At 43.9% G+C, this 57,047-nt stretch carries 56 protein-coding genes, 1 other RNA gene and 1 pseudogene (1 of these 58 running past the window's edge); 28 read left to right on the top strand and 30 right to left on the bottom strand.

The window, feature by feature from the left end; translation table 11 throughout:
- Positions 1 to 422, bottom strand: partial view of a tRNA preQ1(34) S-adenosylmethionine ribosyltransferase-isomerase QueA gene (gene queA / locus KIH41_RS11315; RefSeq protein ID WP_213945830.1) — the 5' end (the start) only. It extends 628 nt beyond the left edge of the window; 422 of the gene's 1,050 nt are visible here — the first part of the coding sequence; its start codon is at positions 420 to 422; its stop codon lies off the left edge, out of view.
- 127 nt (positions 423 to 549) lie between these two features.
- On the opposite strand from queA, the gene KIH41_RS11310 reads away from it, so the two are divergent.
- From KIH41_RS11310 to KIH41_RS11300, 3 genes and pseudogenes are all read left to right on the top strand, one after another.
- Complete coding sequence (locus KIH41_RS11310) at positions 550 to 1,794, top strand: ABC transporter permease (RefSeq protein ID WP_213945831.1); 1,245 nt, start codon at positions 550 to 552, stop codon at positions 1,792 to 1,794.
- 11 nt (positions 1,795 to 1,805) lie between these two features.
- Positions 1,806 to 3,260 (top strand): SLC13 family permease, encoded by a 1,455-nt coding sequence (locus KIH41_RS11305; protein ID WP_214162446.1) that lies wholly within the window; start codon positions 1,806 to 1,808, stop codon positions 3,258 to 3,260.
- 364 nt (positions 3,261 to 3,624) lie between these two features.
- Positions 3,625 to 3,807 (top strand): annotated as a pseudogene (locus KIH41_RS11300) (type II toxin-antitoxin system RelE/ParE family toxin); the annotation flags it as partial.
- 103 nt (positions 3,808 to 3,910) lie between these two features.
- Here the strand turns inward: KIH41_RS11300 and KIH41_RS11295 are convergent.
- Together KIH41_RS11295 and recA are read right to left on the bottom strand one after the other, a co-directional pair.
- The gene (locus KIH41_RS11295; protein ID WP_213945834.1) at positions 3,911 to 4,603 is read right to left on the bottom strand and encodes a PKD domain-containing protein; all 693 of its coding nucleotides are present in this window, start codon (positions 4,601 to 4,603) and stop codon (positions 3,911 to 3,913) included.
- 226 nt (positions 4,604 to 4,829) lie between these two features.
- Positions 4,830 to 5,864 carry a recombinase RecA gene (recA, locus tag KIH41_RS11290; protein ID WP_213945835.1) on the bottom strand — a complete coding sequence of 345 codons (1,035 nt, stop codon included), beginning with the start codon at positions 5,862 to 5,864 and terminating at the stop codon, positions 4,830 to 4,832.
- A gap of 174 nt (positions 5,865 to 6,038) precedes the next feature.
- Here recA and KIH41_RS11285 point away from each other — a divergent pair, with 174 nt between their 5' ends.
- From KIH41_RS11285 to KIH41_RS11275, 3 genes are all read left to right on the top strand, one after another.
- Positions 6,039 to 6,836, top strand: a complete 798-nt coding sequence (locus KIH41_RS11285; protein ID WP_394369810.1) for a DUF3108 domain-containing protein — start codon at positions 6,039 to 6,041, stop codon at positions 6,834 to 6,836.
- 181 nt (positions 6,837 to 7,017) lie between these two features.
- The gene (locus tag KIH41_RS11280) at positions 7,018 to 7,707 is read left to right on the top strand and encodes a response regulator transcription factor (protein ID WP_214162445.1); all 690 of its coding nucleotides are present in this window, start codon (positions 7,018 to 7,020) and stop codon (positions 7,705 to 7,707) included.
- Between the two features lies 1 nt (position 7,708).
- On the top strand, positions 7,709 to 8,743 hold the full coding sequence (locus tag KIH41_RS11275) for a sensor histidine kinase (protein ID WP_214162444.1): 1,035 nt from the start codon (positions 7,709 to 7,711) through the stop codon (positions 8,741 to 8,743).
- Between the two features lie 212 nt (positions 8,744 to 8,955).
- Here the strand turns inward: KIH41_RS11275 and KIH41_RS11270 are convergent, their stop codons facing one another.
- From KIH41_RS11270 to KIH41_RS11260, 3 genes are read right to left on the bottom strand one after another with little or no spacing between them, the layout of a single operon-like run.
- Entirely contained in the window at positions 8,956 to 9,519 is a 564-nt protein-coding gene (locus tag KIH41_RS11270; protein ID WP_214162443.1) for a hypothetical protein, read from the bottom strand.
- Positions 9,500 to 10,282 (bottom strand): hypothetical protein, encoded by a 783-nt coding sequence (locus tag KIH41_RS11265; RefSeq protein ID WP_214162442.1) that lies wholly within the window; start codon positions 10,280 to 10,282, stop codon positions 9,500 to 9,502. Before KIH41_RS11265 ends, KIH41_RS11270 begins: the two co-directional genes overlap by 20 nt.
- Before the next feature lie 2 nt (positions 10,283 to 10,284).
- Positions 10,285 to 10,860 carry a hypothetical protein gene (locus KIH41_RS11260; RefSeq protein WP_214162441.1) on the bottom strand — a complete coding sequence of 192 codons (576 nt, stop codon included), beginning with the start codon at positions 10,858 to 10,860 and terminating at the stop codon, positions 10,285 to 10,287.
- Between the two features lie 335 nt (positions 10,861 to 11,195).
- On the opposite strand from KIH41_RS11260, the gene KIH41_RS11255 reads away from it, so the two are divergent.
- From KIH41_RS11255 to tsf, 5 genes are all read left to right on the top strand, one after another.
- Positions 11,196 to 11,909, top strand: coding sequence for an RluA family pseudouridine synthase (locus KIH41_RS11255; RefSeq protein WP_213945842.1), 714 nt, complete (start codon positions 11,196 to 11,198; stop codon positions 11,907 to 11,909).
- Positions 11,910 to 12,054: 145 nt separating this feature from the next.
- Positions 12,055 to 12,498 (top strand): 50S ribosomal protein L13, encoded by a 444-nt coding sequence (rplM, locus tag KIH41_RS11250; RefSeq protein WP_143962008.1) that lies wholly within the window; start codon positions 12,055 to 12,057, stop codon positions 12,496 to 12,498.
- Between the two features lie 11 nt (positions 12,499 to 12,509).
- A complete protein-coding gene (rpsI, locus tag KIH41_RS11245; RefSeq protein ID WP_213945843.1) occupies positions 12,510 to 12,896 on the top strand; it encodes a 30S ribosomal protein S9 in 387 nt (128 codons plus the stop codon).
- 48 nt (positions 12,897 to 12,944) lie between these two features.
- Positions 12,945 to 13,706, top strand: a complete 762-nt coding sequence (rpsB, locus tag KIH41_RS11240; RefSeq protein ID WP_213945844.1) for a 30S ribosomal protein S2 — start codon at positions 12,945 to 12,947, stop codon at positions 13,704 to 13,706.
- Positions 13,707 to 13,997: 291 nt separating this feature from the next.
- A complete protein-coding gene (gene tsf / locus KIH41_RS11235; protein ID WP_214162440.1) occupies positions 13,998 to 14,822 on the top strand; it encodes a translation elongation factor Ts in 825 nt (274 codons plus the stop codon).
- A gap of 234 nt (positions 14,823 to 15,056) precedes the next feature.
- Here the strand turns inward: tsf and KIH41_RS11230 are convergent, their stop codons facing one another.
- A complete protein-coding gene (locus KIH41_RS11230; RefSeq protein WP_213945846.1) occupies positions 15,057 to 15,350 on the bottom strand; it encodes a nucleotidyltransferase family protein in 294 nt (97 codons plus the stop codon).
- Between the two features lie 186 nt (positions 15,351 to 15,536).
- Positions 15,537 to 16,190: a DUF6266 family protein gene (locus KIH41_RS11225; protein ID WP_214162439.1), complete on the bottom strand. Its 654-nt coding sequence runs from the start codon at positions 16,188 to 16,190 to the stop codon at positions 15,537 to 15,539.
- A 459-nt stretch (positions 16,191 to 16,649) separates the two neighbouring features.
- On the opposite strand from KIH41_RS11225, the gene KIH41_RS11220 reads away from it, so the two are divergent.
- From KIH41_RS11220 to KIH41_RS11210, 3 genes are all read left to right on the top strand, one after another.
- The gene (locus KIH41_RS11220; RefSeq protein ID WP_213945848.1) at positions 16,650 to 16,958 is read left to right on the top strand and encodes a nucleotidyltransferase family protein; all 309 of its coding nucleotides are present in this window, start codon (positions 16,650 to 16,652) and stop codon (positions 16,956 to 16,958) included.
- Positions 16,948 to 17,253 carry a HepT-like ribonuclease domain-containing protein gene (locus KIH41_RS11215; protein ID WP_214162438.1) on the top strand — a complete coding sequence of 102 codons (306 nt, stop codon included), beginning with the start codon at positions 16,948 to 16,950 and terminating at the stop codon, positions 17,251 to 17,253. Before KIH41_RS11220 ends, KIH41_RS11215 begins: the two co-directional genes overlap by 11 nt.
- Before the next feature lie 327 nt (positions 17,254 to 17,580).
- A complete protein-coding gene (locus KIH41_RS11210; RefSeq protein WP_214162437.1) occupies positions 17,581 to 18,798 on the top strand; it encodes a dicarboxylate/amino acid:cation symporter in 1,218 nt (405 codons plus the stop codon).
- 217 nt (positions 18,799 to 19,015) lie between these two features.
- Here KIH41_RS11210 and KIH41_RS11205 read toward each other — a convergent pair whose 3' ends face one another.
- Positions 19,016 to 20,305, bottom strand: a complete 1,290-nt coding sequence (locus KIH41_RS11205; RefSeq protein ID WP_214162436.1) for an aminopeptidase P N-terminal domain-containing protein — start codon at positions 20,303 to 20,305, stop codon at positions 19,016 to 19,018.
- 162 nt (positions 20,306 to 20,467) lie between these two features.
- Here KIH41_RS11205 and KIH41_RS11200 point away from each other — a divergent pair, with 162 nt between their 5' ends.
- The 4 genes from KIH41_RS11200 (at position 20,468) to KIH41_RS11185 (ending at position 24,970) form a co-directional block, all read left to right on the top strand.
- On the top strand, positions 20,468 to 21,697 hold the full coding sequence (locus tag KIH41_RS11200) for a M16 family metallopeptidase (protein WP_214162435.1): 1,230 nt from the start codon (positions 20,468 to 20,470) through the stop codon (positions 21,695 to 21,697).
- 7 nt (positions 21,698 to 21,704) lie between these two features.
- Positions 21,705 to 22,349 carry an O-methyltransferase gene (locus tag KIH41_RS11195; RefSeq protein ID WP_214162434.1) on the top strand — a complete coding sequence of 215 codons (645 nt, stop codon included), beginning with the start codon at positions 21,705 to 21,707 and terminating at the stop codon, positions 22,347 to 22,349.
- A gap of 4 nt (positions 22,350 to 22,353) precedes the next feature.
- Positions 22,354 to 23,931, top strand: a complete 1,578-nt coding sequence (locus KIH41_RS11190) for a LysM peptidoglycan-binding domain-containing protein (RefSeq protein ID WP_214162433.1) — start codon at positions 22,354 to 22,356, stop codon at positions 23,929 to 23,931.
- 88 nt (positions 23,932 to 24,019) lie between these two features.
- Positions 24,020 to 24,970: a DUF3078 domain-containing protein gene (locus tag KIH41_RS11185; protein ID WP_213945893.1), complete on the top strand. Its 951-nt coding sequence runs from the start codon at positions 24,020 to 24,022 to the stop codon at positions 24,968 to 24,970.
- Positions 24,971 to 24,976: 6 nt separating this feature from the next.
- On the opposite strand, the gene KIH41_RS11180 is transcribed toward KIH41_RS11185, so the two are convergent.
- The 3 genes from KIH41_RS11180 to KIH41_RS11170 all read right to left on the bottom strand — a co-directional run bounded on the left by KIH41_RS11180 (position 24,977) and on the right by KIH41_RS11170 (position 27,561).
- On the bottom strand, positions 24,977 to 25,468 hold the full coding sequence (locus KIH41_RS11180; protein WP_246539091.1) for a DNA polymerase III subunit gamma/tau: 492 nt from the start codon (positions 25,466 to 25,468) through the stop codon (positions 24,977 to 24,979).
- 68 nt (positions 25,469 to 25,536) lie between these two features.
- A complete protein-coding gene (locus KIH41_RS11175) occupies positions 25,537 to 26,682 on the bottom strand; it encodes a DNA polymerase III subunit gamma/tau (RefSeq protein WP_214162432.1) in 1,146 nt (381 codons plus the stop codon).
- Between the two features lie 90 nt (positions 26,683 to 26,772).
- Positions 26,773 to 27,561 carry a DUF481 domain-containing protein gene (locus KIH41_RS11170; protein ID WP_246539089.1) on the bottom strand — a complete coding sequence of 263 codons (789 nt, stop codon included), beginning with the start codon at positions 27,559 to 27,561 and terminating at the stop codon, positions 26,773 to 26,775.
- A 124-nt stretch (positions 27,562 to 27,685) separates the two neighbouring features.
- Here KIH41_RS11170 and ssrA point away from each other — a divergent pair.
- Positions 27,686 to 28,092: a transfer-messenger RNA gene (gene ssrA, locus KIH41_RS11165) on the top strand.
- A 138-nt stretch (positions 28,093 to 28,230) separates the two neighbouring features.
- On the opposite strand, the gene KIH41_RS11160 is transcribed toward ssrA, so the two are convergent.
- From KIH41_RS11160 to KIH41_RS11145, 4 genes are all read right to left on the bottom strand, one after another.
- A complete protein-coding gene (locus KIH41_RS11160) occupies positions 28,231 to 29,172 on the bottom strand; it encodes a fasciclin domain-containing protein (RefSeq protein WP_246535411.1) in 942 nt (313 codons plus the stop codon).
- A gap of 295 nt (positions 29,173 to 29,467) precedes the next feature.
- Positions 29,468 to 29,674 carry a hypothetical protein gene (locus KIH41_RS11155; protein ID WP_143962024.1) on the bottom strand — a complete coding sequence of 69 codons (207 nt, stop codon included), beginning with the start codon at positions 29,672 to 29,674 and terminating at the stop codon, positions 29,468 to 29,470.
- Positions 29,675 to 29,989: 315 nt separating this feature from the next.
- A complete protein-coding gene (locus KIH41_RS11150; protein ID WP_214162431.1) occupies positions 29,990 to 30,682 on the bottom strand; it encodes an ABC transporter ATP-binding protein in 693 nt (230 codons plus the stop codon).
- On the bottom strand, positions 30,679 to 32,169 hold the full coding sequence (locus KIH41_RS11145; protein WP_214162430.1) for a DUF5687 family protein: 1,491 nt from the start codon (positions 32,167 to 32,169) through the stop codon (positions 30,679 to 30,681). The genes KIH41_RS11150 and KIH41_RS11145 overlap by 4 nt, the downstream gene beginning before the upstream one ends.
- Before the next feature lie 159 nt (positions 32,170 to 32,328).
- Here KIH41_RS11145 and KIH41_RS11140 point away from each other — a divergent pair, with 159 nt between their 5' ends.
- Positions 32,329 to 33,564, top strand: coding sequence for a hypothetical protein (locus tag KIH41_RS11140; protein ID WP_213945859.1), 1,236 nt, complete (start codon positions 32,329 to 32,331; stop codon positions 33,562 to 33,564).
- 169 nt (positions 33,565 to 33,733) lie between these two features.
- Here KIH41_RS11140 and KIH41_RS11135 read toward each other — a convergent pair whose 3' ends face one another.
- From KIH41_RS11135 to lpdA, 4 genes are all read right to left on the bottom strand, one after another.
- Complete coding sequence (locus tag KIH41_RS11135) at positions 33,734 to 34,996, bottom strand: replication-associated recombination protein A (RefSeq protein ID WP_214162429.1); 1,263 nt, start codon at positions 34,994 to 34,996, stop codon at positions 33,734 to 33,736.
- Between the two features lie 46 nt (positions 34,997 to 35,042).
- The gene (locus KIH41_RS11130) at positions 35,043 to 36,077 is read right to left on the bottom strand and encodes a threonine aldolase family protein (RefSeq protein WP_214162428.1); all 1,035 of its coding nucleotides are present in this window, start codon (positions 36,075 to 36,077) and stop codon (positions 35,043 to 35,045) included.
- A gap of 62 nt (positions 36,078 to 36,139) precedes the next feature.
- Positions 36,140 to 37,024: a glycerophosphodiester phosphodiesterase family protein gene (locus KIH41_RS11125; RefSeq protein ID WP_214162427.1), complete on the bottom strand. Its 885-nt coding sequence runs from the start codon at positions 37,022 to 37,024 to the stop codon at positions 36,140 to 36,142.
- 135 nt (positions 37,025 to 37,159) lie between these two features.
- Positions 37,160 to 38,557, bottom strand: a complete 1,398-nt coding sequence (lpdA, locus tag KIH41_RS11120; RefSeq protein ID WP_214162426.1) for a dihydrolipoyl dehydrogenase — start codon at positions 38,555 to 38,557, stop codon at positions 37,160 to 37,162.
- Between the two features lie 269 nt (positions 38,558 to 38,826).
- Between lpdA and KIH41_RS11115 the strand changes: the two genes are divergently transcribed.
- The gene (locus tag KIH41_RS11115) at positions 38,827 to 42,045 is read left to right on the top strand and encodes a S41 family peptidase (RefSeq protein WP_213945864.1); all 3,219 of its coding nucleotides are present in this window, start codon (positions 38,827 to 38,829) and stop codon (positions 42,043 to 42,045) included.
- 225 nt (positions 42,046 to 42,270) lie between these two features.
- A complete protein-coding gene (gene fabG / locus KIH41_RS11110; RefSeq protein WP_213945865.1) occupies positions 42,271 to 43,017 on the top strand; it encodes a 3-oxoacyl-[acyl-carrier-protein] reductase in 747 nt (248 codons plus the stop codon).
- A gap of 96 nt (positions 43,018 to 43,113) precedes the next feature.
- Here fabG and KIH41_RS11105 read toward each other — a convergent pair whose 3' ends face one another.
- Positions 43,114 to 43,545, bottom strand: coding sequence for a nucleotidyltransferase family protein (locus KIH41_RS11105; RefSeq protein WP_213945866.1), 432 nt, complete (start codon positions 43,543 to 43,545; stop codon positions 43,114 to 43,116).
- Between the two features lie 166 nt (positions 43,546 to 43,711).
- Between KIH41_RS11105 and KIH41_RS11100 the strand changes: the two genes are divergently transcribed.
- A complete protein-coding gene (locus KIH41_RS11100) occupies positions 43,712 to 44,011 on the top strand; it encodes a DUF3784 domain-containing protein (protein ID WP_214162425.1) in 300 nt (99 codons plus the stop codon).
- On the opposite strand, the gene KIH41_RS11095 is transcribed toward KIH41_RS11100, so the two are convergent.
- Entirely contained in the window at positions 44,008 to 45,147 is a 1,140-nt protein-coding gene (locus tag KIH41_RS11095; RefSeq protein ID WP_214162424.1) for a hypothetical protein, read from the bottom strand. The two genes, KIH41_RS11100 and KIH41_RS11095, sit on opposite strands and share 4 nt — an antisense overlap.
- A 230-nt stretch (positions 45,148 to 45,377) precedes the next feature.
- Between KIH41_RS11095 and KIH41_RS11090 the strand changes: the two genes are divergently transcribed.
- From KIH41_RS11090 to KIH41_RS11075, 4 genes are read left to right on the top strand one after another with little or no spacing between them, the layout of a single operon-like run.
- Entirely contained in the window at positions 45,378 to 46,226 is an 849-nt protein-coding gene (locus tag KIH41_RS11090; RefSeq protein ID WP_214162423.1) for an SPFH domain-containing protein, read from the top strand.
- A 2-nt stretch (positions 46,227 to 46,228) separates the two neighbouring features.
- A complete protein-coding gene (locus KIH41_RS11085) occupies positions 46,229 to 46,738 on the top strand; it encodes a hypothetical protein (RefSeq protein WP_214162422.1) in 510 nt (169 codons plus the stop codon).
- Positions 46,719 to 47,201 (top strand): hypothetical protein, encoded by a 483-nt coding sequence (locus KIH41_RS11080; protein ID WP_213945872.1) that lies wholly within the window; start codon positions 46,719 to 46,721, stop codon positions 47,199 to 47,201. The genes KIH41_RS11085 and KIH41_RS11080 overlap by 20 nt, the downstream gene beginning before the upstream one ends.
- The gene (locus tag KIH41_RS11075) at positions 47,191 to 47,352 is read left to right on the top strand and encodes an Arc family DNA-binding protein (RefSeq protein WP_213945873.1); all 162 of its coding nucleotides are present in this window, start codon (positions 47,191 to 47,193) and stop codon (positions 47,350 to 47,352) included. The genes KIH41_RS11080 and KIH41_RS11075 overlap by 11 nt, the downstream gene beginning before the upstream one ends.
- A gap of 47 nt (positions 47,353 to 47,399) precedes the next feature.
- On the opposite strand, the gene KIH41_RS11070 is transcribed toward KIH41_RS11075, so the two are convergent.
- Genes KIH41_RS11070 through KIH41_RS11060 form a run of 3 tightly spaced genes read right to left on the bottom strand, consistent with a single transcriptional unit; the run spans position 47,400 to position 51,560 of the window.
- The gene (locus KIH41_RS11070; RefSeq protein ID WP_214162421.1) at positions 47,400 to 48,881 is read right to left on the bottom strand and encodes a TolC family protein; all 1,482 of its coding nucleotides are present in this window, start codon (positions 48,879 to 48,881) and stop codon (positions 47,400 to 47,402) included.
- On the bottom strand, positions 48,874 to 50,244 hold the full coding sequence (locus tag KIH41_RS11065) for an ABC transporter permease (protein ID WP_214162420.1): 1,371 nt from the start codon (positions 50,242 to 50,244) through the stop codon (positions 48,874 to 48,876). Before KIH41_RS11065 ends, KIH41_RS11070 begins: the two co-directional genes overlap by 8 nt.
- 14 nt (positions 50,245 to 50,258) lie before the next feature.
- Complete coding sequence (locus KIH41_RS11060; protein ID WP_213945876.1) at positions 50,259 to 51,560, bottom strand: efflux RND transporter periplasmic adaptor subunit; 1,302 nt, start codon at positions 51,558 to 51,560, stop codon at positions 50,259 to 50,261.
- Positions 51,561 to 51,765: 205 nt separating this feature from the next.
- On the opposite strand from KIH41_RS11060, the gene KIH41_RS11055 reads away from it, so the two are divergent.
- Positions 51,766 to 52,527, top strand: a complete 762-nt coding sequence (locus KIH41_RS11055) for a class I SAM-dependent methyltransferase (protein ID WP_214162419.1) — start codon at positions 51,766 to 51,768, stop codon at positions 52,525 to 52,527.
- Positions 52,528 to 52,529: 2 nt separating this feature from the next.
- Here KIH41_RS11055 and KIH41_RS11050 read toward each other — a convergent pair whose 3' ends face one another.
- From KIH41_RS11050 to KIH41_RS11030, 5 genes are read right to left on the bottom strand one after another with little or no spacing between them, the layout of a single operon-like run.
- Positions 52,530 to 53,492, bottom strand: coding sequence for a glycosyltransferase (locus tag KIH41_RS11050; protein ID WP_214162418.1), 963 nt, complete (start codon positions 53,490 to 53,492; stop codon positions 52,530 to 52,532).
- Positions 53,492 to 54,454 (bottom strand): glycosyltransferase family 2 protein, encoded by a 963-nt coding sequence (locus KIH41_RS11045; RefSeq protein ID WP_214162417.1) that lies wholly within the window; start codon positions 54,452 to 54,454, stop codon positions 53,492 to 53,494. The genes KIH41_RS11050 and KIH41_RS11045 overlap by 1 nt, the downstream gene beginning before the upstream one ends.
- 3 nt (positions 54,455 to 54,457) lie before the next feature.
- Positions 54,458 to 55,030, bottom strand: coding sequence for a DUF4199 domain-containing protein (locus KIH41_RS11040; RefSeq protein WP_213945880.1), 573 nt, complete (start codon positions 55,028 to 55,030; stop codon positions 54,458 to 54,460).
- A 4-nt stretch (positions 55,031 to 55,034) separates the two neighbouring features.
- Positions 55,035 to 55,547 carry a DUF4199 domain-containing protein gene (locus KIH41_RS11035; protein WP_214162416.1) on the bottom strand — a complete coding sequence of 171 codons (513 nt, stop codon included), beginning with the start codon at positions 55,545 to 55,547 and terminating at the stop codon, positions 55,035 to 55,037.
- Positions 55,540 to 56,784 carry a dihydroorotase gene (locus tag KIH41_RS11030; protein ID WP_214162415.1) on the bottom strand — a complete coding sequence of 415 codons (1,245 nt, stop codon included), beginning with the start codon at positions 56,782 to 56,784 and terminating at the stop codon, positions 55,540 to 55,542. Before KIH41_RS11030 ends, KIH41_RS11035 begins: the two co-directional genes overlap by 8 nt.
- Positions 56,785 to 57,047: the final 263 nt, after the last annotated feature.

Below are 57,047 nucleotides of genomic sequence, written 5' to 3'. Positions count from 1 at the left end.
TCATCGGTTCCGTCAAAAAGGAAACGGATTGTTCTACCTCTAGAAGTGGTATTGTCGATTACTTCAGCGACAAGATCACTGTCCCCGAAATAAAGCTTGTTGCCCACTCTTATTTTCCTTGCAGGATCCACCAACACATCCCATAACCTCAATTCCTGATTAAGTTCTCTTAAAAGAAAAACCTCGATTTTGGCACCGGTTTTTTCTTTGTTACCATACAATCTGGCTGGGAAAACTTTCGTATTATTAGTTACAAATACGTCCCCTTCTTCAAAATAATCAATTATATCTTTAAACAGCTTATGTTCGATTTCACCGGTCTTTCTGTGGACTACCATTAGTCTGCACTCGTCTCGGTTTTCGGTAGGATATAAGGATATTAGCTTCTTCGGAACGTCGAATTTGAAATCTGATAATTTCATATATAGGATTGAATGTTTTCGTGATTTTTCTTTAGAGCACAATTGCCGTAAAAACTGCAAATATAATAAGATTTATGCCCATTTCTACTTATCTTGGCAAATAGTTTTTCAAGTAAAGTAATTTAAGGTGATAATAATCAAACTTATATGGGAGAGTTTCAGGTTTGCGATCCAAGCCCTGAAGTCCAATCTAACCCGTACGGTTTTGTCCCTATTGGGGGTAACCATAGGCATTTTTGCAATCATTGCAGTTTTCACACTGGTAGACTCATTAGAGAAAAACATTAAATCCAGTTTTTCGTTCCTTGGCACCAATGTTATCAGGGTGGACCGTTTTCCTTTTGGAGGAGGAGGGGAATACCCGTGGTGGAAATATTTCCAACGCCCAACGGCCAACTTTCAGGAATACCAATTCCTAAAGCAGCGCTTGAGAAATGCGGATGGCGTGACCATCTCCGCCTCCACAAGTGCAACCATAAAGGCGGCCAGCAATTCTTACCAGGGCGCCAACCTGGAAGGTGTAGTATTTGACTACAAAGACGTATATGAAGTCCCCGTGGAAAACGGTCGTTTCTTTACCGAGTTGGAAATCAATTCGGCCAGAAATGTGGCCTTGGTAGGGGTCAAAATCGCCAGAGCCCTATTTCCTGGACAGGAAGCCCTTGGCAAGGAACTCAAAATCAAAGGAAACAAGTTCGTCATAGTGGGCCTCTTCAAAGAAGAAGGGGAAGGCCTATTTGATATGCCCTCCAAGGACGAAGCCATCCTGGTTCCATTTGGGGCATTTACCAAATTATATAATGTGGGCCAGTTTGGTATTGAGCCTACTATTGCCGCCAAGGGGCGGGATGATGATATAGGACTGATCGCCTTGGAAAATGAGATGAGCGGCTTGATGAGAAGTAAAAGGGGCCTCAAACCCACTCAAGAAGACAATTTTGCCCTTAATAAATCGGAATTTATCCAAAATGCCATTGGATCTATCTTTGACGTCATCGGAATCGCAGGATGGGTTATCGGAGGCTTTTCTATTTTAGTAGGCGGCTTTGGTATTGCCAACATCATGTTTGTATCTGTAAAGGAGAGAACCAATATCATCGGAATCCAAAAATCCCTTGGAGCAAAAAATTACTTTATACTTCTACAGTTCTTATTTGAAGCCACTTTCCTTAGCCTATTTGGAGGGCTTGCTGGAATATTAATAGTGTTCCTGTTCACCTTTGTGCCGCTGGGAAGCTTGGAGGTAACCATGTCATTCAAAAACATCATGCTCGGGGTGGGGCTTTCCTCGGCAATCGGAATTGTATCGGGAATTGTACCAGCCACATTGGCGGCGCAGCTTGACCCCGTAGAGGCAATACGGTCAGCTTAAGGCAAGATCGAATGGATCGGACGAGAATCACAAGAACCGCCCTGCTTCTTCTGGGACCTGCCCTGTTTCTGCTTTTCTATGCTTTCAGCCTCCAGGTACAGGAGCCAGATATGCTCCGGGTGCTGGGAGTGGCTGCCTGGATGGTGAGCTGGTGGATTACCGAAGCGGTACCCATACCGGCAACCTCACTCCTGCCCATTATCCTTTTCCCAGCCATAGGCATTTTTAACATTGCCAGTGCGGCGGCGCCCTATGCCGACCCGGTTATTTTCCTTTTTATGGGTGGCTTTATCATCGCCTTGGCCATGGAGCACAACCAGCTCCATAAGCGAATTGCCTTGAAGCTTATTAGCCTTACAGGTACTAGGCCCAATGGCATAATCCTAGGTTTCTACCTTGCCACTTTCATATTGAGTATGTGGATCAGCAATACCGCCACGGCGGTGATGATGCTGCCGGTAGCCCTTTCCATCATTCAGCTTATGAAAAGTCAAAATCCTTTCATCATGGAAGATAAGGGGTTTAAGAACTTTTGCCTCAGCCTACTACTCGGCATCGCTTACGCTGCTAACATTGGCGGCGTGATGACCATCATCGGCACTCCGCCCAACGTGGTGATGGTTGGGATGATGCGCCAATTTCTGCAGGTGGAAATGGGGTTCAACCAATGGCTATTGATTGGAGTACCTCTTGGGGTGGTGATGCTGGCCATCATGTTCATCTTGATGAATTATCTTCTTTTCCCTAACCGCATAGCCAGCCTAGCGGGCTCGAGTGAAATGATCAGCAAGCAACTTCAGGATCTCGGGCCGATGAGAAAGGCCGAAAAAAGGGTAAGCCTCATCGTACTGCTTACTGCTTCTGCCTGGATTTTTCGAGGCATCATTAACCAACATTTGGGCATTACCTTTTTAAATGACACCAACATCGCTTTAATAGGGGGGCTTTTGATGTTTATGGTTCCCGCTGACGGGGATGGATCCCAAAAACTCATCACCTGGAAGCAAATGGATAAACTGCCATGGGGCATTTTATTGCTTTTTGGAGGGGGGCTATCCTTGGCCAAAGCCATGGAGTCTTCTGGGCTGGTGGAACAGGTGGGCACTTGGGTTAGCAGCTTTGACAAATTAAACCTTTGGGTATTGGTAATTGGACTCACTTTACTTTCCCTGTTTTTGACTGAATTGATGAGCAATGTTGCCCTGACCACCCTGTTTATCCCAGTGGTGATAGGCATATCTTCGGGGCTGGACCTTCCGCCGCACCTGCTGGTGATACCGGTTACCCTAGCGGCCAGCTTTGCCTTTATGCTCCCTATCGCCACCCCACCAAACGCCATTGTGTTTTCAAGCGGTTTCATCAGAATGAGAGACATGATCCGGGCAGGAATATTGCTCAACCTTATTGCTGTGGTGATTATTTGCTTAATGACTTTTACCTTGGTAAAGTGGGTTTATGGAGGGTAACCGCAACAAGGTCAGCAACTTTCTTGTTATATTTACATGAATAATTTTTAGCTTGAAAAAGCTGAATCGTAAAACATATTAAAAAATATTAACATGAAACTCCAGATAATTCAAGATAGTGAGGGCGAGACTACCGGGTTTACATTCCTATCAAGGAATGGAAATTACTTAAAAAGAAATATAAAGAATTAGAAGCCTTAGAACTTGAGGACTCCTCCAAATCGCAAATCTTGGAAGAGCTAATAGAGGCTGTTCAGGAATTAAAGCTTATAGAAGAAGGTAAATTAAAAGCCCGGTCAGCAAAACAGCTTTTGGATGAGCTATAGTGTTTTAAAAGCCAGATCAAAGCACTACTCTTGGAAATGGTTTCTATAAAATTAGACTCGCCATCAATTCCAAAGGAAAAGGTAAATCGGGAGGCGCAAGAATAATAACTTATTTAAAAGTCTCTCGGGAAACAGTTTACCTAGCTTCAATTTTCGACAAATCCCAAAAAAATAGTATTTCTGATAAGGAACTTGAAAAAATCTTTAAGCTTCTACCCTGATATACATGATCCGAGTAGGAATACTGCATAACCTTATTACTGTGGTGATTATTTGTTTAATGACTTTTACCTTGGTAAAGTGGGTTTATGGTGGATAAGTCAATTACTCCCCTTCATTATACCTTAGCACCATTCTGGACCCTAGGCTGCTGGAAGACCTTATCTCATGGTCATATTCTCCAGTGGGCTGCACATCCCCAAAAGCCGAAGCGGCCTCAAATTGATCATGTATGGCTACGAGTGAATCATCAGAAGCATCATATACCCTTAATACGGAATACTCTGGCCCTGCATCAAACATCACTTCATCCAAATCGAATGTAGCGGGGAGATTATTCAGGTCAGCAGAGAGACCATCTACACGGTCTACTTCCTCCAAATCTTCCATCCGTCGGGAAACAACAACGTAGAGCTCTGTCAGACCATCTTTGACTTCATAATCATTTTGCACACCTTCTAGTGACAACTGATTAATATAGTATTGGCCAATCCTAATTTCTTTGGTTGCAGAATGGGTTTCTGGACCTGCAGTAGTCACCTGTAAGGTTACCGGATACACCCCGGGGTTGTTAAAAGAAAAGCGTGGAGTTCTGGCATCTGAGACCCCTCCCTCACCAAACTTCCACTCATATTTTGCTGCCCCTGAAGGAACATCAGAAAACTGAACCTCTTGTCTGACCATGAACATCTCTTGAGAAAACTCAAAATCTGCAGGTGAGGAAGGGACATTTTCTCCTGTATCACAGGAGAAAACTGCAGCTGCCAAGGCTGTTGTAAAAAGTAGTCTTAATTTCATGCGCTTAAATTTAAATGACCAAACCAGGGGGCATTCTCTATCTCCCAAGCATGCTAAAATACTTTAAGCCAATGAAGTTACTAAAAAATAACTAAAATAAAAGGATTAACTAACAATATCTGCTTTACCCAATAAACACCTCCTTTGTAGTTGTAAATAAAAAAAGGCACAGAACAACCGGTCTCCCGATTATCCCTGTGCCTTTTCCCAATTGTAAAAATCAAAATCAGCCCTCTACAGGTGCCTCTTTATCTTCTTTTCCGGCCAGAATTCCAGCCTTTTCTTTAATCTTTCTTTCCAATTCTTCCATCAGGTCAGGATTGTCCAGCAAGAGGTTTTTCACCGCATCGCGGCCTTGGCCAAGCTTGGTACCTTCGTAAGAGAACCAAGAACCGGCTTTCTTCACGATTTCAAACTCCACCCCTAAATCGATGATCTCTCCTACTTTGGAAACACCCTCTCCATACATAATGTCAAATTCCACCACTTTGAACGGAGGCGCAACTTTGTTTTTGACCACCTTCACCTTGGTACGGTTACCCAAGATGTTGTCAGCGCTTTCCTTGATCTGGCCGATTCTTCTGATATCCAACCTTACTGAGGCATAGAATTTCAAGGCATTACCACCGGTAGTCGTCTCCGGATTACCAAACATCACCCCGATCTTTTCTCTCAGCTGGTTGATGAAGATACAAGAACAACCGGTTTTATGAATGGCACCGGTAAGCTTTCTTAGGGCTTGAGACATCAAACGTGCCTGAAGTCCCATCTTGCTGTCTCCCATTTCACCTTCCAATTCCCCTTTTGGCACCAAAGCCGCCACGGAATCGATCACGATGATATCAATCGCACCCGACCTGATAAGGTGTTCGGCGATTTCCAACGCCTGTTCCCCACTGTCCGGTTGGGAAATCAGGAGGTTCTCAGTATCAATTCCAAGCTTTTCGGCATAAGACTTGTCGAAAGCATGTTCGGCATCGATAAATGCGGCCAGACCGCCTGCCTTTTGCGCCTCAGCGATGCAGTGCATGGAAAGGGTCGTTTTACCGGAAGATTCCGGACCATAGATCTCGATGATCCTACCTCTAGGAATCCCCCCAACACCCAACGCCATATCAAGGCCAAGGGAACCGGTAGAGATAGCAGGCACATCTTGTACGTGATTATCACTAAGTTTCATCACCGTACCCTTGCCGTAGGTTTTTTCTAACTTGTCAATGGTAAGTTGGAGAGCTTTTAATTTTTCTGCGTTTGCGCTCATATATGATTATGTAGTTTTTGACGTATAAATATTATGTGAAAGTAAACATTCGCGAGGGGATTATCAACAGAAAATAAGCATTGTTGAACGAAACTTATTTAGTAATTTTAACATTGAGATAGGTGACATTGCGAACCATTTCCATTAACATTGGAGTTAGAAGAGGCAATTGAAATAAAAAACATGCAAATAAGATTAACACTTCTCTTTTTTATTTCTTTGATCATGCTGATGGGAGCGGATACCAAGCACTTGGCCAGAAATGAGGCTTTTTCGCATGGGGAGGAGCTCACCTTCAAGGTGAAGTACCTCTTCTTTAATGCCGCTGAAGCCAAAATGGTCACCAGTCCCGAAATCCAGCAAATCAACAACCGACCGGCGTACAAAATTGACGTGTACGGCAAAACGCTGAGCATATTCAAAATCTTTAAAGTAAAGGATAATTGGGGTACGCTCCTGGATACCGCCAAGCTCATCCCGCACCGCTCCTACCGCCATATAGAAGAGGGAAACTACCGAAAACATGAAATTGTGGACTTTGACCACATGGGCAAAAAGGCCAATGTAAGACTGTTTGACCGTGAAAACAGGAATGTGGTGGAGACCCAATCCTACGAAATCCCGCCAAACGTACAGGACATGGTCAGCGGCTTTTACCAGCTCAGGACTATGGACCTAACCCGCGTGAAGCCCGGGGAGACAATTAATATCAAGGGTTTTTTCGATAAGGAAATATATAACCTAAAATTAATATACGAAGGGAAAGAAAAAGTAGACACGCGCATCGGTTCATATGAAACCTTCAAGTTTTCGCCCATAATGCCAAACAACAAACTCTTCAGCGGAGACAATCCCATCAAAGTCTGGATCACAGACGACAAAAACAAAATTCCGGTGAAGATAAAAGCCAACCTGGTAGTGGGTGCACTTGATATGGAAATCACCGAAGCACGGGGATTACGTAATAATTAATTCAAAATCCATTAACAATCCTTTAACATTAGCCTGCCGACTATTAAGGATTGGTTTCCCTTCAAAGCGATTAGTATTAAAATTGCCATTCTTTTTTCTAAATTAGCATTGTATTCAAACCTGGAAACCTGCCAGGTTTCCAAAACTGGCAGGTTTAACATGACACACTAATCAATCTCCAATGAGCGAAAAAAGTAAGGTCAGAGTCTTAGTCGTAGATGACGAACCTGATATCATTGATTTATTGAAGTACAATTTAGAAAAAGAAGGTTACGAAGTGGAAACAGCCTCTGATGGGGTAAAAGCAGTCAAAACCGCCATCCGCTTCAAACCTGAAGTCATCCTTCTCGATATCATGATGCCCCTGCAGGACGGGGTGGAGACCTGCCGACAGATCAGGGAGATACCAGAACTGAAGAGCACCTTTATCATCTTCCTAACTGCCCGGTCGGAAGAATATTCCGAAGTGGCGGCCTTTGATGTGGGGGCTGACGATTATATTACCAAACCTATTAAACCCCGTGCACTCCTCAGCCGGATAGCTGCTCTCTTCCGAAGAGAGTCGAAGAAGGAAAAGGAAGTGTCCCAGATCAAGATCAAGGACCTGGTCATCGACCGCACCAGTTACACCATCGATCAAAGCGGCAAAACAATCACCCTGCCCAAAAAAGAATTCGAATTATTGTATTTTCTTGCCAAAAACCCTAATATGGTATTTAGTAGAGATGACCTCTTGCAAAATATCTGGGGCGCCGATGTCTTTGTCTTGGCAAGGACAGTGGATGTGCACATCCGAAAAGTAAGGGAGAAAATCGGTGACGAATACATCACTACTGTAAAAGGAGTAGGGTACAAATTTGACATGAATTAAAATGCTGACCACATCCAGGGGGATTTCCTTCCTGTTGGCCATGGCCATTGCAGCCCTCACGGTTGCCTTTCTATCTTTACTGGACGACGCCACTCCCACCCTTTTGGTAGTGGCGGGCGTGCTTTCCTTTTCCCTTTCTTATATACTGACCAATGTCACGCTGGAATTTTTGATCTTTAAGGAGATCAGCAATATCTACCAGTTGCTGGAAAAGGTTCAGAAAAAGGACCTTTCCGACATTTCCGAACACAGCTACCGCACCTCCATTTCCCCACTCAGGAAGATCAACCAGACGATCAACAGCTACGCGATAGCCAAAAACAAGGAAATCGAAACGCTGCAGAAAAATGCCGTTTTCCGAAAGGAATTTATTGCGGACATTTCCCACGAATTGAAAACCCCTATTTTTGCCGCACAGGGCTATGTGCACACCTTGCTGGATGGGGCCGTGGAAGACGAAGAAGTAAGGTATAAATTCCTAAAAAGGGCCGCCAAAAGCCTCAATAATCTAGACAAGCTTGTACAAGACCTACTCACTCTAAACCGGATGGAAAACGGGGTGGTCAAGTTTCATTTCGAGAACTTTGACATCAAGGACATGATCTTGGAAGTAGTCGAGCAGCTGGAACACAAAGCCGATAGACGGGATGTGTTGGTCAGGTTCTATTTTGACAAAAACGACACCTTTGTCACCCACGCCGATAAAGACAAGATCTACCGGGTTTGCCAAAACCTCATCTCTAATGCCATCAAGTACAATAATGACGGCGGGGAAGTGGTAATCCGGCTAGAGAAGAAGAAAAACAAGCTTCATGTGAGCGTGAGGGACAACGGCAAGGGCATCCCTGAGGAAGATCTAAAGCGCATCTTTGAAAGATTCTACCGGGTAGAAAAATCAAGAAGCCGGGAAGGCGGGGGCACAGGACTGGGCCTAGCCATCGTCAAGCATATCCTAGAAGGCCACAAAAGCAGGATCAAAGTGGAAAGTACGATTGGCAAGGGATCGACTTTTAGTTTTTCGCTGCCTGTGGCGTGACAACTAATTATTTATAAAAAATCTTATTTCATTTAAACATTTCACCCCATCAAAGCTTTTAATAACCATAGACTTAAATAAAGTACTCATTTGTTTGTATGGTTTAAAAAAAATGGCTCCGGAGGTATCCGGAGCTATTTTGCTTTCAACCATTGGCCATGCCACCTAGCACACCATTATCAACAAATACGGAGACTAGGCATAGCCATGCATCAAAGCCCTATCTTATACATCGCCTTTAAACCAAGAAACATGGTATTGTGTGGAATTGGCCCATTATTGTTCAGCGAGACGCCCAGATCGAAACGTTCCATTTGGCACCCGAGCTCGAGTCCGTAATTGAGTTCCCTATTGATCCAACTTTGGCGTTGAAATTGGGCATCTGTGGGCACCTGTACGAAAGTGTTCAGCCCCACGCCCAAGCTACCCTCGGCATACCAGTTCTCCAGGTTATACCTGTAACCCAAGGCTATTGGAACGATATAACGGTAGGCCCTGCGGATGGATTCGTGCAGGTTTTGTGAAGAAACCGGAAACAGATGCCCTCCCGTCCGGAACATCCACTGACCATGTTGACCGGTACCCAAATAAGCCTTTACCGGGATCCCCAACTGATAAGGAAAATCCTCCGAACCAAAGCCCAAGGAAGGCCCGGCTTCCAGGCCGATGGCGATATGGCTGTTGCCCTTTTGGGCCAGCAGGGGGCCGTTGAGCAAAAACAGAAAAAGCAATGCTGTACTTGACTTCAATAACCAATCAATCTTCAAATTTTTCATACTTGGGGATGTTTTTAGAATTTTTGCCAAAATTGTATCTCAGCGAAAAGGTATTGTGAATAGCTGAGCCCTTGGATGTGACTTCAAATTCATATTGGGTAGGAGGATTGTCTATGGAATAGTAACCTATCATCTTGTTCATCTCCCGGGTCCCGACAAGCCTGGTGTACCGATATATCAAATCCATCCTATTGGAGAGCTGATACCTCAATTCCACCCCACCTTCAAAAGCCAGGCTCCTTTTTCGGAGCGGATAGCTTTGATAATACAAATCCAGATTGACAGGCGGTCTTGGATAAACGGGGATGGGACTAAGGCCAGTTTCACCCCATCGGTTGATGTTGGAAGTGAGGTTATACAGGCTTACTCCCCCTACAACATTAAAAGACAATCTTTTGAATCCAAGGTTTAGATCATAGACAGCCCTCAACGGAATCTGCAAAGTCCGCAGTCCGTTAACCTGCCAACCCGTGGCATTCAGGGGCCGATAACCCGGCTCCTTGTAGTAATAACTAATGGTTTCATGAAAAGATGTTTCATAGATCCCGGATTCTATTTCCCACCTGTCCGAAATGCGGTAATTCAATACACCACCCAAAGCAAACAATGGGGTATAGCGGTTGTGCAGGTACCCCTGAGGGTCAATGTAATTTCTGAGTTCTTTTCTGTTGGCCACATCAAAACCTATTGCAAGCCGGCCTTGAGAGATGGCTGGCAGACTAACAATTATAGCAAAAAAGATAGGAAAAATTACCCTAGCCATGCTTAGCCACCAATTTTATACATCACCTTAAATCCAACCATTCCAGTATGAATTAAACCGGGTTGACCATTTATAGTATTATTCTGGATGGATAAACCAACATCAAAATTCCGCAATTGCTTGCCAAATTCAACTCCATAATTAAGATGGAAATGATCAAAAGAGACGGTCCCTACAAAAGGATTTCCAGTATTTGTGAAGCTTTTTTCCCATGCAGCTCCAGCACTTCCCTCAAAATACCAATTATTGAAATTTCTTCTATACCCTAAGCCAAGAGGAACCAAATAGGCATATACACTCCTAGTCGGTTCGAACAATTCTGCGGGAGGCACCCAAAGATGATGCAGCCCCGTCCTAAACATCAGCTGCCCATGATTGCCCACACCATAATATGCCTTTATGGGCAGACCAAGCTGGAACTGATAACCGTGGTACCTACCGGTAAGCACCGGCCCGAGCTCCGCGCCTATGGCAAGCTGATTATTGCCCTTTTGGGCCAGGAGGTCCGTACAGGCCATACCCGTAAGCAAAAGGGCAAAGAAAATAACTTTAATGGAAAAGGATTTAGAGTTTTTCATAAATTTAAAAGTCAGTATTAAATAGTTTGAACCCATAATATTAAGGAAATAGTTTGGACAGACAAGGTTTCTCTCACGGATTTCGAAGATTCCACGGATAAATTCATTTGAAGCATCAATTACCGCATCGTCTCGGTTTACGACCCCATTTATCTGCGAAATCCGTGGAACCTGCCCTCCGGCAAGCGGGTTTGCGAGAGAAATCCGCGAAGGAGCTCTGTGAAACTCCTTTTTAAACTCTGCGTACCTCTGTGTCCCATTGCCCCCAAAATAATATTTTGATTCCAATTCTTTTAAGCTTAATTTTGCGCCTTAATTGGAATGGCGCGAGCTGCATGAAGAAAATAGATTTTGAGGACCTTATCCTGTTTGAAAACGCTGATTATATTATAATCAACAAGCCTCCCTATCTATCGACCTTAGACGATAGACATGAAGCGCAAAACATCCTGCATTTGGCCAAGATGTACACCCCTGATGCCCAGGTGTGTCATCGATTAGACAAGGAAACTTCGGGATGCCTGGTAATAGCCAAAAACCAGGAGGCTTACAGAAACATTGCGATACAGTTTGAAAACAGGAAAGTCGACAAAATCTACCATGCCGTGGCAGAGGGCATACATGAGTATGAAAACCTACTCGTGGACCGCAATCTGGTTGCCACCAATAAAGGAATCGCCAAGATAAATAAGGAAGGCAAGCAGGCCACCACTTATTTCAACACCCTAAAGACCTACTATGCCCACACCTTAATTGAGTGCAGGCCGGTCACCGGGAGACTCCATCAGATCAGGGTGCATCTTGCCCATCTGAAGAGCCCGATTTGTGGTGATGAAACATATGGGGGCAAGAACCTTTATCTTTCAGATCTGAAAAGGCGATTCAATCTTAAAAAAGGCACCGATGAGCTTCCAATCATGCAGAGAGTGTCCTTACATGCGTACGCCATTGGGTTTGATGGCACAGACGGCACCCGAATAGAGGTGACGGCCCCCTACCCCAAGGATTTCGCAGTATTGGTCAAGCAGTTGGAAAAAACCGCCCGATAGAACTGATGGCTTTTTTTAGCTATTTCGGTGAAAATTAGGCAGTAAACTTCCAATTCTTTTGCATTAGAATTGAAAAGCTTCTATCTTTGTGTCCCTTTTTGAGGGAAAAATGTATTTAACAAGCTAATTATTAAACATTTACACAGTGGATACTTTAAGTTATAAGACCATATCGGCAAACGACGCTACTGTACAGAAAGGCTGGATCGTAGTGGATGCCCAGTCCCAAGTACTTGGTAGATTTGCAAGTGAGGTAGCAAAAATCTTGAGAGGTAAGCACAAACCAAACTTTACCCCTCACGTAGACTGCGGCGACAATGTGATTGTCATCAATGCAGACAAAGTTAGACTAACCGGAAGAAAGTGGAACGAGAAAGTATACGTTCGTCACACTGGCTATCCAGGAGGTCAGCGTATTGCTACTCCAAAGATGTTGATGGAGAAATCTCCAATCATCTTAGTAGAAAAAGCAGTAAGAGGTATGTTGCCTAAAAACAGATTGGGCAGAAAGCTTTACGGCAACCTGCACGTGTATGCCGGAAGCGAGCACCCTCATGAAGCGCAACAACCTAAAGAAGTTAAATTTTAATTCTGCACCTAATGGAAGTTATCAATACAATCGGTAGAAGAAAAACGTCTGTAGCAAGAATTTACATGCAGCCGGGTAAAGGCGAGATCACTGTCAACAACAGAGCTCTAGAAGTTTACTTCCCTTTCGACCTGCATCAAATTGTTGTAAAGCAGCCTCTTGCTCTAGTAAACGAGAACGACGCTTATGACATCAAAATCACCGTAGACGGTGGTGGTATCAAAGGCCAGGCTGAAGCAGTACGTATGGCTATCTCCAGAGCCCTATGCCAATTCAACGAAGAGCACAGAAGCCCGTTGAAAAAAGAAGGTTTCCTTACTCGTGACCCTAGAATGGTAGAACGTAAGAAGCCAGGAAGAAGAAAAGCAAGAAGAAGATTCCAGTTCTCCAAGCGTTAATCCGGGAGCTTTTTCAAACATATATTTTAAGATACATATATATCAATAATGGCTAATATAGAATATAAAGACTTACTGGATGCTGGTGTTCACTTTGGACACTTAACAAGAAAGTGGGATCCTAGAATGGCGCCATACATCTTCATGGAGAAGAATGGTATCCATATCATAGACCTTAACAAAACGCTCGTTTGCCTTGATGAAGCATCCAACGCAATCAAGCAGATCGTAAGATCAGGAAAGAAAATCATGTTCGTTGCTACCAAAAAGCAGGCGAAAGACTTAGTAGCTGAAGAAGCAAAAAGACTCAACATGCCATTCATCACCGAAAGATGGTTGGGCGGTATGATGACCAACTTTGCTACTATCCGTAAGTCTTTGAAGAAGATGTCTACCATCGACAAAATGACGAAGGAAGACTCTTATAAAAACCTGGCTAAGAAGGAGCGTTTGATGATCTCCAGACAAAGAGAAAAGCTTGAAAACGTATTGGGCGGTATCGCTGACCTTACCCGTCTTCCTGCAGCCCTTTTTGTAGTGGACATCAAAAGAGAACACATCGCTATCTCAGAAGCAAAAAAGCTTGGTATCCCTGTATTCGCATTGGTAGATACAAACTCCAACCCTAACGAGGTGGATTTCCCTATCCCAGCCAATGACGATGCGTATAAATCCATCTCTTTGCTAGTGAAAGCTATCGGTTCTGCAATCGAAGAAGGTCTATCTGAAAGAAAGAAAGACAAAGACGATTCTAAACTTGCCGAAGAAGAAGAGGCAAAAAGAGCTGTTGACGCTGACACCAAAGAGTAATCCACTATGATTATTTGATAATGAAAAATTGAACATACGGTAATCATACCTATGTTCAATTTTTCGTTATTGCCCCCTGTGGCGGCCCTGCTCCCATAGGAACAAAAACATAATCCGAATACCGCTTTCTTGCCAAGATATGGCTGACTATTGAAAAGGAGGTTGAAATCTACTTTCAAGCCCTCTTCGGTCTTCGGTCTTCCGTTTTCCTCACTACCAAAAGGAATGTCGGAAAAATGGCAACAAGCGGCCTATATAGAAATTTAATAACACATTTTAACTCCTATAAAAATGGCTATTACTGCACAAGAGGTAAACAAACTAAGACAAATGACCGGAGCCGGTATGATGGACTGTAAGAAGGCCCTTACCGAAGCTGAAGGCGATTTCGACAAAGCTGTAGATATCCTTAGAAAAAAAGGTCAAAAAGTGTCTGCTTCCAGAGCTGACCGTGAAACCAAAGAGGGTGTAGTAGTGACTAAAGTGAGCGGTGAGAAAGGCCTTATCCTTTCTTTGACCTGCGAAACTGACTTTGTTGCTAAAAACGAAGAGTTTGGTACTTTTGCCAATTCTATCGCTGACCTAGCTTCTCAGAACAACGCTTCTACTGTAGAAGAAATCCTTGCCCTTCCCTACGAGTCAATCACTGTAGGTGAGAAAATCATCGAAATGACTGGTAAAATCGGCGAGAAAATCGAAATCAGCAACTACAACATCGTGACCGGTGAAGCAGTAGTACCTTACATCCACTCTAATGGGAAATTAGGTGTATTGGTAGCCTTGAAAAACGTAAACGGTGCTGACGTTGAGGAAGCAGGAAAAGACGTGGCCATGCAAATCGCTGCCATGAACCCTGTTGCTGTTGACAAAGACGGTGTTGATGCTTCTACTGTAGAAAGAGAAATCGAAGTAGGTAAAGACCAAGCAAGACAAGAAGGCAAGCCTGAAGAAATGCTTGAGAAAATCGCCATGGGTAAATTGCAGAAGTTCTACAAAGAAAACACTTTGTTGAGCCAAGCTTTTGTAAAAGACAACAGCAAGACCATCGCTCAATACCTTGACAGCGTATCCAAAGGATTGACCGTAGTAGACTTCAAGAGAATCTCTATCGGATAATTTCCCTTTCGGAAACTTTCATAATCAAAAACCCCGGGCTGTTAAGTCCGGGGTTTTGTTTTTTTGGTTGAGTTTTAAAATAGCCACAAAGACTCTAAGGCGCAAAGAGAGGGATTCCCGTTGTTCCAGGTCTCTGACCTGGAACTCCTGAGTAAGGAGTCTCTGACTCCCTTTAAACTTTAGTGCATTCGTGACAATTTGACCCAGAATTGGACGTGGTATAAAAAAACCAAATCATTTTTCTGCATAAAAAATTTCGTGGATGCTCTCATTAATATGGCCCATAAGTCTAGGAGAAATAGCCTGCTTGGTCAAGAGGTCCACCTTCACACCTAGTACTTCCGTCAATTCCATTTCAGCACCGATGATATCCAAAAGATTTACAGTGCCTTGAAATTCAACCAAAACATCAAGATCACTTCCACTGTGATTTTCATTCCTGGCGCAGGAACCAAAAACACTGATGGATTTAGGGTCCAGCGGTTGCAGCACCCTAATGATAGCATCTCTCTGAGTTTCAGAAATCATCGCATTTTAATTTTACTTATTTAACAGATTACGAGAAAAAATGGTTGGGGCTAATTACATCCTGATTACCTTCAAGTTCTGGTTATTCCAGGTCTCTGACCTGGAACTGCTGAGTTAGGAGTCTCAGACTTCATTATAAATTCGTGCCTTCGTGGCTTTTACCCCCCCTTTCTCTTTTCTCTTCTTCTATATCATCCCCAAATATTCGCTATTTGAAATCCAGTACCTTTTTTTTCCCGGACTGTACCTACTGAAAGCAATATAGGCATAAGTCTGACCTTGCCACTTGCCGGGATAAGGAAGTTTGAGTTCTTGGGCACCTTCAAGCCTTCCCTTTCCCTCCAAGACATACTCCTGCCAGTTTTCCTTCTCGTGTACCAATGCCACCATCACCCTATCATAAGGTTTGGCTGAGCCCATAAAAGAATTATTTTTCCAGGTAAACAGGACGGTAGCATCATCCTTCCAAACCACTTTGGCTTCCATTGGCCCTTCCAGATTCCCCTTACTTAGCAAGACCCTATGTGGGTCTATCCTATAGGAACTTGTCAATCCAATTATGGCATTGCTTTGGGCATACCCCACAGCCACATTTATCGCAGAGCGCATGCCCAGCACCTCATTCTGAAACCCAAACCGAACTATCGGAGCAAATTTTTTCATAAAAGTTGATGCAACTCCAAATTTGCTTTGATTGATTTTCTGAACCTGGGAGGAAGGTCGCTTCCCTCCACTCTTATTTGGTTTAGCTCTTACGTAACTGACACTATTTACTTTGTAATAAACAAACCCATCGACCTTGCCCTGAAAGCCTGCAGTGAAACCTATATTTTTCCCCATATAAAGTGTTTTAGTTTATTTTGGTTATAGAATAAATACAACCGAAAATAATCTTCCACCCGACCACTTACAAATGAACATGCACTATCCGACACAATTTGCATAAAATTGCACAAATCAGCATCCCATTTCATTACCTCTTCAGTTCCCTTCCGATAAAAATCCGAAGAAAATCCGAAAATCATATGGGATATTACCCAATATTATAATCCTCCACTATTAATATCACTCTTGGTCGTTCCTGACCTCTGACCTGGAATCCTGAGGTAGGAGTCTCTGACTCCATTATACATTCGTGCATTTGTAGCAATTTGACTTTTTTTCATGGCACAGAAACTCGAATCCTGAATATTATTTCAGTTCTCTGACCTGGAACTGCGATTTAGGGAGTCTCTGGCAGCATAATTAATTAGTGCATTCGGCAATTCGGCTTGTCTGGATTCAGAAACCTTTGCCTCTTTGCAAATCATTTTTTCCGGTTTTCGGGGCAACTTTCCGCGTCTACAGGCTACTAGAATCAAAAGGCTGTACGCATTCGGCTCTGCTATTGACCTTGATAAATTTAGGGATAACAGCGATATTGACTTTTTGATTTCTTTTGAAGAGGAGTTAACCCCCGAGGAATATTCAGATAATTACTTTCAACTTCAATACAAGTTGCGGAATCTTTTCAAGCGGGAATTGGATATCGTCACAGAAAGGTCGCTTTCCAATCCATACTTTATTGAGAGTATCAATAAGCATAAAATCCTTCTTTATGAATCCTGATATTAAAAAACATCTCTATGACGTAGAGGTTTCCATAACCTCTATTTATGAATATTTAGGAGAAAAGAAGGATTTTTCAGATTATTTGAGTAACAAGCTTTTGCGCAGGGCTATTGAGAGGGAAATCGAAATTATTGGAGAGGCCATTAATCGAGCACTCAAAATTGACCCAAACTTGCAAATCGAAAATGCAAGGAGAATTGTGGATGCAAGGAATTGGGTAATCCATGGATATGATAAACCAATAAAAATGGATTTATTGCCGTTGTTCCAGTTCTCTGACTTGGAACCCTGAGGTAGAAGTCCCTTACCCCATTTAAGTTCGTGCATATATGGCAATTCCCACCGGGTCAGTAGTCACTGACCCATCCCCCCAATTTGTGGCAGACCATATATTTTTGATCTAATACAAATCAATTTATCTTTATTTTGATTTGATATCAAATCAATTTTTAAATGCCCCAAAGGCCCGAAGACGCAAAGAATTTAGAGTGAAAAAACTCTCTTTGCGCCTTTGCGTCTTAGTGGCTCTCCTGTCTTCCGTCTTTTATCAACTTTTCCTTTCACCCCTCCCCCACTTCCCTTATTTTTACCAATTCAGTAAAAATCAACTCTTGACTTCATGAAGAAAATAGGCTTATTGCCCCGCCTGATCATTGCCATCATCATTGGTATTCTCATCGGTTCCTACCTCCCTGAAATGTTCACCGCCGTCCTGGCGACCTTCAACAACATCTTCGGAAACTTCCTTGGATTTGCCATCCCGCTCATCATCATCGGCTTCATTGTCCCCGGTATCGGAGACCTTGGCAGGGGTGCAGGCAGGACCTTGGCTTTGACCGCCATGCTGGCCTATGGCTTTACGGTTTTTTCAGGACTGTTGACCTTTGGGGTAGGCTCAAATATTTTCAAATACATCCTCACCCCAGGCTCCCTTTCCATCGGCAACGTGGATAATCCGGAGCACTCGTTGGTCGAACCGCTCTTTGTGGTGGAAATGGCCCCAGTTATGGGTGTGATGACCGCCTTGCTGATTGCCTTTACCCTGGGAATCGGTATTGCCGCTATTGAGGGAAATGGACTCAAAAAAGCCATGAATGAATTCCAGCAGATCATCACCAAGATGATCACGGCCATCATCATCCCGCTGCTGCCTTTCCATGTGATGGGGATATTCGCCAACATGGCCTTTGCAGGACAGGTAGGCGAGATCATGGGCGTGTTTTTCAAAGTCTTTATCGTCATCATCCTATTGCAGTTTACGGTTATTGTTTCCCAATACCTCATAGCAGGCACCGTCTCCAGAAAGAATCCTTTTTCCATGATCAGAAACATGATGACCGCCTATTTCACCGCCTTGGGAACGCAGTCCTCTGCCGCCACCATTCCGGTAACTTTGGAGCAATCGAAAAAGAATGGGGTAAGGGGGTTTGTGGCTGATTTTGTGGTGCCGCTTTGTGCGACTATCCACCTATCAGGTTCCACCATCACCATCACCGCTTGCGCCCTGGCCATCATGGTGGTCAATGGCATGGATGTGCAAATGATGGACTTCCTACCGTTTATTCTTGCTTTGGGCGTGACGATGATTGCAGCCCCGGGCGTACCAGGTGGTGCGGTAATGGCAGCCTTGGGCTTGCTGCAGACCATGCTCGGCTTCAATGACGTATTGATTTCCCTCATGATCGCCCTCTACCTGGCCCAGGACAGCTTCGGCACGGCCACCAACATCACAGGCGACGGGGCGATTGCTGTCATCATGGACAAGCTGACAAAGAAGGAGAAACAAGAGGCTGTGACGGCGTATAACAAAGGGACACGGAGTTTCGCGGAGTTTTAAATGGAGTTCCACAGAGCTGCTTCGCGGATAAAAAAGTTTAAAAATAAATTTAGACCCATTTCTTATTTTTTAAAATTAAAGAAGCCGAACAAAAACTTTGTGCGACTTCTTTTTTACTTAAAGGACTTTGTAGCCCAATTTGTTTAAGATGTGGATTCTGTGAAACTCTTTTCTAAACTCAGTGAAACTCCTCTGTGTCCCTTTAAAGTCCTAAATCCTACTTATTCATCAAACCCTCGATCTCTTCAGCTTCTATCGGGATGTTGCGCATGAGGTCAAAGAAACCATCTTCCTCAATCACGATGTCATTTTCTAAACGTATACCTAATCCTTCTTCTTGGATATAAATCCCAGGCTCTACGGTGAAGACCATTCCCGGACGGATAGGTTCATACATGGTACCTACATCGTGCACATCCAAACCGATATGATGGCTGGTGCCATGCATGAAATACTTTTTATAGAGAGGCTGCTTGGGATCCTGGTTTTTGACATCATTCCTATCCAGCAAGCCAAGGCCTATCAGTTCACTTTCCATGATCCGCCCCACCTCTTTGTGGTATTCCTGGATATTGGTTCCTGGCCTTAAAATATCAAAAGCCCCCCTTTGAACCCTCAGCACGGCATCATATACCTCACGCTGTCTTTTGGTAAACCTGCCATTTACCGGAATCGTACGGCTCATGTCAGCATTGTAATTGCCATATTCCGCACCGACATCGAAAAGAATAAGGTCACCTTCATTGCATGGGCGGCTATTTTCAATGTAATGCAACACGCAGGCATTGGCTCCTGAAGCAATAATGGGGGTATAGGCAAATCCACGGCTTCCATTGCGCAGGAATTCATGCATGTATTCAGCCTCAATTTCGTATTCCATCACTCCAGGTTTCACAAAGCTTAGCACCCTTCGGAAAGCCTTCTCCGTAATGTCACAAGCAACTTGCATCTGTGTGATTTCAAGATCCTCTTTTATCGCCCTCAATTGATGCATCAAAGGGGCTGCCCTGTGGTAATGGTGTAGGGGGTATTTTTCCCTGATTGCCTTCATCTGCCTAGCATCCCTGCTCTCCACCTGTGCGTCTGCCCGAAGATGTTCATTGGTATTGAGATAGATGTTTTCAGAAAGAGCAGCCAAAGTATTTACCACTCCATCAAAATTCTGAACCCATTGGATATTTTTAATCCCTGAGGCCTCAAAGGCTTCTTCCTTGGTGTATTTATGGCCTTCCCAAATGGCGATATGTTCGTTTGTCTCTCGGATAAACAGGATTTCCCTCATATCCTCATTTGGAAAATCAGGACAGATTACCAATACCGTTTCTTCTTGATCAATACCCGAAAGGTAAAGCAGGTCGTTATTTTGCCTAAAAGGCATCGTGCCATCCGCATTGGTGGGCATAATATCGTTGGAATGGAAGATAGCCAGGGAATTGGGCTTAAGCAAATCGACTAATTTTTCGCGATTGCGTATATATAAAGATTTGTCTAAAGGACGGTATCTCATAAATATTCTGGTTTTAGTTTTTATATTGAATAAAAGATTCCAGATTGACCCAAAAAAGCCTTTCCACATGGCAAAGGCCTAATTTCAATCTAAATTCTAAATTAGAAAATATCCCGCGAAAGTCTGTTATTTTTGTAGATTGATCGTGGTAAGAAGTATAAAATGTCATATAACATAAAAGAATTGCCCAACGGCATCCGGATAGTCCATCAGGAAGTCACCCACACCAGATTGATCCATTGCGGATTTATCTTGGACATCGGAAGCCGGGACGAGACCAAGGAGCAGGAAGGCATTGCGCACTTCTGGGAACATATGGCTTTCAAGGGCACCAAAAAACGTAAGGCTTTTCATATCCTCAACCGCCTGGATTCCGTGGGCGGGGAACTCAATGCGTACACCACCAAGGAGAAAATCTGCTTTTACAGCACCATATTGAAGGAACATTTCAACAAAGCGGCGGAACTGCTCTGCGACATTACTTTCAACAGTGTGTTCCCCGAAAAGCAAATCGAGCGGGAAAGGCATGTGATTTTGGAAGAAATGGCCATGTACCGAGACAGTCCGGAGGACGCCATCCAAGATGACTTTGATGCACAGATTTTCGAAAACCATGCTTTGGGAAGAAATATTTTGGGCCGTGAGGAAACAGTAAGTTCCTTTGCCCAGCAGGATTTCTTTGACTTTCTCTCCTCCAGACTTGATACCTCAAAAATCATCTTTTCGGTGGTGGGAAATATCAGTTTCAGCAAGGTACTTAAACAGGTTGAAAAATATCTGTTGGAAATTCCGATCAAAAAAAGGCTTTATATAAGGAGTTCTTTTTCATCCTATAAGCCCACTGTGAAAACTATTGAGAAGGACATCTCCCAATCCCTTTGTGCGATAGGAAAGCCCTCTCTAGACCTTTACCATAAGGACCGGTTTAAGCTGCACCTGTTAAACAACATCCTGGGTGGGCCAAGTATGAACAGCCGGTTGAATTTGGCCCTACGGGAAAAACATGGCTATGTTTATTCAGTGGAAAGCACCTATCAATCCTATACCGACACGGGATTTCTGGGCATCTTTTACGGAACTGAACCTAAGAATGCCAACAAGGCTAAAAAGCTGGTCTTGAAAGAAATGGAAAAGCTGAGAACCCAAAAACTGGGCACCATGCAGCTCCATATGGCCAAAGAACAAGCTATCGGTCAAATGGCCATGGCAGAGGAAAACCATGCAGCGTTGATGCTGGTGTTGGGAAAAACCTTGTTGGACAAAGGCAAAATAGATGACCTGGACACCATATTCGGGATCATCCAACAAACCACCGCTGAACAGCTTCAGGACCTGGCAAACGAACAACTTGCGGCCGAAGAATTCAGCTATCTAACTTATTTACCAAAATAATCAACGAATGGAATTTATAGATCCAGCCCTACTAGCCTATTGTCAGGACCACACTTCACCTGAGGATGATGTTTTGAAGCACATTGATAGGGAAACCCATGCACGGGTAATGATGCCCAGAATGCTTTCCGGCCAATTGCAGGGAAAAACCTTGGAACTTTTCACCAAAATGCTCAATCCCAGCGTTATTCTGGAAATCGGCACCTATACCGGGTATTCGGCAGTGTGTATGGCCAGAGGCTTGTCCCACGGCGGCAAGTTGATTACCTTGGACATCAATGATGAGCTTGAGGAAATGGTAAGGGGCTTTTTTGCCAAAGCTGGACTTACTGAAAAAATTGATTACAGGCTAGGCAATGCGTTGGAGCTTATTCCAGAGCTGGAGGGCTATTTCGATATGGTCTTTATCGATGCCGATAAGATCAATTATGGCAAGTATTATGATTTGGTGATAGACCGCATGAACAAGGGCGGCATTATTTTGGCCGACAATGTTTTATGGTCAGGGAAAATTTTGGGAAATACCGAAAAAAAGATAGATAAGGATACCCAAGCATTAATTGATTTCAATAAAATGGTCCAAGAGGACCCTAGAGTAGAAAACGTACTTTTGCCCATTCGTGACGGCATCATGATGGCCAGAAAACTTTAAGATTATGAGAGTAACACCTTTACTTTTTGCATTGATTCTTTTCAGCCACTTGGCATTCGCCCAAGTCCCTCAGGTCCCAAGGGAAATAAAGTTTGCAGACATGACGCTGCGTCTGAATGCTCATGCCCAGCGGGAGATCCAACAGGACGTGGACGCACTTTATCGGAGCCCCCAGTATTTTCAGATGAAACTGGATCGGGTAAACCTATATATGCCTACCATCGAAAGGGTTTTGAGGGAAGAGGGCGTGCCGATGGATGTGAAATACATGGTGATTCAGGAAAGCAGCCTTATTCCGGACGCTGTTTCTACCTCCAATGCTGTTGGGTTTTGGCAGTTCAAAAAAGGGACTGCCGAGGAGGTTTATTTAAGAGTTGACAACCAAATAGACGAAAGAAAAAACGTGGTGAGCTCCACCAGGGGTGCGGCCCGCTATTTAAAAAAGCACCACGGCCATCTAGATAACTGGATGACCACGGTGGTATCATACTTGATGGGGCTGGGTGGAGCTAAAGGGTACTACGGCACCTCCATGCATGGCAAAAAGGTAGTGGATATAGACAAAAACACCCATTGGTATTTCAAGAAATTCCTTGCCCACAAAATTGCCTTCGAAAACCAGGTAGGCAAACTGGTGAGCAACGGCACTTACCTGGAAGAATTCCGGGTGAATGGCCCCACAGATTTTGGTACCGTAGCAAGACAACTGGGGGTGACAGAAGCCCACCTACGTGAATACAACAAATGGTCGTCAAACGGAAAGATCCCTGGGGACAGGACCTACACAGTGGTGTATGTGAGAGATGGCAGCACCCCTCCCCGACCTGCATTGGCCAGCAATCAGCCACAAACTGACGTGGAAATCTATAGAAATAACCAAAGCGCTTACCCTAGAGTAACTGGAAATACCAGCCGGGCTACACAGCCTGGCCAGATCAAAGTGAATAACATCAAAGCTGTACAGGCCGCCCAGAATTCCAGCATTGAAGCCTTTGCTGACAGGATTGGCAAAAATGAGCGCAAGATCAGACGGGTCAACGACTTGAAGAAGAAAGACAGAATTGAAGCTGGCAGTTATTATTATACCAAAAGAAAAAAAGCAAAAGCCAAACATGCAGAGGAGCACGTGGTGAAAGCCGGGGAAACTTTATGGGAAATCTCCCAGTTGCACGGCATTCGGCTGAATTCCCTGAAGGCTAAAAACAGAATTTATAAAGACAAGGACTTGAGGCCAGGAATGGTTTTAAAACTTCAGGATTACAGAAAAAGGAATGAGGAAATAGAAATGGCCCGGCCATCAACTCCTAAACCACAAAATCCGCCTGCAAGGCAAGTGGCCCAACAGGAAACACAAACAGCCCCAGCTAGGCAAAATACGCCCAGCCAGCCTGCTGCGCAGACTTTTCCGGCCAAGCCGGCAGAATCCCGGACGAACACCACTGTGCACAAAGTAAGTCCTGGTGAAACTCTCTATGCCATCAGCAGAAAGTATGAGGTCACGGTGGACGAATTGAGAAACTGGAATAATCTTGGTGTGGAAAGCATTTTGAGTATTGGACAGGATTTAATCATTAGAAAATAATAACTTTGCCCCGCAAACCAACAATTGAACCTTGACGCGAATAGATCATAAGATTATCGGGAAAGCCTTTGGCATATTGGTTTTCTTTATGCTTTTAGGCACTCAAGCTGTGTGGGGCCAGGATATTAAAGCCGACACGGTTTTTATTGATGGGGACACCTTGATTGTTTTGGGTGATTCCTTGATCATTACCCCCGAGGAAAAGCCAATATATTGGCAACAAGGAGGGAATTTCAACCTTTCCATTCAGCAGGTAAGCCTTACCAATTGGGCGGCGGGGGGACAAAGCTCATTGGCCTTAAACACCGGCCTGACCCTATTTGCCAACTATGAAAAGGACAACCGCATTTGGGACACCAAACTGACGATCAATTACGGTTTCATGCGGCAGTCCGACAGGGCATTTGCAACCAGAAAAACAAACGATAACTTTATTTTTATAAGTAAATACGGTCGGGAACTGACCCCCAAACTTTACCTTTCTACCCAGATAGATGCCCGTACCCAGCTATTAAAGGGTTACCGATATTTTCGGCCAGCTGGCTCTGAAAGAGAGCAAAGAAACGTGATATCCGACCTGCTTAGCCCGGGATACATACAGTCCTCCACCGGTCTTAACTATCAGAAAACCTTCAGGGAAAAAGACAGGTTTTCAGCTATTATCTCTCCCTTTACGGGTCGTTTCACAGTGGTGCTGGATGATTCACTCAGTCGTGCCGGTGCTTTTGGGGTTATTCCTGGGGAGCGGGTCAGAGCTGAGGCTGGTATATCCTTCAGCTCCTCTGCAAATTTGACCCTGATGGAAAACATCAACTGGAAAGCTGACCTCAACCTCTTCTCCAATTATGAAACCTTGGGAAACACCGTGGTAAACTTTAACTCGATCCTTTCCATGAGGGTCAATAGGTATATCACTACCAGAATAGAGACCGTTTTGATCTATGATGAAAATGTATTTATAGAAATGGAGGACGGCACCTCGTCGAGGGCCATTCAGCTACAAAACCTGATTAACTTCGGGATAGGGATTGATTTTTAGGTCATCTTAAAAATCCGTTTCCAGACCGAACCTTTTCTGCAGCTCTTTGAGGGCAGGAGATTTTTCCCGCAGGTAATTAAGCTTGTCCGTAGAGGTATAAAGCTTGGATCCTGAGCTCACGGCGTCTTCCTTGATTACCGAAAACACATCCACTTTATAATTTTCCAGCCTCTTTCTCAAAAGACCGGTCAACTCCGGCTTTACCTTCTGAAAAATGTCATTTTGGAGATCTCCGCTCAGCAAAAAGGTCACTTCCTCATCTACAAGCTCAATGGGCTGCCTGAGCACTGCCACTTCCATGGATTTCCCGCTTTGCTTGAATTCCTCAATGATATCATTGATCACGCCCTGCAAGGTGGGTTTATCAAATGGATTTCGAAGATTTGCAGTCTCCTGAACGGCCGTCTGGGTTTTGGTGGTTTTCACCTCAACGGGTCGGTCTTTGATGGACTGTTTGACAGCCGATAAACTTGTAGGAATGGCAATAGTTTTCTTCACCGGTATTTTGTTACCGGAAGACTGGATTTCTGAAGCAGATTTGGTTGGGGCGCTTGGGGCAGACTTACTCAGTCTTTTTTTTTTGCCTCCTCGTGGGCCACTGCTGCTAGGTTGATCGCCTGTGGCAATTTGGCCAGCTTCATCAAAGCCAGCTCTACGTGCAAGCGTTGGTTTTTGCTTGACTTATAATGAATATCACACTGATTCAACACATTCAAGGCAGAAAGAATAAAAGAAAGGTTTGAAGCCTCACTTTGCTGCACATAGCGCTCTTGGGCACTTTCAGATACTTGGAGTAAGGATACCGTAGCGGGGTCTTTACACACCATCAAATTCCTGAAATGCTCACTCAGCCCCACAATGAAATTGTGTCCATCGAATCCTTTTTTCAAGATCTCATTGAAAATAAGGAGGGTTTCTGAAATGCTCTCATTCAGCAAAGCATCCGTCACCTTGAAATAATAATCGTAATCAAGGATGTGGAGATTGTCGATGGTCTCCTGATAAGTCAGCTTGTTGCCTGCTGAATACGTTACGATCAGGTCAAAAATGGAAAGGGCATCCCTTAATGCTCCATCCGCCTTTGTGGCAATCAGCCTCAAGGCCTCATCTTCATAATCGATGGATTCTTCGGATGCGATGTATTTAAGGTGTTCGCCAATATCATGTATTTGAATCCTGTTGAAGTCAAAGATTTGGCAACGGGACAGAATGGTAGGGATGATCTTATGCTTTTCCGTAGTAGCCAGAATAAAAATGGCATACTTTGGTGGCTCTTCCAGGGTTTTCAAAAACGCATTGAAAGCCGCCGTGGAAAGCATGTGAACCTCATCAATGATGTAGATTTTATAATTCCCTTTTTGGGGTGCGTATCTCACCTGCTCGACAAGGTTACGGATATCTTCCACCGAGTTGTTGGAGGCCGCATCAAGCTCATGAACATTGAACGAGGCGCTGGAATTGAAGGCCTTGCAGGAATCACATTCATTGCAGGCTTCAAAGTCGGAAGTAATGTTTTCGCAGTTGATGGTTTTAGCCAAAATACGGGCACAAGTAGTCTTACCCACCCCTCTAGGGCCACAAAACAAAAAAGCTTGCGCTAAATGGTTGTTTTTAATGGCGTTTTTGAGAGTGGTCGTGATGTGCTGTTGTCCGACTACACTTTTGAAATTGGAAGGCCTATATTTTCTGGCAGAAACTACGAAATTTTCCATCACCGCAAGATATAAAATTATTCTAACACAGGGAGCAAAGAATTTCAAATTCCTTCCCTTCTACTTTTATATTACTGATTATCTGAGTGTTTAAAAATCCAAAGACAATCCTGTCCTGAAGGAGAAGATCACATTTGTAATGGGGATGATAGGCCTGTCTTCGTAGGAGATATCAAATGAATTGGTGAAGGATAATTTGTCGGTAAACTTCGTATTCAAGATGGTGGAGCTACTCACGCGGTTCCTCAATCGGCTAATCGTCTGGTCATAGCCCACCTGATAGTAATTCACCGTGTTGATGTCAACATATTGATTGATGGTGTAGCGTAAAGAAACGTAATTGGAGCTTTTTACAAAGTCCACCTCCACAAATTGCTCTGTCTCGGGATGCTGCCAACGTTCGTATTCGTAAAGCGCACCAATTCCTAGGGTTAAGGTCAACCTATTGGAATCCACCAACCTGTTCCGGATCCCTCCACCGAAGACCCAGCGCGGATCAAGCCTACGGAAATTATCAAACGAATATTGGGCATAGGTTTCATAATTCAACTTGCGGTCACGATACCAGTTGACCCGCCCGTGCAGAAACCCAAAATTCAAAAAATCAGAATCATTAATTCTTAGGTAATCGAATTTTGAAACTAGTATGGTCGCATGCTTCGAGGGGTAATAGATTGCATTAACGTCCAAATTATAACCAAAAAGGTTGACTGGTTCATCAGCGGCGGCACTCCGATTAAAGACATTCAACCCAAAGGTGGTCTTTACCATAAAGGAGCGGGCGGTGTCTTTCTCCATCCGCAGTCGTTCGATATTCAATATTTGGGCATTTGCAAAAAGGGGACAAAGAAATAAAAATAGTAAAATGGCTTTCTTCAAAACAGGCTTGGTTTAGTTTAAAGCGAAATTAACAAACATTGACTTGAGAAAAAAGGCAAGTCCACAGTCCTTTTGACCTTTTATGGGAACATTTATTCCCCTATCTTTGTCTATTATATGATTTGGGGCTGACCGGTTTTGACAGTAGGTGTGAAGATTGGGCTCGCATGCAGGGTGGAGTATGTACGCCCTTGAATAATTCATACAAACTATACTTGGCGAATCTAATTACGCCATGGCTGCCTAATTAATCCCTTAAAAGATTGATTTTGGGCTCTAGGGTTGAGCTCAAGAGAGCTCCCCGGCCATCATCTCGCTGCTTTTCGCCTTGTCGGAGCAGTATATGAGGTGTCGATAAGACAAGACTAGCGGCTATGATGCTATTAAATAGTCGCGAAATTCAATAGCTAAGCACTAGGATAGGTGTGTTGCCCAGCGGTCCGGTGTCGAAAATTCAATAGGCAACTAAGCATGTAGACGGTACGGTGTTTCCCTATCTGGACGCGAGTTCGACTCTCGCCAGCTCCACGGAAATGAATATAAAAAACCTTGTAAAGCAATTTACAAGGTTTTTTTTATGGACTAAAACAAAAAAAAGACTACCGAAACGCTCCGGCAGCCTTTTTACTTTCCCTTAACCTACTTTAATCTTTTACCACTTATATATTATTATGGGACAATTACATCGTTGATCACGTGTATCACACCGTTGGTTGCCAAGATATTTAGCATATCAGCGTTCAGGTTTGCTCCACCTACAGTCAATGCGCTCAAGTCGACAGTCAAGGTCGCATCAGAATTCAGAGTTGGCAATTCAGCACCTTGACGAAGGTCTTGCGAGAATGCTCTGGATGGAACTACGTGGGCTGTCAATACTGCCGTAAGTGTTTCTAGAGGAATATCTTCATACCCGTTAACACCTAGTGCATCATATAGTGCCTGGAAAGCTGCATCGGTAGGAGCAAATACAGTGTAGTTAGCTTCACTATCATTAACAGCACCAACCAAATCTGCACGCTGCAATGCTCCCACCAATTGTGTAAACTCAGGGCTGTCCCCCTCAGTTGCATCTACTGCAATTTCTGCAATGGTCTGGCTTGGCGGTACAATCACATAATCCAACACATGAATCACACCGTTGGAAGCCGTAATATCTGCATCGATAATTCTGGTATTGCCGTTGATCCACCAGTTACCCTCTGGATCTTCGCTCAAATAAAGATCGGCTCCATTAACAGTTCCCTGTGCACCGGCAGATAGCTGGCCTGAAGTCACCGCTCCTGACAACACATGGTAAGTAAGCACATCGCCCAACGCAGGACTGTTCAAAAGATCATTAGCCTCCAAATTGTTATCGCTTAAATATGCTGAAAAAGCTGCGTCGTTAGGTGCAAAAACAGTGAATGGACCTGGTCCCTGCAGTGTCGCTACTAAATCAGCCTGTACTAAGGCCGCCTCCAAAGTATTGAAGTCATTACTTTCCAATACAATGTCTACAATATCCCGCTCTACATCGGGCATCGGGTCAGTCGGGGTGGTATCGTTACATGCCACGAATCCGAAGGTCAGCAAAGGTGCCAACATCAAATTTTTAAAGGTCTGTGCTTTCATGATTTCTTATGTTTAGAAATTGTTTCTGATAGTATAGGTAAAATCACAAATGCAGATATTTTGTTTAAAAGAATACGAAAAAAGTTAAACGTTTTTAGAAAGAAAATTTAAAACACCCTTAAAAACGCATTCCAGGGCATTTTTTGTAGTGAAAAAAATGAGAATTTTTTTTTGCTGATTTTAGAGGAGGTCAAAAAAAATGCCCGGTACCTATATAGATACCGGGCAAGTTTCTCTCGTGACGAAAAATCCAATAATACCGCCTATTAAAAAGTATGGTCAAAAAGTAAAGTTCTTACAATAGCAATGCACTTTTAAGTCCATCAACAAATCTGCTACTCATAGTTTTACCATTAGCCACAGGTTCCACATCAATTGCGCGAATCGCTGTACTCTTTCTAATGGTTTCCCACATAATGTCTTTTGCCTCTCTTTCGTTGGAAGCCTCAGTATTGATTTCAAAATCAACCCCGTTAATCTCAAGTTTAATCACGTATTTCATAGTGTCTGCAATTAATGTTAAACAATTATATATCTTATTAATCAAAGAGAAAAGTTATTTACAAAATACTTTTATCTATATCTGAAATACAGAATTGATATTTCAAAAGTAGAGATTGTTTTTGAATAAACCAAAACTTCTTCAGAATATATTTACTACATATCAAAACATGAGCCACATTTTACAAGATATCACTGGCATTTAATATATTTTTTATTGAAATAATCCTTTTCCACACCTCAAAAAACCGCCTATAGGCACAAAAAAAGGCCTTTCGGCCCTTTTGTAAAAAATCTGAAATAATTTTAAAATTTTTCAGTGGTTGAAATAAGTGTCCAGTTCCTGCCCCATTTCCAACTTGTCCTTCAAGTCTTTTTTCACCTCACCTTTTTCGAGGAGCACTATCCTGTCACAGATCTCGGTCACATGGTTGAGGTCGTGACTAGAAATTAGAAACGTCACTCCATTTTGGCTTTCCTCCAGCACCAACCTTTTCAGCCTATTCTGAGAGGTAGGATCCAGATTTTCGAAGGGCTCATCCAATAAAACCGCCTTAGGCTGGCCGATCAAGGCAGCCGCAATTCCCACTTTCTTAATATTACCCTTTGAAAGGTCTCTAATGTATTTCTTCTTGCCTAAGATCTCATCATTGAAAAAATCAGTAAACTTCCCAAGATGGTTGGCAAGATCAGCATCTGAAAGCCCATATACCTTCCTGAGGGTCTCGAAATATTCATCCGGGGTCAAGTAACCCAGCAGCATGTGCTCGTCCAGAAAGGCACCGACTTCACGTTTCCAGTCCTCGTTTTCGCATACATTGGTTCCTTCATAGAGCACAGCACCCCCAGTAGGACGCACGAGATCAAGAATCATCCTGAAAAACGTGGTTTTACCCGCCCCGTTATTCCCAACTAAGCCGAAACATTCTCCCTGCTGGATCTCCAGACTGGAAATATTCAGCACCACCGCGGTTTTATATTGCTTTATTAAATTCTCTATACGTATCATAATTCTTGTCTAAAAGATGATGAAATCTCATATTTATTTGAAATAATCCTTTGTACCGATATTGCAGCCATCTTATTGAAAGCCAGCATACCCGCAATTCCAATCACGCCAAGCACCGCCAGTCCTACATACGGACCCCATAAAGCCGCAATTGGCAGAAAAAAGATGTAGGGTGCCACCATCATAGGAATAATCATTAGAAATTGCGCCATCCCAACTCCTTCATAGTTGAACATTGCCCCTTTATTCAAATCCATGGGTTTGGGCTTGTACAGGGAAAGCCAGATAACCAAATGCATGATCACCCCGATATTGAACACAAACATCACTAAATGTATTAGCAAAATATCCCATCCAAAATACACGTATGGAACTGACAAAAGCAGGCACAAAGAACAGATACTGGCAAATAGCAAGTATTTACCCTGAACCAACTCCTTAACTCCATTCTTGCGGGAAAGAAAAAAGTCAAAATTGGCCGAGTTCCAACTCAGGAACAGTTGCCCGTACTGCAGCATAAATATCCCCGTAATAAAGGATCCTACAAAAACCCACAAGTAGGGAAACGTTTCGCCAGGCACATAACCAGCATCATTGGTGTAAAAAATAAGACCGTACAGCAAAAAGAACCCCGCAAGATTCAGGTAGGTACGGCTTTTTTTGTGTCGGATTATTAGCTTCCATTCCAGATTGGCGTATTCGCCAGCCATCCCAAACCTATTGAAAAACCCGATAGACTGGTTCCCGAATTTCACCTGCTCCTCAGAAGTCAGGTCCTCCACATAGGTATTTTTCCTGTAAAACTTATAGGCAACCAAATAAGCCGCAATGAAAATCAGCACCCCAATTGCAACTGGCAAGAAATTCACCAAGGCAAATTCGAATACGGGCGCCATTACCTGCCCAATATCAAACCAGCCCATATAATTGGCCCCACTACTCAGCACCATCACCCCGGCAAGCATTACAATACTCCAAATGCTATCATCATAGGACTGCTTAAACCAAAGGACCAAATAATGTAGGGCCCAACTTAGCATAAGCAAAAAACCGAACCATTGGAACGCCTGTCCGGCACCATAGGAAGGGGTGATATTCATTACCGTAATGGGTAGAAAGAGTAGAATTGCTACAATATTAAGCGGGGATATAAATGATTTGACAAGAAGAAAATTGATAATAAACCCCTTATTAACCGGGTGGTGCAGCCAATTTTCAAGATCCAACACAGGCAGGCTTTGGATAAAATACCTGTAAATAATTTCAAATAGGAAGAAGTAAATCAAATAGCGATTAAGAACATTAACCGCTTCTTCTCCTTCAAAGAAATTCTCAATCAAATAGGGCAAACTGATGCCCAGTAAGAAAATGTAACTTAACAGCAGCAAAGCCACTAACCCCAAGAAAAGCGCTACGGCTAAGCTTCTTCCAAAGCTGCTTGACCTGGAAAGCTTCAACATTTCCAAGCGCAAAAACTGAAATACCATAATTACAAAATTTAGGATGGTAATATAAGGTTTTCTTAGGACTCAATTCTCCCATACATAAAAATCTCTTAACAAAATTTAAGAGCGAATCGAAGAATCGGAATGCCTAGCTTACCTCTATATTTGTTTGAAATTACATGCTATTAGCCAGCTAATCATATGATAAGAAAAGCTTTACTGACCCTTACTTTGGGGACGGTAATTTTCGCAGCCCAAGGGCAACAGGATTTGGATTCCTTAAAAATTCTTCGCTTGGAGAGGGAAATTGAATCCCTTCGGAACTATAATGAAAACCTTTCAGGAACCCTAGAAATCACCAATCTCGCGATCAACGACTTGGTGAGGGACAAAAAAGTCTCCGATGAGACCAAATGGCTATCCTTAAAAGCATCAATTCTCCATTCCACCACTGTTTACAAAAAATTAAGTGATGATATTATCAACCTGAAGTCGAGGGTAACCGACGAGGATTATCAGGGGTTCATCAAAACACTGGGAAGTATTCAAGGGGGACCTTTGGGGTTTTCCTTTCAGGATGTGATCATAGAGACGGCCAAGAAAACCGCCTTCTTTGAAAGCAAAACCAAAATGGACCGCTTCCTTGAAATCACCAACAACATCATCGCCAGCCCCATCACCGCAGGCGTGCCATTTGTTTCTCAGGCTGTCTTTGCTTCCAACTCCTTGCTGAACGTCGCCTACAGTTCCATGCTAGGGGAAAAGAAACCGGATTACGATAGACTTAAGAAATTCGAAAACGAGCTTAATAAATACTTAACCTACTACACCGCCCTCGACAAGGCAAACATTGCCAACCAATCCTCCACGAATGACCGGATCGTGATGCTGGAAAACCTGCAATTGGAATTGCTAGGCAAACTTAAGAAGGAAGCCCCGAAACTAGGTTTTGACATTCCTGACAGAAAAAACAGCGAAACGTTGGATGCCTATTTCAATAGAGTACTCGGTGGGTTTTCAAAGGAAAACGTAGAAAAGCATATTGTATCGCTTGAAAACAAATACCGCAATAATCGAGGAGAAATTCAATATGCAACTCTTCTTCAGCAGGAGCAAAATCTAAAACATTACAATGCCCACATCTTTTCCTTGGTAGACATGTCCAAGAAATTTATCCTCTACTACGATAATTTCTTTGAAATAGCGGACAATTACCACGTGAAGGTTTTGGAAGCCATTGCGCTAGCTCACCGAAACGGGATTATTCAGGGCAACAAGGTGAACGGCCAAATGGAAGACCCTTTGTTTGTTTACGAAAAAATCAATTTCAACCTAAAAGCCAAGAAAACCTCCCGTGACAACGGCATCAAGGACAGCATCAACATCGCCGACCTCAAGCAAAAAATCGAGAAGGTAGAGGAGTTCAGGTTGATGTAGAAAAGCAATGGGACACAGAGTTTTTAAGAGTTCAAAATAGAGTTTCGCAGAACTTGTTCCGAGCATCGGGAAGCTCATTTGCGGCAGCTATTTTATAAAAAAACTCTGTGAAACTCTCCCGATAGCTATCGGGATTAACTCTGTGCAACTCCGTGTCCCTTTTAAACGATCAATACCCGTATTTCTTCCCCCAGAGCTTCTGCAGGTTTCTCCGCAGCTCGTTTTCGCGGGCATTGTTGCCGGGATCATAAAGCTTGGCGCCCTTGAGCTTGTCGGGAAGAAATTCTTGGGCCACGAAGTTGTTTTCGTAGTCATGGGAATATTTGTACTCCTTTCCATAATTGAGATCTTTCATCAGCTTGGTCGGTGCGTTCCTTAAATGCAGGGGTACCGGCAGATCACCCTCCTGCCTCACGATGGCCTGGGCCTTGTTGATGGCCATATAACTGGCGTTGCTCTTGGCCGAACTTGCCAGGTAGGTCACGCACTGTGAAAGGACTATCATAGCCTCGGGGTAACCGATCATTTTGACTGCTTCAAAGCAGTTGGTGGCCAAAAGCAGGGCATTGGGATTGGCGTTACCGATATCCTCGGAGGCCAGAATCACCAGCCTCCTGGCGATGAACTTCACATCCTCCCCTCCTTCTATCATCCTTGCCAGCCAATAAACGGCCGCATTGGGGTCGGAGCCACGGATGGATTTGATGAAGGCAGATATGATGTCGTAGTGCTGTTCACCGGACTTGTCATATAGAGCCACCTTCTGCTGGGCGATTTCCATCACCTTTTTGTCCGTAATCACACATGGGCGCTCCTCAATGCCGTTGATGACAATCTCCAGCAGGTTCAGCAGTTTTCTGCCGTCCCCTCCAGAAATACGCAACAAGGCATCAATTTCCTCCAGCTTCACCTCCACCTTTTTCAGGTCCACGTCCTTTTCCAATGCCTGAGCAATCATCCTTTCCAACTCCGGTCTTCCAAGACTGTTGAGGGTGAAGACCTGGCATCTGGAGAGCAAGGCGGCATTGACTTCAAAAGATGGGTTTTCTGTAGTGGCGCCGATTAGGCGGATGGTCCCTTTTTCCACCGCCGCCAGGAGTGCATCTTGCTGGCTTTTATTGAAACGGTGTATCTCGTCGATGAACAAGACGACCCCTTGCTGAAACCTGGCCTTTTCGATCACCTCACGGATGTCCTTCACCCCGGAACTGATGGCGCTGAGGGTGTAGAAAGGCGCCTTCACTTCGTTAGCGATGATATTGGCAATGGTCGTCTTCCCCACCCCGGGAGGTCCCCAAAGGATAATGGAAGGCACATTACCGGACTTGACGGCTCTATAAAGAAAAGAAGTTGGCGAGGAAAGATGCTCCTGCCCGATCAGATCCTCCAACCGGGTCGGCCGCATCCGCTCTGCTAATGGGGTGTTGTTCATGAGTGATTCAAATTTACTCCGTGAAACTCTTTTTCCAAACTCTGTGCTACTCCGCGTCCTTTTGTAGACGAAGGCTCAAAACTTTCTCCTCAAAAGCCTCCAGATGTTCATCCGTAAAATCCAGGTGGGTCACAAACCGTATCTGGTCCTTACCAAACTTGACGGCTTTGATCCCCTGCTCTTTCAGCCTTTCCAGCATTTCGGCTGGCGATACATCATTCAGCCTTGCAATTACAATGTTGGTCTTCACCGGAAACACCTCGCTTACCCATTCCTGCTGCTCCAGAATCTGACCGATCCTTTCTGCACGCTGATGGTCCTCCTTCAATCTTTCCACATGATGGTCGAGGGCGTAGATTCCAGCAGCCGCCAAAAAGCCTGCCTGCCTCATACCTCCCCCCAAAGCTTTTCTTACTTTCCGAGCTTTGTGGATAAATTTTGCATTACCCAAAAGCACAGAGCCAACCGGACATCCCAACCCTTTGCTCAGACAGATGGAAATGGAATCAAAAGCTTCGCCCCAGTCTTTAGGACTCTCTCCAGTCACCGCCAGTGCATTGAACAGCCTGGCTCCGTCAAGGTGAAGTTTCAATCCATGCTTTTCGCAAAGCTCCTTGATCGGCAATATTTCTTTCAAATTGTAAATGCTTCCCCCACCCTTATTCATGGTGTTTTCCAAAGCCACCAATGTGGTCTCCGGAGCATGGACATCATCGGGATTTATGGCCTCTTCAACATCTTCAGGTGAAATTTTCCCCAAAGGCCCGTCAAGCAGCTTCACCGACGCCTGACTGTTGGACATGATACCCCCACCTTCGTACAGGTAGATGTGGGAATATTTATGGCAGATGATCTCGGTCTGTGGTCCCGTGTGCAAGCGGATAGCAATCTGGTTTGTCATTGTACCGGATGGGCAATAAAGCCCAGCCTCCATGCCGAACATTTCGGCCAACTTCTGCTCGAGTTTGCTGACCGTGGGATCCTCATTAAATACATCATCCCCGACTTCGGCATTGAACATCGCCTCTATCATGCCTTTGGTGGGTTTGGTAAAAGTATCGCTTCGCAGTTCTATATTCATATTTATCATTCATCATTTCAGTCCATAGCAGATAGTCCATGGTCCATAAAAATTATGTTATATCATTCATTCCTCAACGCCTCCGCAGCCTCGATCGGTCTGTCGGTGGCCAATATATCCGCCCCGTTTTGCACAAACTTCACGTAAAGCTCATCCCCTCCGGCCTCGGCCATCTTGTCAAGGTTACCAAGTACGCCCAGAATAGTAAAAACTCCTCTATCGTGTAATCTTTGATTAAACTCCCGGGTTCTTTCTGATAGCCCCGTAAAAGCAATCACATTTTCCCAGGGAACACCCGTATCCTCAAATCTTTTTATCTCTTCTTCATTTCTAATGGTGACGGAAAGCATAAGATCAGGATTCAGATCATGTATTTTCTTTGCATCTTTAAAATTGTAAGTAATTACCGCCGCATTGCCGACAGTTGAAGTGGCCTCAATCTCAGAGACGACCATTTCAAAGGGCACATTTCTCTTCACATCTACGGTGAGAATTGCCTTCCCCTTACTCCATTCCAGCGCCTCTCTCAAGGTTGGCACTTGGTATTCCGTTTCACTCCCTTCATTGTCGACCAGTTTTAACCTTCTGATCTCATCAAAAGTATAATTTACAACTTTCCCCTTCCCCGTTGTAGTTCTATCTAGGGTATTGTCATGCATTAAAATCATGACAGAGTCCTTAGTCAGCTCAACATCAAACTCTATGATGGCCGGGGTGTTCCGTAAGGTATGGTCAAAGGTTTCAATGGCGTTTTCGGGAAAACCCGGGTACGGGCCACCTCGGTGAGCGCTTACCATAGGCGATCGGGATGGATCCCATGTAAAAAACTCCTTTGCCTCCCGCGCTGATGAAAGGTTGATGTAATTTTCTCCCGTAGTACTTTCCCCTTGCTGGCTTTGGCAGGCAAAGGCGGCAAGCATCAATATATAAAGGGTGACTTTTTTCATGAAATAAATTTAGAGATTTCAGGATTAATAAATCAATGAATTTTTACCAAAGGCGTAAAAACAAAACCCTGCCAAATGATTTGACAGGGTTTGCACTATTTATTATGAAACAGGAAAAAATTTCTTGTCAATAAATTACAGGTGGATCACCTCATCGTAAGCGACCGTAGCTGCTTCCATCACCGCTTCTGACATAGTCGGGTGCGGGTGAACAGTTTTGATCAATTCATGACCGGTAGTTTCCAGTTTTCTTACAGCCACAATCTCGGCGATCATCTCGGTCACATTGTTTCCGATCATATGCGCACCAAGCAATTCGCCATATTTGGCATCAAAGATCAACTTCACAAAACCATCCTTGGCACCAGCAGCTGAAGCCTTTCCGGATGCTGAGAATGGAAACTTACCAACCTTAACTTCATAACCTGCGTCCTTAGCTGCTTTTTCAGTATATCCCACTGATGAGATTTCAGGATAGCAGTATGTACAGCCAGGGATATTGTTGTAATCCAATGGATCAGGGTTGTGGCCTGCGATTTTCTCCACACAGATGATTCCTTCAGCAGAAGCAACGTGTGCCAAAGCCGGTCCAGGAATCACATCACCGATGGCATAGTAGCCAGGCATATTGGTTTTATAAAACTCATCAACCTTAACTCTTCCTTTATCCACCAAAATCCCAACATCTTCCAAACCACAGTTTTCGATATTGGCGGCAATTCCTACTGCCGAAAGAACCACATCACATTCTAATGTTTCTTCTCCTTTTTTACCTTTTACAGTAACCTTGCAGCCTTCGCCTTTAGTATCAACAGCCGTAACCTCAGAGCTGGTCATGATCTTCATACCAGCCTTTTTGAAGTTTTTCTCCAAAGCTTTGGATACTTCCTCATCCTCTACCGGCACAATTCTGTCCATAAATTCCACTATGGTCACTTCTGTACCCAAGGCATTGTAAAAATAAGCGAACTCCACGCCGATTGCTCCGGAACCAACCACAACCATTTTCTTAGGCTGCTTTTCCAAAGTCATCGCTTTTCTATAACCGATGATCTTCTCATTGTCGATCTTCAATGCAGGAAGCTCTCTGGATCTTGCACCGGTTGCGATGATGATATGATCTGCCGAGTAAGTGGTCTTGTTGCCGTCCTTGGCTTCTACCTCCACTTTTTTGCCTGGCTTCACTTTGCCCCAGCCCAAAAGTTGCTCGATTTTGTTTTTCTTCAAAAGGAACTGGATCCCTTTGCTCATACCGTCGGCAACACCGCGGCTTCTTTTTACCATTCCCTCAAAATCAGCACTTGCCTCGCTTACTTTGATACCATAATCGGCAGCATGGTTGATATATTCAAACACCTGGGCACTTTTCAATAAGGCTTTGGTGGGAATACAACCCCAATTTAAGCAGATCCCACCCAACTCGGCAGCTTCTACCACAGCAGTTTTCAAACCCAATTGGGAAGCACGAATGGCAGCCACATAGCCCCCAGGACCACTTCCTACTACGATTACATCAAATTTTGTTGAAGACATATATGTAAAGTTTTGTTATTTCTAAATAGCTATGCAAAAATAAGCTTTTTGACGGCAGAAAAAAATTAACTTCCGAAGTTCTGCAATTTGATTAGAGATTCAGAATAGGAATTATACAAAACCAAAAAACATGATTGATTATTTCGCTATTTAGGATTTGTTGAAATCTTTGGTTAGCGGTAAAAACAACAATGCTTCTTATCCTCTAAATTATTTGTCTTTTCCCCTCCATACCCTATCTTAATACCGGAATTATCAAAACCCAACATATGAAAAGCAGATTAGGAATTTTTCTCCTGGCGCTCATGTCCACACAGGCATTTGCCCAGGAGGACGCGCTTTGGATGCGCTATCCGGCCATCAGCCCGGATGGAAAAGACATCGCCTTCACCTATAAGGGCGATATTTACAAGGTTCCCTCCTCCGGCGGAAGAGCCATTCCCGTGACCACGCACCCTGGCTACGAATTTCGGCCAACCTGGTCTGAAGACGGCAAAAAGATCGCCTTCGCCTCCGATAGGCATGGCAACTTTGACGTCTTTGTAGCCGATGCGGAATTCGGCCGGCCCGAAAGGCTGACCTACCACTCCACTAACGATTATCCGGCGGCCTTCAATTCTCAAGGTGTCATTTTTACCAGTTCGAGACTTCCCGCACAGGAATCCTCCCATTTCCCATATGGCCGGTTCCAAGAACTCTACTTGGTTAGCCTTGACGGCAAACTCCCCAAACAGCTCCTGTCCATTCCCATGGACGAGGTTCAACCGAACAAGGCCGGCAACAAATACCTTTATCAAGACTTGAAAGGATATGAAGACACTTGGAGAAAAAAACACACCTCAGCCATCACCAGGGACATCTGGCTTTACGATGCTGAAAAAGACTCACATATACAGCTGACCACCTTTGAAGGCGAAGACCGCAGCCCGGTCTGGTCAGCCGACGAAAAAACCGTCTACTACCTTAGCGAGGAAGGCGGCAGTTCCAACGTTTGGAAACTTGATCTGGAAAACCCTGAATCGCGGCAGCAAATAACCGACTTTGAAACCCACCCGGTAAGGTTCTTGTCCATTGCCGGCGACAATACCCTCACCTTTGGCTATAATGGGGAAATCTACACCTTCAAGGAAGGCCATGAACCGCATAAGGTCTCCATACAAATTCCTTTTGACGAAAAATCGGTGGCCATTTCCCCTGAAACGCTTACCAATGGCGCCACTGAGATGGCCGTTTCCCCTGATGGGAAAGAAGTTGCTTTCATTGTGCGCGGGGAGGTTTTTGTAACCAATACAGAATCCAATACCACCAAAAGGATCACCAACACACCTGAACAGGAAAGGTCGGTTACCTTCAGCCCTGACGGCAAAAAACTACTTTATGCCGCTGAAAGGAATGGCAGTTGGAACCTTTATGAAAGCAAAATCCGACGAAGCGGGGAGGAACCATATTTCTATATTTCCACCATACTGGAGGAAACCCCGCTCTTGGAGACAGACAGAGAAACATTCCAACCCAATTATTCACCCGACGGAAAGGAAGTAGCTTTCCTTGAAGACCGCACCACGCTCAAAATACTCAATCTCGACAGCAAGCAAGTTCGCACCGTTTTGCCTGGGGACAAAAATTACTCCTATTCAGATGGTGACCAGTATTTCGAATGGTCACCGGACAGCAAGTGGCTTTTGGTGACTTTTATTGAGAAAGAAAGATGGGTGACGGAAGTTGGCCTGGTAGATGCCTCCGGCAAAGAGCCTGTGGTCAATCTCACCCAAAGCGGATACATCGACGACATGCCCAAATGGGGATATGAGGGAAACGTCATCACCTGGCACACCGACAAAATGGGCTTCCGCTCCCATGGCAGCTGGGGTTCACAAGGAGACATCTTCGCCATGTACCTCAATCAGGAGACTTTTGACCGCTTCAAGCTGAGCAAGGATGAGTTTACCTTGTTGGAAGAAAGGGAGAAAGAAGAAAAGAAGAATGGTGAAAACGATGAAAAAGATAAGCCTGCAAATCCCATCAATATCCAGTTAAAAAATCTTGAGGACAGGGTAGTCCGCATCACGCCAAATAGCAGCAGCTTATCAGATGCGGTCCTTTCCCCAGACGGCAAAAAACTTTATTATCTTTCCTATTATGAAAATGGCCATGACCTTTGGGAAACCGATCTTATCGAAAAGAAGACCAAAGTACTTACCAAGCTGGAAGCCAATGCCTCCGAGCTGTACCTAGACAAAAAAGGCGAAAATGCCTTTATACAAACCAGCAAGGGCATCAAAAAGGTGAAACTCGAGGACGGAACCTCCAAGGACGTTTCCTTTGCCGCCCAAATGGATCTCAACACTCCTGCCGAGCGGGAATACATTTTTGACCACATGTGGCGGCAGGTGAGAGAAAAATTTTATGTGACTGACCTCCATGGGGTGGACTGGGAAAGCATGAAAGAAAATTATGAGCGTTTCCTGCCCCATATCAACAATGATTATGATTTTGCAGAAATGAGTTCCGAACTGCTCGGCGAGCTAAACGCCTCCCATACCGGCATGCGCTATAGCCATAAGGACAGCAAAGGTGATCAAACCGCATCTCTCGGGGCATTCTACGACCCAAACCACAGCGGAAAAGGCCTGAAAATACTTGAAGTGATCGACAAGTCTCCATTGGAAAAAGCAACTGGCAGGATATCAGCAGGAGACATCATCGAAAAAATCGACGGTGTGGAGGTCACCGAAGGCATGAACTACTACTCTTTGCTCAACCGGAAAGCAGACAAGCCGGTTTTGCTGACTGTCAGAACTGGCAATGGCAATTCTCGTGAGGTTGCAGTCCGCCCCATTACCCAGGGTCAGGAAAGCGAACTTTTGTACCAAAGATGGGTGAAAAGCCGTCGTGCTGAAACTGAAAGGCTTTCAGATGGCAGATTGGGCTATGTCCATGTGAGGGGCATGAACAGTCCAAGTTTCAGGGAGGTTTTTGCTGAGCTCATGGGCAGATACTATGATAAAGAAGCAGTGATCGTGGACACCAGATTCAATGGTGGCGGCTGGCTCCATGATGACCTGGCAACGTTGCTGAGCGGGGAAAAATACGTGACCCTCTTCCCTAGGGGTCAAGTAATAGGCTCCGAGCCACAAAACAAATGGGCAAAGCCCTCTGTAGTGTTGATGGGCGAAGGCAATTATTCCGATGCCCACTTCTTCCCGGTCGCCTACAAGGCTTTGAACATCGGCAAAACCATTGGCATGCCGGTACCCGGCACCACCACAGCAGTATGGTGGGAAACCCAAATCAACCCCAACCTAGTTTTTGGCATTCCCCAGGTCGGCGTTCAAGATATGGAAGGTGACCTGCTGGAAAACAAACAGCTCGACCCCGACATCCAAGTCAAAAACGAGCCTGGAATGGTGGACAAGGGCCGAGACCAACAATTGGAAAGGGCTGTGGAGGAACTGTTGAAAGAGGTTAAGGTTGCTGAAAAAAGATGATATTGCTTCATGCAGTCATAAGGCTATTCGGATTATCCGGGTAGCCTTTTTCTATTTCCGATATTAACGCTGCACCTGTTGCGAAAAGCGCTGCGCCCGCCGCGTGAAACTTGTCCGTGAAGTAGCTCTGTGAGACTCCCTTTTGAAACTCCTTTTAACTCTGTGTCCCTTTTTAGTGATATTTCCTTATTTTTGACCTTCATTTGAAACCAACCTAAAAGAAATATGGGATTATTATCAGGAAAAACAGCGCTGATCACCGGCGCATCCAAAGGAATCGGACGTGCCATTGCCATCAGATATGCTCAGGAAGGGGCTAACGTGGCCTTTACTTATCTTTCAAGTGTGGAAAAAGGAGAAGCATTGGAAAAAGAACTCGCTGAATTTGGCGTCAAGGCCAAAGGCTTCCGTTCGGACGCTTCCGATTTTAAGGCAGCCGAAGAGCTTGTCAACAACGTCGTAAGTGAATTTGGCGCATTGGATATCCTGATCAATAATGCCGGCGTGACCCGCGACAACCTCCTGATGAGGATGACCGAGGAGCACTGGGACGAGGTGATCAACATCAACCTAAAGTCCTGCTTCAACACCGTAAAAGCCGCCACCCGCACCATGATGAAAGCCAAAGCCGGCTCAATCATCAACATCACCTCCGTAGTCGGCATCAAAGGCAACGCGGGCCAGGCCAACTATGCCGCTTCCAAAGCGGGCATCATCGGCTTCACCAAATCGGTGGCCTTGGAACTTGGCTCCAGAAACATTCGCAGTAATGCCGTAGCCCCGGGCTTCATCGAAACCGAGATGACCGGCGTATTGGACGAAAAGACTGTTCAGGGCTGGAGAGATGCCATCCCAATGAAAAGAGGCGGACAGCCTGAAGAGGTGGCCAACACCTGCGTATTCTTGGGTTCCGATCTCAGCTCCTACATCTCCGGCCAGGTGATCCAGGTAGATGGCGCGATGTTGACGTAATTACACTTCATTATTCGACATTCATCATTCATCATCCAATATTTTTAAATGTTCCTAATTTAAAAAGCCTTTGGGGATCACTCCTCAAAGGCTTTTTTACTTTTCATCCTGCTCACGTAATAGACTACCATTTTTCAGAGAGTACACATCTTCTGCAGGATCCTTTAGAAAATCAAAAGCAGGATTCCGTGAAGCGGCCTCTAGCCACTCCATATCTTCGTTGAACAATAAAACCATCTTTTTATCAATTGACTGTCTCAGAATTGGATTCCTAATCGAAGAGTCGGTAAGCAAATCGACTTTACGTCCAAAAAACACTTCCATTTGATCCCAAAAATCCATTAATAATCCCCCACGCTCTATTGGATCAGCCTCATCAATTTCTACCAAGAGGTCAATATCACTCCTTTTTTCGTCAAAATAGTCAGTGACCGATGATCCGAAAGCATATAAGCTTTTAACTTGATGCTGTCTGCATAAGTCCAAAAACTCTTTTTTTCGACCATGGATTTCCTTCACAATTCTCATATGAATAAATAACGTTTGTTGGCAGTGATGGGTTTATTTCCTTTAGGATTGACCAGGCTTTTTTTAATTCTCATGAACAACTCTTACTTGACTCTTCCATTTGGAAAACACCAATTAATTAGTTATATTGAATTTTGAACTTTTCTCCAACCTTAATTCTCAGATAATGCAAAGCATCTACATTGGTTTGTTTTTTATAGCAATTGGAATATTGGTAAGGTTTTTCCCAGGTTTGATTGCCGGCTACAACCAGCTTTCATCTAGAGAAAAAGACAATGCCCTCACCAATGGGTTGCACAAATTCATGTCAACTGTTTTTAGTATAATGGGAGCATTGGCAATATTAGCTCATTTTGTAGCCGAATGGACAGACATGCCTTCATTAAAAAACATTGCCATTTTGGTCACCTTGATTGGAGTGGTGGTTATGGTTGTATTTAGTCAAATATTCACCAAAGAGCGCTAATTGCCCGACTGGCCTCCAAACCTCGACAAATCCACCCGATAAAACTCATATTCATCCTCATTGGGCTGCTCGGGCTTACTGAGAAAAAGGCCTTGACTGGTTAGGAACCAATTTTCCAGGTCCAGCCTCCCCTTATAGTCAAAGAAGTATTCACCCTTTGGCTCCCAATCACCCGAGTAGATGGATAGCACATAGTGCTTGGTTCTTTCGAACTTCATTTCCCCTTCACCGGACTCCTTGATTTTTGTGGCTCTAACAAATAAGTCGTGGGTTTTGTCGTAAAGCAAAAAAAGGTGTGCAGAAGCTTCCTTGGGCTGGGCCCAAACAGTAAAGGATTCCCCCCAGGGAATCACCTCACTGGGAATGAAATTGTATGCAACCCCCACCTCTGGCTTTACCTTAGAAATCAGCTTTTGATTTTTTATCTGAAAGAGCGTGTCGGAATAAGGAAATCCCAAATAGTAAAGTTTTCTCTCCGAATCGAACGCCCCATAGAGATAGGTTGAGGTCATGTCATTTTCAAAAACCTTATATCCACTAGGGGCTGTGAAATCCGAAAAATTAACTTCTCCTGTTTCCACATTGATCCAAGCCAGCCACTTTTGAAAACCCAAAGGAAACCGAGAAGTTGCCAACCTTTCTTTTGGATCTGACATTAACGTACTCGATGGATTTAGTCCGATTTGCAGCCACCCGTCCTTATATTGAAAGAGCCCTTTTCTATTTTCCATTTGGATAAAATCTTCTCGGCTGGTAGGCATGTTTAGCTCAGATAAGATTTGATGAGTCAGATTACCTATAGAATCATATTCACCTACATATCCACCAAAACTTACGCCATGAAGCTTGCTTAATCCTTCTGGATAAAGCCTATTTAAATAACCCTTAAGCGCATTTGGTCCTTCGACAGGAATATCGATTTGAAAAACTTTTCCCCCATTGACAGTTTCATGAAATTTCACGGCTGAACCCTTAAATTTTTCAGTACCCGATCGATAATATAAAAATTCCTGACCGAAATGGTCGGTCACTTGTAAATCATGAAACTGTTTGGTAAGGTCATCCTTTACCAGCACAAAGTCCCCCACAATCAATTCCTCCAGCTTTCCCTGGTAGATGCTCGATTCCTCTGGCATCGGTGAACAGGCAAAACCAAGAAAAAAGATACCCAGTAAAACGTGTCATGCTTTTTTTTAACTAAAATAACCAAAATAAATAAAAACACTGCTGGCTCAATAAAGAAACTTATTTTTTATCAAAAAATCCTTTCATAATCAGACTGATGCAATATTACACCTACCATCAGATAACATTTTCACATAAATTTTCGTACATTGTAATGATATCATTTTAACATCATAATAATATGGAAAAAATCATTAAACCCGTATCTGGCTACATCATGGTGATGGTAGCTTTGGCTTTGCTCGGCCTTTCTATTTTTCTCTTTGCCAACCAGCTTCATCTTTTTGGCCTTATAAGTAGTGTCGCTTTTCTGTTTGTTATACCGGGTTTCTTCATCGTGGAACCCAACAAATCTATGGTGCTATTACTATTTGGGGCATATAAAGGAACCGTCAAAGCTTTTGGATTCTTTTGGGTCATCCCTTTCATGACCAGAAATAAAATATCTCTTAGGGTCAGAAACTTTGAAAACAAACCACTCAAGGTCAATGACAAAATCGGAAACCCGGTCATGGTGGGTACCATTGTGGTTTGGCAAGTTGAGGACACTTTTAAAGCATCTTTTGACGTGCAAGATTATGAGAACTTTGTACACCTCCAGTCGGATGCCGCTGTGCGTAAAATGGCCGGACTTTACCCTTATGATGATTTTGAAGCCCCTGAGGCTGAAGTCACCCTGAGATCAGGAGTGGAGGAAGTCAACCATTCTCTGGAAGCAGAAATTTCCGATAGGCTTAAACATGCAGGCATAAAGGTAATCGAAGCGAGAATTTCACATTTGGCATATGCTTCAGAAATCGCATCGGCTATGCTGCAAAGGCAACAGGCGACAGCCATCGTAGCAGCCAGAAGAAAAATCGTAGACGGAGCAGTAGGTATGGTAGAAATGGCACTGGAAGACCTAAAGCTAAAAGGCATCATCAACTTTGAGGAGGAAAAACGCGCTGCGATGGTCAGCAACCTCATGGTGGTGCTTTGCTCTGATAAAAGTGCCAATCCAGTATTGAACGTCGGCACGCTTAATCCTTAATAATGGTCGCAAAGGATAAAGTCAGCTTCAGGGGCACCTTTCTGGTTTACGTGGTACCCATATTGGAATTTCCAGTATTAGCCTTGATGACGGTGCTTTATTTCACTGGGCAGCTTGGAGAAGATGGTCATTACGCCTTGTTACTGGTATTTGCGTCCGTTATATTTGCCACTTGGTTGGTTTTTAACCTTAGGCTGGAATTGCGGCTGGACCAATACCATTTGAGCTATAGGTTTCCGCCTTTCATCAACCGAACCCGCAAATTCAAAAGGGAAGACATCGTCTCCCTGCAAATCAAAAGGGACGGGGGACTGCTTGATGAGCAAAAAGATAAATGGAGAGCCCTTTGGACAAAGGACAAGACCTTTAGGTTCCTGACCGACCATATTTTGGTGGTGCACCTCCCCGAACAAAAGCTAGTCTTCAGCATCAATGAAGTTGAAGCATTTCAAAAAATGATAGTCGAATTCGAAGAAAAAAAATTATCTGCAAATGAAAGCAACCCAATTTGAAGAAACCCAGAGATTCCGACAGCCTTGGATCTGGATGCTATTGGGAGTCCTGACCTTGTATGTAGGATATGAAGTGGCTATTAATTGGGACCAGAATAAGACCTTCACTCAGGCCTACCCACTCCTGGTGGTCATTTCGGTGCTGCTGCTATTTCTAACAATGAGGCTTCAGACCAGAGTGGTCAATGGACAGTTGTTTTACAAGTATACACCCATTATCAACTCCTGGAGAAAATACTCCTTTGACGAAATCGAAACGATGGAGTTAATCACTTACAATTCCCTGCTGCAATTCGGAGGCTGGGGCATCAGGTTCAATGCAGATGCCTGGCTTTACAATGTGGCCGGCAAGCATGGCATAAAAGTGGTAACTGCAAAGCAGAAATTCATCATCGGCACCAGCAAGCCGGAGGAAGCTGCCCTGATTATCGAGCAATTTAAAGCACACAAGCATGCCAAGTAAAAAACCATTTGCCCTTAGATTGAACGAAGACATGATGAAAGCCGTGGAGAAATGGGCTGCAGATGAATTCCGCAGTACCAATGGGCAAATCGAATATTTAATCCACGAAGCCCTAAAAAAAGCTGGGAGGTTGCCAAAGAAAAAAGATTGACCGTCTTTTCCTCAGCAACCTTCCCTATGTTTTTTGTAAAACACTACTCAATCCTCGTCCTGCACATACAATAGTTGCCCATTTTCAAAGTCATAAAGGGTCAGTTGCCTCAATTGATAATAAGCCATCCAATATTCCCTGAGCGAGTTGACAAACTCTCTCCTGTTGGCATCTTTTTCCTGCTGCGCAATATTAAGATCAGTGATATTCACCTTACCGCTCAGGTAGCGATTTCGCGCGATTTCATACCGTTTATCCGCCACTTGATCAGACGCCTCGGTGATTTCAAGACGGTCTCTGAGCATGTTGAAATTCTTAACCCTAGTAAAAATCTGCTCCTCAAAATTTATCATGTCCTGTTGAACCGTGTACTCAACCAACCGCTTATTGGCTTTGGAAACCTCCATCCGGGCCCGATTTCTCCCCCAATCCAACACAGGCACACTCAAGGTCATATTCACTAGCGCCTGGGTATTGGGATCTGCATAAATTCCCGCCCAGTTCAAGGCGGCATTGTTGTAACCATAACTGGCCCTCAGATTCATTTGAAACCTTGAGCCCCGAGCTTCCGCCACATTCGCATCGGCCTCTAACACCCTTCTCTCAAAACCAAGTGCATCGGCCCTGTTCTGAAATGCCAAATCTATCGCCCTACCTACATTAACCTCAAAATCGGGAATATCGGTAGGCAAAATAAGCTTAAGGTCCGCGGCTTCATTCATCCCAATAAAAGATTTCAACCCCAAAGCAGAGGTTTCCATATCCAACCTAGCTCGCGCCATAGCCTGCTTGGCCTGAAGGACCTGAAGCTCCACCTGCAAAAGCTTATCCTCAAAGGTAGTCCCAATTTCATATCGACCTTTTTCAATCTTATAGATCTCCTCCGTGTTTTCTAGATTTTTTTCAGCAATTTCCAGATCAACCTGCGCCACCAAATAGTTGAAAAACAGTTGCGCAGCTGTTTGGCTCACTTCCTCCATGCCCTCTACGTAATCCCTTTTACTTTCCTCATAGCGCAAGGGGGCAATTTTGCGATTCCACTTAAACCGGTTGAATGCAAAAATGGGTTGTTCGAGTCTAACATTGACTGGAACCCCGCTCCATTGGGTCTGGGGCATTCCTGGAGAAGTGAAGAAATTATCAAACCTACTCGTTGATGAGTTGACCGAAATCATACCACCAGTAGGAGCAATCACCTGCTGAAGCCCCAATTCCATATCTACCAAATTTTGCTGAACAGGGCGGAAGGCTATAGAGCCGTCTGGTTGCTCCACTCTGTTGAAGGCTTGTTGATACTGGGGAAAAATCCCGTTGAGCCTCAATTGCGGGTTGTAATCAGCCCTGAAAAGCCTGTATTCCCAATACCTGTTTTCCCGGACTGTCTCTTCGCGCAATGCGGCGGGAGACTGTGCCTTTGCCCTTGCCACGATATCCTCTAGGGAAAAAACGGAAGTCTCTTGTGCAAATAATGAAGTGGGCAATAAAAATGCGGCAAAGCAAAACCGCCTCACCCAAATAAGTTTACTCATACCTTAACGATGTTATTGGATCTTGTTTAGCAGCTTTTCTTGCAGGTGCTATCCCAAAGGCTAACCCCACCGTAGCGGCCACGCTAAAGGAAATCACAACAGAGCTGAAGCTTACAATCGTTGGAAATTCTCCAAATCTTGCCACAGCATCCGCTAAAACAATTCCCAAGATTACTCCAATCACACCCCCGCTCACACTAATCATGACCGCTTCGAATAAAAACTGATTTACAATATCGGATTTTTTTGCTCCCAACGAAAGCCTTAGTCCGATTTCTTTTATTCTTTCCATCACTGAGGCCAGCATGATGTTCATAATGCCAATACCCCCGACTAATAATGATATACCTGCAATGGCTCCAAGTACGATGTTAAAAACGTGCTGGGTACGCTGCTGTTGCTTCAGCAACAGCTCCGGAATCGTGATTTCAAAGTCCACAACCCCATAATGGCGCCTGCTCAGCATCCTGTTGATCACATCGGCGGTCGGAGACAAGGAACGGCTATCCTCAACCTGCACAACCAACCTATCCAATTGATGGTAGTTCGACAGATTCCCCATATTTACGGCAGGACTTTCAGTGCCCGAATACCTTCTTCCCCCTCCCTGGATCAAACCAGATGAAGTGACTAGATCCCGGTTTTTATATCTTACAAACATGGATTGAATAGGTATATACACATCCATATTCAAATCCCGTATCCCTAACTTCCCTATATTATCCTCGGAGACCTTTCTTTCCTCCATCACCCCTACCACAGTAAGCCATTGATTTCCGCATTTGATCTTTTTACCTATAGGATTTTCTTTGCTGAAAAACTTCGTCTGTACCCCCCGGCCAATCAGGCAGACGGGGTCCCCTTTAGTCAGATTGTTTTTAGTGAACATTTTCCCTTCCTGAATTGAAAAGTTATTCACCTCAAAGTAGGATGGCATCACCCCTACCAGCTTCGCAGATCGCCGGTTGCCATCCTTAACGATATAAGTATCAACCATCACTTCTGGACTAACATTCTTTACGCCGGGAATGGCCTCTTGGATAGACTCTACATCCAACATTCTAAGACCGGGCGAAAACTTTTTCTTTTCCTCTCCATGTGAATTATCGTCTCCAACCTTTTCCTCTATTTGATCAACTATCGGTTCGACGATGATGTTATTCACCCCCACCAGTTTAATTTGCTCCATGATTTCCTGCTGGGCGCCATTGCCGATGGCGAGCATGGCAATGACGGCCGCCACCCCAAAAATAATCCCTAGGGCAGTCAAAAACGACCTCAGCCGATTAGCAATAACGGCCTCAACCGCTATATAGAAATTGGCGAGCAGCCTTTCACGAAATCTAAATGATTCTTGACTCAAAATTTACCGTTTTACTATTTACCGAGATGCGTCACCCCATGCTCCAACACTTCATCCTCCCTTTTTCCATCCAGCTCTTTCAGCAATTTGACCGGCTTGTCGCTATTCCATTTGGGGGTGGAAAGATAAACCCTATCCCCAGAGTTTAACCCTTTTTGGATCACCACTTCATTGGTATTGGATAGGCCTAATTTCACTTCTTGTTTCACGCCATTGTTGAGCAAAACATAATTTATACTATCATTTTCCACATGAACAGCTTCTAGAGGCACATATACCGCCTCGGTCAATTCATCTGCAATAATATTATTGCTGGTGGTCATGGCTGGCCTCATTACTGGATCACTTTCATTGACAAGAATGGTGACCTCAAATACTTTCGCATCGGAATTTGACCTCTGCTGCCCTACATTTGCTACACGTGTCACTCTTCCTGAGAGCCTCTTCTCAGGAAAGGCATCCATTCCCAGTTCCACTTTTTGCCCTACTTTCACTTTCCGGATATCCACCTCGTTGACATAGGTAATGCTCAACATGGACGTCAGGTCTGGCAATGTCGCCACCACGGGATTCCAGGCACTGATACTGGACCCTGGGCCTACTTTGTTGCCATCCCAGCCATTTTCATAAATGACCATTCCATCCTGTGGGGCATAAATGGTAAATTCATCCAGCATCGCCTCCATCTGCTTAAATTCCCTTTCCTCTTTTCTTAAGTTAGCGGCTACTTCGGCCATTTTAGCGACTGCTTGATTGAATTTGATTTTGTAATTTTCTTCGGCTTGTTTTAAATCCCTTTTGGCCTTGGCCAGATTGTACTCATATTGCTTTATTGTAGCAGGAGGCTCATATTGGGACTGGTCCAACACCAGCTGCTGCTCCTCTACTTGGTAGGTAAGGTTTATCAGATTATCCCTATCCTGTCTCAAAGACAGGGCTGTATCCAGTTGGGTTTGCTCATATTGGGACTTGACCTGGTCGAGCTTCCCCTGTGCATCGCTTACTTTTCCGAAAAGATCCGACTTATCTAAGGAAGCTATAAAATCCCCTTCTTTCACCACCGTCCCCTCATCTACAATCTGCTCTATTTTCAGCTGGCTCAATCGGAATTCACGTGCCCTTTGAGGCCCCATGATTTTCACCGACCGTTGCGCACGCAATTCTCCCGTGGTAGTAATCTCCACTTTGAACTTGCCTTTTTTAGCAGCTACAATAAGGTCTGACCCCTCCGTACTTTTTCCTGGAGAAAAGACTTTATACAAAATCATAATGACAACAGCGGTACATCCGAGTACAATCAGGAGATTTTTAGCCATAAGATTTGGTTTGAATACTGTAATTTGTGTGAGATAGGGATCGATAGAGAATACCGAGTCCGGATTTGCCTCGAAGTTAAGCCTTTATCACCTAAATACCATCCCGATGGCACGAGCATTTTGCCATTGAAAGAAATATCAAAGCCTCCATACACAAGCTCTTTTGCCATTTGTTTAGTAACTTGCCCTAAACTTTATTGAACCCATGAAATCAATCATCAGCTTTGTCATCCGCTACGTGCCACGCAAGTACCTCCAACTCGTCAGCCATAAAGTGTTGCGAATAATGGCCGTGGTTTACAAGGGAGACAAGGTTATATGTACGGTTTGCGATAGCGGATTCAAAAAATTCCTTCCTTATGGAAGAAAAGGAAGAGACAATGCACTTTGTCCAAATTGCCTGGCCCTGGAAAGGCACAGGTTGATGTATTTGTTCTTACAGGAAAAAACTCCTTTTTTTAAGAAGCCACTAAAAGTACTCCATGTGGCTCCAGAGCTCTGCTTTATCGACAAGTTTGAGGCTATGGATAACTTGGAATATATCACAGGTGACTTGGAGTCCCCTTTAGCCAAGGTAAAGATGGACATCCACCAAATCCCTTTTGAAGACGAAACTTTTGATGTAGTATTTTGCAACCATGTAATGGAGCATGTGGACGATGATATTGCCGCTTGCCGGGAAATCAACCGTGTGCTCAAAAAAGATGGATGGGGAATAGTACAATCCCCGGTGTACCCACTGCCCGAAACCCTGGAGGATAAAACAATCACCGACCCAGCCGAAAGGGAGCGTTTATTTGGTCAGCGCGATCATGTCAGGAAGTACGGTTTGGATTATGCCAGCCGGCTAAGCAAATCAGGCTTGAGAGTGTCTGAAGACAACTATGTTCAAGCATTGCCTAAGGAAATGGTCGAAAAGCACGCCCTTCCAATTAATGAAATCATCTATTATTGCACCAAAGGTTAAACTTAGCCTTTGCTTGCTTTCCGCAGGCTTTCACTGGCCAATCCAGCACCATAAGCCAAAAGCTGCCCAAACGCGACAGGTAGTGACAGCAGGCCGATAAATAAGGATTTGTTTTCGATTGTGGAAGTAATCATCAAACCCAGACTCCAGAGACCTAGTAACCCCACTCCTAGATAAAACAGGTTTTCCCTAAACAAAAACAACCCTGGAAGACTGAAGACTCCCAATAGAAAGAAGAAAGGAAGCAAATGCACGATCTTGATGGCCTCGGGATGAAACCTACTTACATTGACTCTATTTTTCCCAAACGAATAACTTTGCTTAATAAAGGACCAAAAGGTGTTTCGTCTTTTGTGATAAACAAAAGCATCTGCTATTAATTCCAGCTTAAAGCCGAGCTTTTTCAATCGGATACTCAGCTCAATATCTTCCCCTTTATTCGGATCTACAAAACCCTGTGTTTCTTCAAAGGCCTTTCTAGAAAGCCCCATATTATACCCCCTTGCCTGATATTTGGATGGATCCGGCAATTTCCCCCTAATTCCTCCGGTGGTAAAAAGGGAAGTCATACTGAAATTGATGGCCTTTTGCAATGGGGAGAAGTTCTCCTCAGCGGCATCGGGTCCACCAAAAGCATCAAGCTGTCTTAGTTCCAAGCTCTCAGCGACAATCTTCATATAATTTGGGGGTACAATACAATCAGAATCCAAAAGGATAAAAAAGTCTCCGGAAGCTCGCTTCATTCCAAAATTCCGCGCAAAACCCTGGCCTGTATTTTCCTGATAATAATAAGTGATAGGAAAGTAACGGTCAAAACTTTCACAGATTTCCTTACATGTTACTGAAGAGCCATCTTCCACAATGATTACTTCAAAGTCTCGAAAAGATTGCTTGTTGAGACTTTCAAGTAATTCTTTTATTTCAAGTGGACGGTTATAAACAGGTATGATTATGCTGAATAACATCAGGCATCAAAATTAACCTCTTGCTCAATATTGTAATCCGCTTTCCGCACATTGTTGGAGGCCATCATGTCAGCCAAGAAGCCTGTAAGAAAAAGCTGGACACCTATAATTAGAGCCACCAAAGCCAAGAAAAACGTAGGTTGCTCGGTGATTTCGCGAACCGGAATCCCCTTCTTCAGCCCATAGATTTTCTCAAAGATCAACCACAGGGTAATGATAAATCCTGAAAAGAAGGAAAGTGTGCCCAAGGAGCCGAAAAAGTGCATAGGTTTTCTTTTGTACCTATTCACAAATGATACAGAAATCAGATCCAAAAATCCATTAACAAACCTTTCCATTCCAAATTTGGTGTACCCATATTTGCGTGGTCTATGCTCAACGACTTTTTCCCCGATTTTGCTAAACCCATTCCATTTGGCAATTAATGGGATATAGCGGTGCATTTCTCCATACACATGGATGTTTTTCACCACCTTATTCTTATAGGCTTTGAGTCCACAATTGAAGTCATGCAGATCAATTCCTGAAATCATGCTGGTCACACCATTAAAGAATTTGGATGGAATGGTCTTCCCTATTGGATCGTGGCGCTTTTTCTTCCAGCCCGACACAATATCATACCCTTCTTTGGTTACCATATAGTAGAGCCCAGGTATTTCGTCAGGACTGTCCTGTAGGTCGGCATCCATGGTGATTACGACTTCCCCTTTGGCTTTTTGAAAACCGATATCAAGAGCCGCCGATTTACCATAATTCCTGGTAAAACTAACACCTTTCAAGTGCCCGTTTTTTTGAGCCAGCATGCTTATCACTTCCCAGCTATTATCACGGCTTCCGTCATTTACAAAAATTACTTCATAGGAAAATCCGTTCTCCCCCATTACGCGGCCAATCCATTCGGCTAACTCAGGAAGGGATTCCTCTTCATTGTAAACAGGGATAACTACTGATATTTGAAGCATGTATTAATAATCCAATGATTTATCTCTCTTCTTAAGAATGGCACCCAAAATTAAAGCAAGAATCGCAGAAATGATTACAGACACACCCAAACTTTTGATCATTCCTACAATGGTATAGTTATCATAAAACCCTTCCCTCAATTTATCAATTTCTTCACCCCCTATGGCCCCAGCCCCACCAAACCGCTCCATTATAGCCAATGTGCTTTCCATTTGGGCGTCTGCCAAAACAGTTGGAAGGTTTGGGTCAATTATGTGAAATAATAGAACATTTCCGCCAGTGCTAATAAGACTGCTGATCAACAAGGCAATAAACACAAATTGAAAGGCCACACCAAAAGTCATATAGCCCCCCAACTCTTTTCGGTATTCGATCCCGAAAATCATGATCACCCCTACCATGACAGCCACGAGTACCAGCCCTACATACCCTGAAGCCAATAGAGTGGAGTCAATGAAATAAAGGATAAAGTATGCCACCACAGTGATCAGACCCAAAACTATTCCTGTCTTGAAAGCAGCTTGAAAAGGGGCTGCTCCTACTTCGACATCAGAATTTCCATTGTAATTTTCCATAAATTCAGATCTTGGACTGTTTTAAAATCACGGTGATTATAATCGTAGATAATAATCCAAAGATGGTGATTTTTGCCAAATAATCGAAGAAAATGTCCGAGACAGTATTGTCAAGAGAACTTTGATAAAGACTTTCATAGGTTGATAGCCCCATCTCCTCTGTGATTTGATCCTTGCGCTGAACTAAGAAATCCAGATTCATCTGAATATATTCATTGAAAATTTCAGGTTGAAACATCAAAAACATGCTGACCATACTCGCTAAAAACAATCCGAAAATACTGTAGATGAAGAAGCCCACTGTCATTCCTTGGGCAAAGAAAAGCTCTTGATCGTTATGGTAGTCTCTGAAATTTTTTATGCCAAGAAATAGGAATACAGGTATTACCATGTATCCAAATATCAAGGTGAAGCTTACAGGCTCCAAATTAGAAAGCTTCAAAACCCAGAAAGCTAATGCACCCAAAACACCTGCTGCTAATCCGAATTTATAGGAGGATAGTAAATACCTATTCATTAATTTTAATGTACTTGTTTCGGTTAATTAAATACTTAACCTGACCGGTAAGCTCTTTTCCAAACCAAGGTGAATTGTTGGATTTAGAAGTATTAGTTTTGGAATTGAATTTCCATTTCTTTTTAGGATCAAAAATCACCAAAGAGTTATCTTCACTCTCACCAAGAACTTTATTTGGCCCTGAAGTGACCTTTTCAATAAGCAATGGCCATCCCAGTTCTTTTTCCAATTGGATCAGCCCCGGCAAAAATGTCTGAAGCCCTAGCATACCATGTCCAGCAAAATCAAACTCAATATGTTTAGCATCAAAATCATGAGGCCTATGATTGGAAACAATGGCATCGATTGTCCCATCTTTCAACCCTCCGAGTAGGGCCTCCCTCTCACTCTCACCTCTAAAAGGAGGTTTCACTTTCATGTTGGTATCAAACGTAGCCAAATCTTCATCAGAAAATAGCAATTGATAAAGCGATACATCAGCCGTCACAGCCAGTCCTTCTTTCTTAGCCTCTCTGATCAATTTAACTGATTTTATGGTACTAACGGTTTGGAAGTGAAGTCTGCCCCCGGTATATTTTAAAATCTCAATATTCTTCTGAATGGCTACTTCCTCGGCCAATGGCGGAATCCCTTTCATCCCTAACCTTGTACTAGCCTCACCCTCGTGCATCTGACCGAAAATTGCCAGTAAAGGATCATAGCTGTGATCAAACACAATCCCATCAAATTTCTGCAAATATTGGAGAGCTTTCATCAGCCGGTCAGAGTTGGCCAAAGGCTTCAAACCATCCCCAAATACTTTGACACCACTATTGGCCAAATCCAGGATCTCTGTAAAATCCTCCCCTTTAGTATCCTTAGTAAGGGCTCCTTGAATAATTATCTTGGAAAAAAAATCCTTGGTTCTTGTCTTCAAGAACTCAACATCACTTTTAGTCTGAATGGCTGGATCAGTGTTAGGTAACAAAACCGCTTTAACAAAACCGCCTTTGGCCAAGCCTTGACCTAATGACTCCAAGTCCTCCTTGTATTCCAAGCCCGGTTCTCCATTGAAACATTTTAAGTCAACCCACCCTTGGGAAGCATACAACCCTTTACAATCAATATTTACCGCATCAGCCGGAATGTTTTCTCCTTTCAGTTCACGTAAGCCGTTCTGCTCATCAAAAATAAAATCGGAGGGATCCTTGATACCCGATGGGTCTATTATCGCTAGGGATTGAAATATAATAGCCATATCAATAATTATTTGGTGCAAAACTGCAACATAATTCCCTAATTAGGAAGTAGCTGGGATATTAATCCACCCAAATGGATATATTTTATAAGGTCGGCAATTTTGGGGATAAATCACTTGACCAAAAAACTCCGTGAATTTCCCCTATGAACTCCGAGAAACCCTGCCCGCCGTCACGTGCATCCCTTTAAAAGCCCTAAACGCAAAAAAGCCTCCAGATCACTCTGAAGGCTTTGCTTAATAAAGGAAGGCGGCGACCTACT

Origin of the sequence: Litoribacter ruber, assembly GCF_018500185.1 — a bacterium.
GTDB lineage: Bacteria > Bacteroidota > Bacteroidia > Cytophagales > Cyclobacteriaceae > Litoribacter > Litoribacter ruber.
This window is presented reverse-complemented; position numbering and strand designations above follow the sequence as displayed.

Excerpts from the sequence above, each read along its gene's own strand:
- KIH41_RS11200 (WP_214162435.1), top strand. The coding sequence starts at position 20,468 with ATGTCATATAACATAAAAGAATTGCCCAACGGCATCCGGATAGTCCAT.
- tsf (WP_214162440.1), top strand. The coding sequence starts at position 13,998 with ATGGCTATTACTGCACAAGAGGTAAACAAACTAAGACAAATGACCGGA.
- KIH41_RS11050 (WP_214162418.1), bottom strand. The coding sequence starts at position 53,492 with ATGTTATTCAGCATAATCATACCTGTTTATAACCGTCCACTTGAAATA.
- KIH41_RS11095 (WP_214162424.1), bottom strand. The coding sequence starts at position 45,147 with ATGCCAGAGGAATCGAGCATCTACCAGGGAAAGCTGGAGGAATTGATT.
- KIH41_RS11230 (WP_213945846.1), bottom strand. The coding sequence starts at position 15,350 with ATGATTTCTGAAACTCAGAGAGATGCTATCATTAGGGTGCTGCAACCG.
- KIH41_RS11105 (WP_213945866.1), bottom strand. The coding sequence starts at position 43,545 with ATGAGAATTGTGAAGGAAATCCATGGTCGAAAAAAAGAGTTTTTGGAC.
- KIH41_RS11040 (WP_213945880.1), bottom strand. The coding sequence starts at position 55,030 with ATGGAAAATTACAATGGAAATTCTGATGTCGAAGTAGGAGCAGCCCCT.
- KIH41_RS11195 (WP_214162434.1), top strand. The coding sequence starts at position 21,705 with ATGGAATTTATAGATCCAGCCCTACTAGCCTATTGTCAGGACCACACT.
- lpdA (WP_214162426.1), bottom strand. The coding sequence starts at position 38,557 with ATGTCTTCAACAAAATTTGATGTAATCGTAGTAGGAAGTGGTCCTGGG.
- KIH41_RS11045 (WP_214162417.1), bottom strand. The coding sequence starts at position 54,454 with ATGCTTCAAATATCAGTAGTTATCCCTGTTTACAATGAAGAGGAATCC.
- KIH41_RS11140 (WP_213945859.1), top strand. The coding sequence starts at position 32,329 with ATGATAAGAAAAGCTTTACTGACCCTTACTTTGGGGACGGTAATTTTC.
- KIH41_RS11030 (WP_214162415.1), bottom strand. The coding sequence starts at position 56,784 with ATGGCTATTATATTTCAATCCCTAGCGATAATAGACCCATCGGGTATC.
- KIH41_RS11275 (WP_214162444.1), top strand. The coding sequence starts at position 7,709 with ATGCTGACCACATCCAGGGGGATTTCCTTCCTGTTGGCCATGGCCATT.
- KIH41_RS11210 (WP_214162437.1), top strand. The coding sequence starts at position 17,581 with ATGAAGAAAATAGGCTTATTGCCCCGCCTGATCATTGCCATCATCATT.
- KIH41_RS11090 (WP_214162423.1), top strand. The coding sequence starts at position 45,378 with ATGGAAAAAATCATTAAACCCGTATCTGGCTACATCATGGTGATGGTA.
- KIH41_RS11295 (WP_213945834.1), bottom strand. The coding sequence starts at position 4,603 with ATGAAATTAAGACTACTTTTTACAACAGCCTTGGCAGCTGCAGTTTTC.
- KIH41_RS11190 (WP_214162433.1), top strand. The coding sequence starts at position 22,354 with ATGAGAGTAACACCTTTACTTTTTGCATTGATTCTTTTCAGCCACTTG.
- KIH41_RS11145 (WP_214162430.1), bottom strand. The coding sequence starts at position 32,169 with ATGGTATTTCAGTTTTTGCGCTTGGAAATGTTGAAGCTTTCCAGGTCA.
- KIH41_RS11215 (WP_214162438.1), top strand. The coding sequence starts at position 16,948 with ATGAATCCTGATATTAAAAAACATCTCTATGACGTAGAGGTTTCCATA.
- KIH41_RS11060 (WP_213945876.1), bottom strand. The coding sequence starts at position 51,560 with ATGGCTAAAAATCTCCTGATTGTACTCGGATGTACCGCTGTTGTCATT.
- fabG (WP_213945865.1), top strand. The coding sequence starts at position 42,271 with ATGGGATTATTATCAGGAAAAACAGCGCTGATCACCGGCGCATCCAAA.
- KIH41_RS11070 (WP_214162421.1), bottom strand. The coding sequence starts at position 48,881 with ATGAGTAAACTTATTTGGGTGAGGCGGTTTTGCTTTGCCGCATTTTTA.
- KIH41_RS11185 (WP_213945893.1), top strand. The coding sequence starts at position 24,020 with ATGCTTTTAGGCACTCAAGCTGTGTGGGGCCAGGATATTAAAGCCGAC.
- KIH41_RS11205 (WP_214162436.1), bottom strand. The coding sequence starts at position 20,305 with ATGAGATACCGTCCTTTAGACAAATCTTTATATATACGCAATCGCGAA.
- KIH41_RS11160 (WP_246535411.1), bottom strand. The coding sequence starts at position 29,172 with ATGAAAGCACAGACCTTTAAAAATTTGATGTTGGCACCTTTGCTGACC.
- KIH41_RS11305 (WP_214162446.1), top strand. The coding sequence starts at position 1,806 with ATGGATCGGACGAGAATCACAAGAACCGCCCTGCTTCTTCTGGGACCT.
- KIH41_RS11100 (WP_214162425.1), top strand. The coding sequence starts at position 43,712 with ATGCAAAGCATCTACATTGGTTTGTTTTTTATAGCAATTGGAATATTG.
- KIH41_RS11125 (WP_214162427.1), bottom strand. The coding sequence starts at position 37,024 with ATGAAAAAAGTCACCCTTTATATATTGATGCTTGCCGCCTTTGCCTGC.
- KIH41_RS11115 (WP_213945864.1), top strand. The coding sequence starts at position 38,827 with ATGAAAAGCAGATTAGGAATTTTTCTCCTGGCGCTCATGTCCACACAG.
- rpsI (WP_213945843.1), top strand. The coding sequence starts at position 12,510 with ATGGAAGTTATCAATACAATCGGTAGAAGAAAAACGTCTGTAGCAAGA.
- KIH41_RS11280 (WP_214162445.1), top strand. The coding sequence starts at position 7,018 with ATGAGCGAAAAAAGTAAGGTCAGAGTCTTAGTCGTAGATGACGAACCT.
- KIH41_RS11035 (WP_214162416.1), bottom strand. The coding sequence starts at position 55,547 with ATGAATAGGTATTTACTATCCTCCTATAAATTCGGATTAGCAGCAGGT.
- KIH41_RS11155 (WP_143962024.1), bottom strand. The coding sequence starts at position 29,674 with ATGAAATACGTGATTAAACTTGAGATTAACGGGGTTGATTTTGAAATC.
- KIH41_RS11255 (WP_213945842.1), top strand. The coding sequence starts at position 11,196 with ATGAAGAAAATAGATTTTGAGGACCTTATCCTGTTTGAAAACGCTGAT.
- KIH41_RS11175 (WP_214162432.1), bottom strand. The coding sequence starts at position 26,682 with ATGGAAAATTTCGTAGTTTCTGCCAGAAAATATAGGCCTTCCAATTTC.
- rpsB (WP_213945844.1), top strand. The coding sequence starts at position 12,945 with ATGGCTAATATAGAATATAAAGACTTACTGGATGCTGGTGTTCACTTT.
- KIH41_RS11075 (WP_213945873.1), top strand. The coding sequence starts at position 47,191 with ATGCCAAGTAAAAAACCATTTGCCCTTAGATTGAACGAAGACATGATG.
- KIH41_RS11135 (WP_214162429.1), bottom strand. The coding sequence starts at position 34,996 with ATGAACAACACCCCATTAGCAGAGCGGATGCGGCCGACCCGGTTGGAG.
- KIH41_RS11260 (WP_214162441.1), bottom strand. The coding sequence starts at position 10,860 with ATGAAAAACTCTAAATCCTTTTCCATTAAAGTTATTTTCTTTGCCCTT.
- KIH41_RS11055 (WP_214162419.1), top strand. The coding sequence starts at position 51,766 with ATGAAATCAATCATCAGCTTTGTCATCCGCTACGTGCCACGCAAGTAC.
- KIH41_RS11225 (WP_214162439.1), bottom strand. The coding sequence starts at position 16,190 with ATGGGGAAAAATATAGGTTTCACTGCAGGCTTTCAGGGCAAGGTCGAT.
- KIH41_RS11130 (WP_214162428.1), bottom strand. The coding sequence starts at position 36,077 with ATGAATATAGAACTGCGAAGCGATACTTTTACCAAACCCACCAAAGGC.
- KIH41_RS11080 (WP_213945872.1), top strand. The coding sequence starts at position 46,719 with ATGAAAGCAACCCAATTTGAAGAAACCCAGAGATTCCGACAGCCTTGG.
- KIH41_RS11085 (WP_214162422.1), top strand. The coding sequence starts at position 46,229 with ATGGTCGCAAAGGATAAAGTCAGCTTCAGGGGCACCTTTCTGGTTTAC.
- KIH41_RS11265 (WP_214162442.1), bottom strand. The coding sequence starts at position 10,282 with ATGGCTAGGGTAATTTTTCCTATCTTTTTTGCTATAATTGTTAGTCTG.
- recA (WP_213945835.1), bottom strand. The coding sequence starts at position 5,864 with ATGAGCGCAAACGCAGAAAAATTAAAAGCTCTCCAACTTACCATTGAC.
- KIH41_RS11150 (WP_214162431.1), bottom strand. The coding sequence starts at position 30,682 with ATGATACGTATAGAGAATTTAATAAAGCAATATAAAACCGCGGTGGTG.
- KIH41_RS11270 (WP_214162443.1), bottom strand. The coding sequence starts at position 9,519 with ATGAAAAATTTGAAGATTGATTGGTTATTGAAGTCAAGTACAGCATTG.